We start from the raw sequence: 55,046 nt of genomic DNA, 5'->3' as shown, positions 1-55,046 counted from the left end.
CAGTCTGGTAGAGCCAGTCGGCCTTCTTGGCGTTGCCATCCGCCACCAGCCAGGCGCCACGCAGATATTTGACCGCGTATTTGAGATTGGTCTCGGCGTCGAACAGGCCCTTGGCCGGCCCGTCATAGCCCATGCCGCGCGCCGTCGCGTGCTTGATCTGCATCAGCCCCCAATGGCCGTTGTTGTAGGCCTTGGGGTTGTAGGTGCTTTCGCGGTTGACGACATGGCGCACCAGATCCACCGGCACTTGGTAGAGCGCGGCGTATTTGACGATCAGCCGGTCGACATCGCCGCGCATGCCTGTGTGCTCTTCCGGGGCGGCGGGGCTGAGCGGCGCCGACGGGAACTGCACGAGGGAAGCCGGGTTCTGCGGCACGACATAGGCCACCTGCTGCACGCCGGGCATGGCTTTCTGGCCGCCAGCGACCGCCGGCACGACGAGGCCGGCTGTCGTATAGGTTTCGGCGGACTTGATCACGGGCTGCGCGGCCTTCACCGGCTGGCCTGCCTTGGAGGGCGGCGGCGCCTGCCAGGCACTGGGGCTGGCGATCATGATGGCGGGCACGGCCGGAGCCGTCGGCGTCGCGCCGGCAAAGGCCGCGGTCGCGGCGGTCGGCTGGCTGGCTGGCGCGACTGCGGCCTCACCTTCCGAAATGACGGCGCCAGGGGCGAGTTCGGCGGTCTGGATGGGGGCGATGCCCGAGGATTGCGGCAGCACCGAAACCGTGTCCGGCAGCGGTATGGTGAAGCCGGCATCGGCACCGGCGACAGTCGCGGTCTCGGTCAGGGACGGCGCGGCCTTCATCTGCGAGGTCGAGGTGCAGCCGCTCATGCTGGCCGCCGCCATGATCACGCCGATCGCGATAAGGGTATGTTTTGCTGGCAAGCCGCGCTCTGGTCCGGTTTGTCGGGTCGTTAAGATTTCCCTTACACCAGCGATTCCTGGGGGGCAATCGGGGCCATATGGTGGTTTTCGGGTGGCCGGACACGGGCACGGATGCCATATTGTTCCTGATATGTACTGCATGGAATCCCGGATTTCGCCGCTTTGCGGAAAGGAGCGCATCATGGAAACGACATCTTCGATCACAGCCGGCCACGCAGTGTTAGAAACAGTGATCGGTTTCATGGGCATTGCCTGGAGCGAAAAGGGCCTGATCCGGCTCTGCCTGCCCGAACGCAGCCGCGAAGCAGTGGAGCGGCGGCTGATGCGCCATGCCGGTGTTTCCGCCTCCTCCGCCCTGCCATCATGGGTGGTCGACCTGATCGTCTCGATCAAGGCTTACGCCGCCGGCGAGGACGTCGATTTCTCCGGCGTCCCGGTCGATCTCGACGGCGTCGACGAGTTCCGCCTCGCCATCTACGACGCGGCACGCAAACTCAGCTATGGCGAGACCACCACCTATGGCGAACTGGCCAAGCGCGCCGGCCATGCCGGCCTGCCGCGCGAAACGGGTGCCGCCCTTGGCGCCAATCCGGTGCCGCTGGTCATTCCTTGCCACCGCATCCTTGCGGCCGGCGGCAAGATCGGCGGCTTCTCCGCGCCCGGCGGCTCGGTCACCAAGGAGAAGATGCTGGCCATGGAAGGCGTGCGCGTCGGCCCGCCGCCCCCGGCGCAGGTGTCCTTCGGGTTCTAGGGCTTGGTCTTGAGGCGCGTCGAGATTCAGGTCAGGCCGAGCCGGGGATCGTTCGCAGGCGGCATCACCTGTGAGCGGCTTTCCGTCCGGCAATGCGTCAAAAACAAAGCTCTAGTGACGGCGCGGGAAACGGCGGCGGAAATGGTCATTGTCCGGACGCTTGCAGTTGTAGACCGGGCAGGACTTGGTGTCGGCGCTCGGCACATAGGCCCGCGTCCTCACCTCGCCCATGGTGCAGAACTGCTGGCTCTGCACATAGCGGTCGTAAAGCGGCAGCCCCGGCACGCGTGTCGACTGGTAGCGCAGGATGACCGCGCCCTGGCGCGCGATCGTCGACTGCACCTTGCCGCAGCTCATATGCGTCGGGTCGTAGCGCGAGATCGCCCGCGCCTCGGCGGCCACCAGCGTCAGGCAGGCGGCAAGCAGAATGGTTTTCATGGTCCTCTCCCCTGATCCGCGACCCAAGGACAGCGCGATCTGTGGCAACGGTTTCACCAGATTGGGGCGGCCGTTGGGCAGTCCCGCGATCACGGCTTTCTCACACAGTCTTGTTTTTGGTGCGAAAGCAGCCTATATCAGCCCCATTGATATTTCGGCCGATCGATCCGGGCCTCGCGATCTTCGCGTTTGCTGACGTCTATCTCCAAAATCTCGATGCACACCGGCTGGACTTCGGTCTGGTCAAACCAAAGCAAATGCAAGGACTATTTTTATGGCAACTGGAACGGTCAAGTGGTTCAACGCCACCAAGGGCTTCGGCTTCATCCAGCCTGACGCGGGCGGCGCGGACGTTTTCGTTCACATCTCCGCTGTCGAGCGCGCTGGACTGTCGACCCTGGTCGAAGGCCAGAAGATCAACTTCGAGATCGAGCAGGACCGCCGCACTGGCAAGTCGTCCGCTGGATCTCTGAGCAAGGCAGCCTGATTTTGCGAATGGCGCGCGCCGGGCGATAGCTCGGGGCGCGCGGCAAGTCACGGATGTACTGACGGTCGCGCGAGAAGCGCGCCCGGAGCGGAAAGACCCGATACGCTGGAACAGCAGATAGCTGCCAGCCCGGACCGGACGCTCCCGATCAGGCTACCAAGCATGGGAAGGCGGGATTTATCCCGCCTTTTTGTTTGTCTGGGGTTAGGTGCCGCAACCGGCGCGATGGTCCCACCGATGGTATTTTTAGCCCAATAGTGGTACCATTCGGCCATGACCAAACTCGAGCAAATCGAAAAATCCGTCGCCGAATTGAGCCCCGAGGAACTGAAGGCGTTTGCCGCCTGGTTCGAGGCGCTTCGATCAGACATGTGGGATCGGCAGATGGAGGCTGACGCGAGGGCGGGTCGGCTGGACAAGCTTGCCGAACAGGCACTGGCTGATCATCGCGCTGGCCGGACCCGGCCTCTGTGAATCACGTCGCCTCTCCATCATTCTGAGAGGCTTACGAAAAACTGCGATCGTCGATCAGAGCAAAAGCGGACAGGCGTTTTGCCAGACTGCGTGCTGATCCTTTTCATCCATCACTGCATTTCAAACAGGTGGGACGTTATTGGTCGGCGCGGGTCGACGATAGTTACCGAGCCGTTGCCATCCGTGACAATGATGATGTGATCTGGTTCTGGATCGGCAGCCATGCGGGCTATGACCATTTGTTGAAATAGCCCCCGCTTTGCTTTTCGGCCGAAGGCCGCAAGCCCGACCGGGCGTCGCGCCTGTTGGCGCGCCCCGTCCGGAGCGAGCCGCGGAGCGGCTACGAGCGTGAGGACAAGGGTATCCTATCCAACCCACTCGATTGGCACATGCCCCGGATCCGCCTCGACGCGGCCAAGCCAGGCCATGACAGCCGGATAGGCGTCGAGCTGGAAGCCGCCCTGCTCGGCCGTATGCGTGTAGGCATAGAGCGCGATGTCGGCGACGCTGAAGGCGTTGCCGGCGAAGAAGGCGTTGTTCTCCAGATACTTGTTCATCACGCCCAGTGCCTTGTTGCCGCGCTCCAGCGTCACGGCCAGCCGCTCGGGCGTGGCATCCCTGGCGCGCTCGGGAAAGGTCAGCAGCGCCTTGCGCACGGCGATGTAGGGCTCGTGGCTGTATTGCTCGAAGAACAGCCATTGATAGGCGAGCCCGCGCTCGTATCTGTCCAATGGCAGGAAGCGCGTGCCTTCGGCGAGATAGAGAAGGATGGCGTTGGATTCGGCCAGCCGGCGACCATCGTCGAGTTCGAGCAGCGGCACCATGGCGTTGGGGTTCTTGGCGACGAAGTCGGCTTTTCGCGTGTCGCCGGTATGCGAACTCACCTCGATCGTGGTGAAGGCGAGGCCAAGCTTGGCCATCAGCAGGCGCGGCTTGTAGCAATTGCCGCTGTCGATCATGCTGTAGAGTATCATGGACGATCCCCGGAGCTGCCTTGGCCAGACGATTATCGCAGCCGCCGTGCCTTGAACCAATGATTTGTTTTGGCGCGACCATCAGCGGCAGTGATGAAAGCGTCCTTCTCCCCGTTTACGGGGAGAAGATGGCGGCAGCCAGATGAGGGGCGGCGCCGGCGTCTCTCAGCATGGCTCAGCTCCGAAATGGACAATTCCGATTCGTCGCGCCGCCCCTCATCGCCCTGCCGGGCACTTCTCCCCGTAAACGGGGAGAAGGACGCTCTTGCAATGGCTTTCGCCAATTGCCGACGTGCCTATCCAAAAAGCGGCACGACATTGTTCTCCTTGCCCAGCAGCGCATCGATGGCGATCGGCTTTTCGTCGAAGATGGTGCCGGCTAGCGCCGGCCGGGCCAGAAGGAAGCCCTGCAGCAGGTCGACGCCGCCATCGAGCGCGACGCGCAGATGGACGGGCTGCTCGATGCCTTCGACCAGCACCCTGGCGCCGCGATCGTGCAGGCTGGACACCAGCGGCCTGAAGAAACGTTCGGCGGCGGTGTGGCGACAGAACTCTCCAAACCAGCCGCCATCGATCTTCACGATATCGGGCTGGAGCAGGCTCACCCGCTCCTCGGTCGAGTGGCCGGTGCCGAAATCGTCGATGGCGATGCGGATGCCGTCGCGCCGCATTTCGCGCACCAGCCGTGCCAGAAGCGCGTCGTCCGCCGCCTGTTCGGTGATTTCGCAGACCAGCATGCCGGGGGCAAGGCCGAGCTCGCCGAGATGCCGGCTCATCAGCCGGATCTCGGCCAGCGCCCGCCCGGGATGGTCGTTGACCATGGGATTGTAATTGAAGAACAGGTCGAGCCCGTCGACGCCGATGTTCTGGAAATTCCTGAGATGCAGAACCCGGCACATGGTTTCGACAAACAGCCGGTCCGACACCGCAATGCTCTCGAAGAACGCCCGCGGCGACCCTGCCCGGCCGTCACGGTGCGGCTCGATCAGCCCTTCGACCGCCACCGCGTGCAGCGTGCCGCCGAGCGGCGCGAAAATCGGCTGGTAGGCGCTGCGCAGGCGGAAATCGCCATGGACGCCGTATTCGATGCCGACCTCGTCGACGAAGATCGCATCGCCGACATTGCGCCGCCGCTCGAGCCTCATGGCGTTACCCGGCGCCCGAAGGTTTTCGTCGATCGCGCCGTACGTGGGGCGACGGTGCGGGCAGTGGGCGCATCACTCGCGGCGGCAACCGGGTCTGGATTGCTTTTTGCGAAAACACGGAAACTCGTCGGCGCCAGTTCGGGCCGCGCCAGCACGAAGCCCTGCACCATCGAGGCGCCGGACTTCTCGGCGAGTTCCAGTTGCCACCCCTCCTCGATACCCTCGAACACCGTGCGGATGCCTTGCTCCTCGAAGCTCTTCACCATGGAGGTCAGCAGGGCGAAACCGGCGCCGGATTCCATCAGCTGCGTGATCCAGAGGGCATCGAACTTGACGATGTCGGGCCTCAACTCCTTGATGCGGTTGATGTCGGAATCGTCGGCGCCATAGTCGTCGACGGCGATGCGAAAACCGTTGCCCCGCAGCGCCGCGACGAAACCGTGCAGCGTCTCCTGCGATGCCGATCTCTGCTCGGTCACCTCGCACACGACGCGGCCCGGATCGATGCCGGCCTCGTGCAGCACCAGCCGCATTTCACGCAAGGCATTGTCGGCGACCGCCCGCTCGGTGAACACCGACGGGTCGAAATTGACGAAGATCGATGCCTCCCGCGGCAGGCAGGCGCCGGCATTAAGAAGATGCAGCGTCCTGGTCAGCGCCTCGATATGCAAACGGTCGGCGGCCGGACAGGTCGAAAAGAAGGTCATCGGCGATTGCGCCTCGCCATCACGGAACGGGCGGATCAGTCCTTCGAAGGCGGCAACCGACAGCTTGCCCTCCTTGAAGGCGAAGATCGGCTGGAAGGCACTTTGCAGCGTGTAGAGACCCCAGACACCTGACGTGGTGCCGTCATCATGACGGATGATGTGGGCAAGCCCGATGCTGCGCGACACGGTTCCTCGCTCCGCGGATTGGCGGAATGGATTGCGATCCTGCCATGCAAGCCTCTACCGCCCGTTAATGAATTTAGTGTTGCCGATCACGCCTCATTGACCTCGCCGTCGCACCTGGCCCAGCCGAGAAGGCTTGCACTGGCGGGAATGATGCGACATGAGAAGCGCCGCGGCCGCTCCTGGCCGCGCCGATCTTCTCAGGAGAGATAAAAGGTCATGGCCTTTCTTGCCGACACCCTTTCCCGCGTAAAGCCTTCCGCCACCATCGCGGTGACGCAGAAAGCGCGCGAGCTGAAAAATGCCGGCCGTGACATTATCGGCCTTGGCGCCGGCGAACCGGATTTCGACACGCCCGACAACATCAAGAACGCGGCGATCGAGGCAATCCGGCGTGGCGAGACCAAGTACCCGCCCGTGTCGGGTATCGTGCCGCTGCGCGAGGCGATCGCGAAGAAGTTCAAGCGCGAGAACAATCTCGATTACAAGCCCGAGCAGACCATTGTCGGCACCGGCGGCAAGCAGATCCTGTTCAACGCTTTCATGGCGACGCTGAACCCTGGCGACGAGGTCATCATCCCCCGCCCCTACTGGGTCAGCTACCCTGAAATGGTGGCGATCTGCGGCGGTACGTCGGTGTTCGCTGACACTTCGATCGACAACGGTTTCAAATTGACGGCCGAGGTGCTGGAGAAGGCGATCACGCCGAAGACCAAATGGCTGCTGATGAACTCGCCGTCCAACCCCTCGGGCGCCGCCTACACCGAGGCCGAACTGCGCGCGCTGGCCGACGTGTTGCTCAGGCATCCGCATGTCTGGACGCTGACCGACGACATGTACGAGCACCTGACCTATGGCGACTTCGTCTTCAAGACCATCGCCGAGGTCGAACCGAAGCTCTACGAGCGTACGCTGACCATGAACGGCGTGTCGAAAGCCTATGCCATGACCGGCTGGCGCATCGGCTATGCGGCTGGTCCCGTTCAGTTGATTAAGGCGATGGACATGATCCAGGGCCAGCAGACGTCGGGCGCCTGCACCATCGCGCAATGGGCTTCGGTCGAGGCGCTCAACGGCCCGCAGGACTTCATCGCCAGGAACAAGGCGATCTTCCAGGGCCGGCGCGATCTGGTCGTGTCGATGCTCAACCAGGCGCGCGGCATCACGTGCCCATCGCCGGAAGGCGCCTTCTATGTCTATCCGTCCTGCGCCCAGCTGATCGGCAAGAAGACCAAGGCCGGCAAGGTGATCGACACCGACGAAGCCTTCTGCTCGGAATTGCTCGAGGCCGAGGGTGTGGCGGTGGTGTTCGGCTCGGCCTTCGGCCTCGGACCCAACTTCCGCATCTCCTACGCTACCTCCGACGCGCTGCTGGAGGAAGCCTGCACGCGCATCCAGCGTTTTACGGCATCGCTGACCTGATCAACCCCACCTGAAGACAACGGAAACCCGGCGATGACGCCGGGTTTCCGCAAGCTCGGCCTCGGCGCTCAGCTGCCGTACTGCTCGCCCGAAACCGCCTCCAGCCAGTCCACCGCGACGCCGTCGAGCGCTTCCTGCATGGCGATATGCGTCATCGCCGATTTCGGCGCCGCACCATGCCAGTGCTTCTCACCAGGGGCGAACCAGATGGTGTCGCCGGCCCTGATCTCCAGAATCGGACCACCCCATGTCTGGGCAAGGCCGGCGCCAGAGGTGACGTGGAGCGTCTGGCCGAACGGATGCGTGTGCCAGTGGGTGCGCGCGCCCGGCTCGAAGCTCACCAGTGTCGCCCTCAGCCGCGCCGGGGCCTCCGTCTCGATGATCGGCGTCTGCAGAACCCGGCCGGTGAAGTATCTGTCCGGCGCTATGATGGTCGGCACGCTGCCGCAAGCAATGATCTTCATCGTATGATCCTGAAACTGGTGGTGAAACGACCCGCTTATCGGGGCAAAACGCATTCTCGGCCGATATCATCCAGGGCGCAACCGGCCGTTCGGCCCGCCATCGCGAAGACGCGGTTTTCTCTCCTTAACCATGAACCTTCCCCGCATGGCGCAACAGGGCGAAACAGGGGCGAATTCAATGTCTTCTTAACAGCTGCGCACTAGCCGTGAGCCTGCATTGCAGGGGGCGATGAGATGAGCATACTGGCGACGATCAAGGACCATAGCGGCCGGATCTACCGTGCCATCCAGGCGCTGCTTTTGATCAGCATCGGCGCCGCGTTGCTTGGCACCCTCGAGATGTCGGAAAACCTGCCCTCCAACAGCGCCTATGCGGTCTCGATCCTCGCCACGGGGTTGGCCCTGCTGGCGCTGATGTACATGCGCAGCAGCGTCGTTCACAGCCTGAGATCCGCCGCCGCCGCCGAGGCGGAAAAGCATCATTTCCTGACCAGGGACGCGATGACCGGGGCGATGACCCGCCGCTATTTCCTGGAAGCGCTGGGCAACAGCCTGGGCACAATGCGCGACCGGCGCGATGCGGCCTTGCTTTTGATCGACCTCGACCATTTCAAGCAGCTCAACGACACATTCGGTCATCAGTTCGGCGACCGCACCCTGTCGCATCTCGTCAAGACCACCGAGCGCATCTTTTCCGGCTGCATGGTCGGTCGGCTCGGCGGCGACGAATTCGGCGTCATCATCCCGCACGGCGATCTCACCGCCATCAACAAGGACATCAGGCAATTGCTGGATGCCATGCGGGCCGGCAAATCGCACGAAGGCAAGACCATTCCGCTCTCCATCTCGATTGGCGTGGCACTGGCGCCGGCCCATGCCTCGAACACGACAGAACTGATGCTGGTTGCCGACCTGGCGCTCTATGAGAGCAAGGCGGCGGGCCGTGGCCGTGTCACCGTGTTCGACGAGGAGATGCTGTCCGACAAGCGCTACCGCCGCCTGGTCGAGCGGGAATTGCGCGCCGCGGTCTATCTCGGCGAGCTCGAGCTGCACTACCAGCCGATCGTCAACCCGGACGGATCCACCTGTGCGTTCGAGGGCCTGATCCGCTGGCGCCATCCGGTTCGCGGCCTGATCTCCCCGGCCGAGTTCATCCCGATCGCCGAACGCTCGACTCTGGTCGACATGCTTGGCGAATGGGTGTTCAAGCGAGCTTGCGCCGATATCGGCCATTTCCCCGGACGCCGCATCTCGATCAATGTCTCTGGCGAGCAGCTGAAGCGCGACGAGATCGTCACCATGTGCGACCGCGTGCTGAAGGAAACCGGACGTTCGGCGACACAATTCATCATCGAGATCACCGAGACGGTGGCAACCGCCGCCACGCCCGAGACCCTGCGGCGCCTCGAAGCCTTGCGCGGTCTCGGCTTCCACATCGCGCTCGACGATTTCGGCACCGGCCATTGCGGCTTCAACTATCTGAAGACCTTGCCCATCGACAGCATCAAGATCGATCGCTCCTACATCCGCAGCCTTGCCCATGACCAGGTGGCGCAGATCTTCGTTTCGGCGCTGGCGCAGATCGCGCGCATCCAGGACGTCACCATCGTGGCGGAGGGTGTCGAGACACAAGAAGAGTTCAAGCTGGCCAAGGCCGCCGGCTGCAATCGTTTCCAAGGCTATTTCTTCGGCAGGCCGGCGCCACGCGACAAGGTGGGGCCCTTGCTCGCCATCGATGATGCCGAACCCATGGCGCTGAGCGCCTGAGGTCACGCACGGGCACCCGATTTCTATTTCCCTTGCCCTGCCGACAAACAAGTGGGACGATGCGCCAGGGCAGGTGGCGACAAGAAAAGAACCCCGCCCGCGACGGTCGAACAGGCCGGCCGCCGCTCAGGACCGATTGACCACGCCTGAACCATGCATGCCAGTCGGTCCCTAGGGAAACGCCTGAGTGGAGGTCAGCCATGGGTACTCGCGCCGGAGGACGACGCACGGGACCGAAATGCATTGCCATAGTCGGTCCCTTTGCAAGCGGTAAGACGACACTTCTCGAAGCCATATTGGCCCGTACGGGCGCCATTCCCCGCCAGAACCCGGTTTCCTCGGGCAGTACTGTCTCAGATCATTCGCCGGAAGCACGCGCCCACGCCATGAGCGTCGAGGCGACCGTCGCCACCACCGATTTCATGGGCGAGCAGATCACCTTCGTCGATTGTCCCGGCTCGATCGAATTCTCCTTCGAGGCCGAGCCGGTGCTGGCCGCCTGCGACCTCGCGGTGGTCGTGGCCGAGGCCGACGAAAAGAAGATTCCCGCCCTGCAGCTCATCATGCGCAAGCTCGATGATCTCGGCGTGCCGCGCATCCTGTTCCTCAACAAGGTCGACAAGGCGATAGCAGGCGTTCGCGACACGCTGAAGATGCTGCAGCCGGCAAGCTCTGTGCCGCTTCTGCTGCGCCAGATTCCACTTCGCAAGGACGGCGTCGTCATCGGTTCGATCGATCTGGCGCTGGAGCGTGCCTACATCTACCGCGAGTACGCCGAAAGCGAGGTGGCCCAGATACCCGGCGACGACAAGGCGCGCGAACTGGAAGCACGCTTCTCCATGCTGGAGACTCTGGCCGACCATGACGACCAGCTGATGGAACAGCTGCTCGAGGAGATCGAGCCGCCGAAGGACGCCATCTTCGACGACCTTGCCGCCGATCTGCGCGATGGCGTGGTGACGCCGGTGCTGATCGGTACCGCCGAGAAGGGCAATGGCGTGCTGCGCCTCTTGAAGACGATCCGCCACGACGCACCCGACATCGAGGCGACCCGCAAGCGGCTTGGCGCCCCCGACGGCGGCGCCACCGTGGTCCAGGTGATGAAGACGATCCACACACCGCATGGCGGCAAGCTGTCGGTGTCGCGCATCCTGTCCGGCCAGGTCGCCGACGGTTCCGAACTCTGGCTGCCCGGCGGTGAGACGGCGAAGGTTTCCGGCATCTACAAGATGCTCGGCAAGGACCAGTTCAAGCTCACCGCCGCCAAGCTTGGCGACACCGTGGCGCTGGGCAAGCTGGACGAGGTCAAGACCGGCCAGACGCTGACTTCGGCCAGGGGCGGCACCAAACAGCTGTTCGCATTCGAGCCACCGCAGCCGGTATTCGCTTTCGCGCTGCGGCCGAAGGAGCGCAAGGACGAGGTCAAGATGTCGGCCGCCATCCAGCGGCTGGCGGAGGAAGATCCCTCGCTCAGCCTGCGTCACAACCAGGACTCGGCCGAGACGGTGCTGTCTGGCCATGGCGAGATGCATCTGCGCGTCGTGCGCGAGCGGCTGGAGGGCAAGAACCAGATCCCGGTCGAAGGCCATGCCCCGGCCGTGCCCTATCGCGAGACGATCCGCAAATCGGCGCAGCAGCGTGGCCGCCACAAGAAGCAGTCGGGCGGCCATGGCCAGTTCGGCGACGTGGTGATCGAGATCAAGCCGTTGCCGCGCGGCTCCGGCTTCCAGTTCACCGACACCATCACCGGCGGCGTCGTGCCCAAGACCTACATCCAGTCGGTCGAAACAGGTATACGCGATTACCTGAAGAGCGGCCCGCTCGGCTTCCCCGTGGTCGACGTCGCCGTCAACCTGTCGGACGGCTCCTATCATGCGGTCGATTCCTCCGACATGGCCTTCCAGATGGCCGCGAAGCTCGCCATGAAGGAAGGCATGGCCGCCTGCTCACCGGTGCTTCTGGAGCCGGTGATGAAAGTCGAGATCGTCACGCCCTCGGACGCGACCTCGAAGATCATCGCGCTCATCCCGCAGCGGCGCGGCCAGATCCTCGGCTATGACGCCCGGCCCGGCTGGCCGGGGTGGGATGTCGTCGAGGCGACCATGCCGCAAGCCGAGATCGGCGACCTGATCATTGAGCTGCGCTCGGCAACGGCGGGCGTCGCCAGCTATCGCGCCGCCTTCGACCACATGGCCGAACTCACCGGCCGTCTCGCCGACGAAGCGATGAACACCAACGGCAAGGCCGCCTGATTTCGCCGCAATCCACCACCTCTCGCCGTTAGCGGTGAGAGGTGGCTGGCAGGACAGAGGGCGGCATCAACGTTTGGGAGGTTCATGACCAGCGGGACCGGCGCATGGCCTCCAGATGCGAGCCCCGCCGCCTCGCGACAGCAACATGCATGAAACCAAAAACGACGCCCGGGGGGCCGGACGCCGTTTTGTTTGCGGACCGTTTTCTTGGGAGGAGAAACGGTAGGCCCGCCGCATGTGCCGTCGCCGGGTTTCGGCGAAAAAAGGTTCGGACGCGGTAGCCGCCTGAGCCCGGGCCGTACGAGTGATGCCCCCATCTCTCGTCCGAACCACACCGCGTCCTAGCGTGTACATAGCATCGGAAGGCATCGTTGTCATGTTACCAGAGGTTACATGACACTGTTACGCGGCAATTCTGGTGAATTCCTGGTCCGCCCCGGTAAGGTCCGGGCAACAAAAAAGCCGGATCAACGAAGATCCGGCTGAGTTTGATTGGAAGTGCCTGTTAAGGCTAACCTCCAGAGGGGAACACTCGAGGGCGCTAATGGGAGGAGAACGCGCCCAGGAGATGATCTATATATCTGCTCATCATGCCCAAGAAACAAGCATCTATTTTGCAACACACGCATGCAAAAAGACGCAGGCTGTGGTCTAACCCATTCCGAAAGCCAATAGGACCAGCAGAATCCCCAAAACGGAGCACGCCGCGGGCCATTTGTCGTTGTGAAAACGCCAATCCAGGCCGATCTTGCTCCAAAATGCCGAAAACGCCTGATGACCTGGAATCAGGCAGTGGCCGTTCAATTCTGAGGCAACCAGGCGGGAAGCAGCCAATGCGTCCTTTTTCAGCCATTGCCGGCAGCGGCGTTTTCCTGATCGCGGCTCCGGGCGTGGTTGCCGGTCTTGTCCCCTGGCTGCTCAGCGACCATTGGGGCTTGCCGTGGTCCACCGTACCGGGCTTTGTTCTTGCTGGCGGCATCCTCATCGTGGTCGCGGCCGCCGTGCTGCTGCATGCCTTCGCCCGCTTCGCGCTGGAGGGGTTGGGCACGCCGGCTCCCATCGCGCCGACCGAAAAGCTGGTGATCGGCGGCGTCTATCGCCATGTCCGCAATCCCATGTATGTCGCCGTGCTGTCGATCATCCTTGGCCAGGCACTGCTGTTCTCCAGCTGGACGCTTCTCGCCTATGCCGCCATCGGCGCCATTGCCATGGGCTCCTTCGTCAGGTTCTACGAGGAGCCGACGCTCGCAAGCCGCTACGGCGCCGACTATGAAACCTACCGCCGCAACGTCCCTGGCTGGCTGCCACGCCTGACACCCTGGCGGGATTGACGAGCAGCGAGCAGCGCAGCCCAAGGCATGTCGAGGTTCAGGTCAGGCCGAATGCCCTCAGAAGGACCAGCTGCGCGCCTTGGCAATGATGAAGTCGCGGAACACGTGCAGCTTGGCCTGGTTCTTCATCGCGTCGGGATAGGCGAAATAGGTGTCGAAGGACGGCACCTCGGTTTCCGGCAGCAACTGCACCAGGCCGGAGTCCTTGCTGATCACGTAGTCCGGCAACATGGCAATGCCGGCGCCGCCCTGCACGGCGCGCTTGATCGACAATATGTCGTTGATCTGCAGCGACGGCACGCGCTGGCCGCCCTCGAAATCACCGACTGTCTCCAGCCAGTTCAACTCCGATAGATGCGACGGAACCGGCAGGCCGAAGGTGACGATGCGATGGTTTCTGAGTTCGGCGACCGAGGCCGGCTTGCCATGCTTGGCGACATAGGATGGCGCCGCGTACAAGTGGAAATGCACGGTGAACAGGCGGCGCTGGATCAGGTCCGGCTGCTGCGGCTGGCGCAGCCGGATGGCGCAGTCGGCCTGGCGCATGGTGAGGTCGAGTTCCTCGTTGGCCAGGATCAGCTGCAGGCTGATTTCGGGATAGAGCTCGATGAACTCCTGCACCCGCTCGGTCAGCCAGCCCGCGCCAAGGCCGACGGTCGTCGTCACGCGGAGCACGCCGGAAGGCCGATCCTTGGTCTCGGTCAGGCGCGACTTGATGGTCTCAAGCTTCATCAGCACGTCATGCGCCGTGCGGAACAGCATCTCGCCCTGCTCGGTCAGCACCAGGCCGCGCGCATGGCGATTGAACAGCGGCACGCCGACATCATGCTCGAGCGCACTGACCTGCCTCGATATCGCCGATTGCGACAGGTGCAATGTCTCGGCCGCGTGCGTAAACGACCCCGCTTCCGCCGCAGCGTGAAACACGCGTAGCTTGTCCCAGTCCAACGCCATGATTCCCCTCGTTCTGTTTGGCGTCTGAATGAAAAATCAGGCTTTTACACGGCGTCTCTAAGCCGTTTTTTTAACAGTCCGACAGCCGCTCTTATTCCGCTGCTTCGCGATGCACCTCGATGCCGGCCAGATACTTTTCCGCCTCGAGCGCGGCCATGCAGCCAAGCCCCGCCGCCGTCACCGCCTGGCGATAGACATCGTCGGTCACGTCGCCGGCGGCGAACACGCCGGGCACGTCGGTGCGGGTCGAATCCGGTGCCGTCCAGAGGTAGCCGTTCGGCTTCTGCTTCAGCTTGCCGACGAACAGTTCGACGGCCGGTGCGTGGCCGATCGCCACGAACACACCATCCACCTTGAGGTGGCTTTCGGCGCCTGTCACCGCATGCTTGAGCTTCAGCCCCTCGACTGAAGGCGGCAGCGGCGCCTTGCCGGGACGGCCGGTGATCTCGTCGACGATCGTGTCCCAGATGACGCGGACATTCTCCTTCTGCAACAGCCGCTCGCGCAGGATGCGCTCGGCGCGGAAGTCGCTGCGCCGATGGATGACCGTCACGCTCTTGGCGAGATTCGACAGATAGAGCGCTTCCTCCACCGCCGAATTGCCGCCACCGACCACAGCGACATCCTTGCCGCGATAGAAGAAGCCATCGCAGGTGGCACAGGCCGAGACGCCGAAGCCCATGAAATCCTGCTCGGTCGGAATGCCCAGCCACTTGGCCTGCGCGCCGGTGGCGATGATCAGCGCGTCGGCGGTGTAGGTCGTGCCGGAATCGCCCTTGGCGCGGAACGGCCGCACGTTGAGGTCGACCTCGGTGATGATGTCGTTGATGATGTCGGTGCCGACATGCTCGGCCTGCTTGAGCATCTGTTCCATCAGCCACGGGCCCTGGATCGGGTCGGCGAAACCGGGATAGTTCTCGACATCGGTGGTGATCATCAGCTGGCCGCCCTGCTGCAGGCCGGCGACGAGCATCGGCTTCAGCATGGCGCGCGCGGCGTAGACAGCCGCGGTATAGCCGGCAGGGCCGGAACCGATGATGAGAACAGGCGCGTGCTTGGTGGTCATTTAAAGCCTCAGCGGGGCGGACAATCGGGGGTGCCTTGGAGAAAGACGTGAAATTCGCGCTTAATGTAAGGGTTGCCAACCACGCCAGCAAGACGAACGGGCCGTCGTCCCCGGAAAGGTTCGGCCCACGCGGTTATTCGCACGATCGCCGCTTTCGTTACGCTTCAAAAATCGCGTTGATGAGGGCTGGCGCCATCACAAAAGTCGTTTAATTACAAAATCGCGAAAGATTCTTGCGCCGAGCAGAGACAACCATGCCCCTGAAAGCCGACCTCGACGCCATCGACTGGAAGATCCTGCGCGAATTGCAGGCCGACGGACGCATGACCAATGTCGAGTTGTCGAACCGCGTTGGCATTTCCGCCCCGCCCTGCCTGCGCCGGGTCAAGCGGCTGGAGGAAGCTGGCATCATCCGCGGCTACCGCGCGCTGCTCAACGCCCCGGCGCTCGGCCTCGACGTCGTCGCCTTCTGCCTAGTCGGACTGCATCATCAGGCCGATGCCGAACTGCGCACCTTCGCCGAGCGCACGCGCGGCTGGCCGATCGTGCGCGATGCCTGGATGGTTTCGGGCGAATCCGATTTCCTGCTGCACTGCGTGGCAAGCGACCTCGGTGCCTTCCAGACGTTCGTCATCGAGGAACTGACCTCGACGCCGAATGTCGACACGGTGCGCACCGCGCTCACCATCCGCCGTGTCAAGGATGAAGGCCTGGTCTCCTTCGAGCGCCCCTGAACCGGCAACCGCCTTCGCGCCCGCGAATTCCTGGTCTCCGCCACACCGGTGCCGCGTTGGTATTCGACAGAGGCTGATGTACAAGGCTGGACGGCTCCGCCGAACTTCGCCGCCGAACTGACCGCCTGATTGGTTTCTCAAGCAATTGCTGGAAAAATGTGTAACGGTTTTCCGCCCGGGATTGCGTAAGAACAGATGGCACAAGCAGCGTTTGCTCCGGGGACGGCCCGCCATGGGAAGGGGACCATGACTCGATTTGCAAGCCCGGTCTCGGCGCTTATCATTTGCGTGGACGAAGCCGACATGATCGGCCCGTGTCTGGAAAGCATCGATTTCTGCGCCGAGATCATCGTCGTCGATTCCGGCTCGACCGACGGCACTGTCGAATGCGTGAAAGGCTATATCGCCAAGGGCTACCCGATAAAGCTGCTGCACAATGACTGGCCGGGCTTTCCCCGTCAGCGGCAATTCTCGCTCGACCATGCTACGCAGCCCTGGTGTCTTTCGATCGACCCGGACGAGCGCGTCGATGACCAGCTGCGACAGTCGATCGTGGCCATCACGCAGGCGGCCGACAACAAGGTCAGCGGCTGGTACATCCGCCGCCGCGATTGGCTGAAGGGCTACGGCTATGCGCACCGCTGGGTACTGCACAACAGGCTGATGCGGCTTTTCCGCCGGGAAGGCGCCACCATGGATCTCACCGCGCGGGTGCATGAAGCCTTCCACGTGCCGGGCGAGACCGGCACGATCGAAAAGGGTGTCCTGCTGCATCGCCGCGAAATATCGGTCGAGGAGGATCTCGCCCGGGCCAACGCCTATTCCGGCCTCAAGGCCGTCACGCTGGTCGAGAAGGGCAAGAAGCCCGGCCTGGTGCGGCTGGTGCTGTCGCCGTTCGGCAACTTCCTGAAATTCTACCTGGCCAAGCGCTACTTCCTGTGCGGTCGGCACGGTTTCGTCTACTCGATGTCGGTGATGATCTATTCCTTCGCCACCGAAGCCAAGCTTTACGAAGCCTCGGAACGCAACGATCCTGTATGAACTGCCTGTCCTGGATCAGGACCTGTTGTCCCGGCCGAGCATTTCGATGGCTGCGAGCAGGCCACCGAGGTCGCTGCCGTCGCGCAGGGGCCTGATGGCGAAACCGGCCTGAGCCGCCGCCTCGCCGTCGACCAGCCAGCCTTGCGACAGGCCAGCACGCTTTCCCGCCTGCATGTCGGCCAGCTTGTCGCCGACGATCAGGGACCGCTCAAGATCAATGCCGAGGCGCTTGGCAGCCTCGACCAGCATGCCCGGATTGGGCTTGCGCATCGGATGATCCGATACGCCCAATGGCCCGACACCCGCCTCGTGGTAGGCGCAGGCAAGCACCATGTCGACGAACACGCCCCGGTCGTGCAGCAGATCGAGGACGCGGCCGTTCACCGCGGCAAAGACGCTCCAGCCGAAATAGCCGCGCGCTATGCCGGACTGGTTGGTGACCACGACAACTGGAATCCCGGCCTCGTTCGCGGCTGCGATCGCCGGCAGCATCTGCCGCCTGAGCTCGATCTCGCCCGGATCGCTGGGATAGTCGGTATCGATGTTGATGGTGCCATCGCGGTCGAGGAACAGCGCCGGCACGTGCCGCGGAAAAAACCGGTCGCCGATCCGCTCGATCCACACACCCGGCTCGACCAGCGGGTGCGATACCCCGTCAGCCATTGTGCAGGCGCGTTTCGACCACCTCGCACAGATGGTGGTAGAGGCACAGATGCCCCTGCTGGATGATCGGCGTCGAGGTCGAGGGCACGTTGAGCAGTATATCGCACAGCGGCTTGAGCTTGCCGCCGGTGTCGCCGGTCAGGCCGATCACCGTCATGTCCATCATCCGCGCCTGTTCGGCGGCGGCGAGAATGCTCGGAGAATTGCCGCTGGTCGAGATCGCCAGAAGCACGCCGCCGGCCGAGCCATGCGCCTCGACCTGGCGCGAAAACACCGTGTCGAAGCCATAATCATTGCCCCATGCGGTCAGCACCGCCGCGTTGGCTGGCAGTGCTATGACATTGTAGGCCTTGCGCTCCTTCAGGAAACGGCCGACGAGTTCGCCGGCTATGTGGATGGCATCGCTGGCCGACCCGCCATTGCCGGCGATCAGGAAGGCCTTGCCCGACGAAAGCGCCGTCACCACGGCGCTCGCCGCGCGTTCCATCTCGCCTGTCAGGTCACGCTCGACCATCGCCGTGATCGCGGCCGCCGAGCGGACCAGATAGTCATTCAGTTCAGACATGAAACCCTCAGTTGGTGCTGCCGCCCGCGCGCAGTTTTCCGATGGTGCCGGTCGTGCTCTTGCCGGCGACGAGATCGACCAGCACGACGCGTCCGCCGGCCTTCTGCACCACATCGGCGCCCACCACCGTCTCGATCGTGTAGTCCGCGCCCTTGACCAGTATGTCGGGCAGAAGCGCCTCGATCAGCGCCAGCGGCGTATCCTCCTCGAACACCACGACAGCATCGACCGAAGCCAGGGCCGCGAGCACGCAGGCGCGGTCATGCTGGTCGTTGACCGGACGGCCCGGCCCCTTCAGCCGCCGCACCGAGGCATCGCTGTTCAAGCCAAGCACCAGCCGGTCGCACTGGCTGCGCGCCGCGTGCAAGAGGCTGACATGGCCGGCATGCAGGATGTCGAAACAGCCATTGGTGAAGCCGACGCTCAGGCCCTCTTCCTTCCAGGCCGCCACCATGCGCGCGGCCGACGCGGCATCGAGGATGGCGTCCTTGTGGGCGGTCGGTCCATGCGAGCGCAACAGCGCGCCGGTGAGCTCCTCGACCGTCAGCCGCGCGGTGCCGCGTTTTCCCACAACAACCCCGCCGGCGGCATTGGCGATCGAGGCCGCCGCGACGGGATCGGCACCCGAAGCGAGCGCCAGCGCGAACGTTGCAATGACCGTATCGCCCGCGCCCGAGACGTCGAACACTTCGCGCGCCTGGGTGGCGATGTGGCTGGCCTCATCCGGGCCGACGACGCTCATGCCTTTTTCGCTGCGTGTGGCGACGACAAAGTCGAAGCCGTGCGCCGAGATCAGCTCACGGGCCGCCGCGACGATCTCGTCATCGGCGAACACCGGATGGCCGACGGCCTCGCCAAGCTCCTTGCGATTGGGGGTGATGGCGGTCGCGCCCGCATAGCGCGCATAGTCCCTGCCCTTCGGGTCGACCAGTACCGGTTTGCCCGCCTCGCGGCAGATGGCGATCAGTTCGGCGGCGACGCCATCAAGCAGGATGCCCTTGCCGTAATCGGACAGGATGACGATGTCGGCCGCCGCGAGCGCGGCGCGAAAATGCCGGATCAAACCGGCCCGCTCCGTTTCGCCGAGCGGCTTGATCTCTTCTTCGTCGAAACGCAGCACCTGCTGGTTGAGTGCGCTGAAACGGCTTTTCGACGAGGTCATGCGGCCACCCTGCTGCGCCAGGCCCGCCGTGTCGGCGCCAAGCTCGCCAAGCATCCGCAACAGGCTGTCGCCGGCCGTGTCGGTGCCCATCACCGAAACCGGAATGGCGCGCGCGCCGAGCGAGATGATGTTGGCCACGACATTGCCGGCGCCGCCCATCGCCGAGGTCTCGCCGCGCCCGTGCAGCACCGGGATCGGCGCTTCCGGAGAAATGCGCTCGATGACGCCGTTGACGAAGCGGTCGAGGATGATGTCGCCGACCACCAGCACGGCGACGTCGCCAAAGCGCGCAATGGCGCGGTGCAGGGGTTCGGGTGAAGGCGGATTGTGCTTGATCATGTCACTGGCAACGCGCTGGGAAAACCGTCTCTGGAATATAGGGGGCGGCTGGCGGCCGTTCATGCCTGCCGATATACCGCAATTCGAGCCGGCGCAACGGCGATGCCCGTCAGCTCTTCTGCAGGGCGACGTGGACGCCGAGCCCGACCAGCACCGCACCACCGGCCCGCTGCATCAGGCGCTGCGCCCGGCTCGAACGCCGCAGCCGGCCGATCACGAGGCCGGCCAGGAACACGCAGACAATGTCGGCCGACGAGAACATCAGGTTGACGATAGTACCCAGTATGACGAATTGCAGCCAGACCGGGAAGGCCGACGAGGCGTCGATGAACTGCGGCAGGAACGCCATGAAGAAGATCGCGGTCTTCGGATTGAGCACCTCGACGGTGATGCTTTCGAAAAAAGCCCGGCGCGCCGATTTGCGCTCGATGGCGGGCAGTGCCACGTCGCCCTCGACGCGCTTGCGGAATAGCGAGACACCGAGCCAGATCAGATAGAGCGCGCCGACGAGCTTGACCGCCATGTAGAGCGGCGGCACGGCGTGGAACAGCACCGACAGGCCGGCGGCGGCGGCAAAGACATGCACGTAGCCGCCAAGATGAATGCCGAGTGCGGCCGTCAGGCCTGACCAGCGCCCACGCGCCATCGTCTGCGCCGCGGCATAAAGCATGGCCGGACCTGGGATATAGGCGAAGATCGCCGTCGTGGCGAAAAATGCGATGAGCAATTCGGTCGACGGCATTTTTTGTCCCTTGTGATCTTGACCTGCCCCCGTTGCAGACCGTTCAGTCAGCCCGTGGGATGGCTTTGGATCGGCCTCCGCGAACAGCCGCAATGAAAGCCGGCATGACTTTTTTGTGGAATGACGGACTGAAGGCGCCGATGCGCGCACCCGGTTCGAAATAGGCCGACGATTCCAGGATATCGTGGTTGTACTCGTCGACTATGACCCAAAGGGGGATAGCGTCAAGGCCGGCACGGTGGCGTTCAATTTCCGGAACCCCAACGGCTGAGCGATCACGGCCCGGCTGCGCGGAGGTGATTGCAAGGATGAAAAGGTTCGTGCCTCCGGCCTTCCCCGGGAGAACGGCGACGAATGCGACAGGCCTCGTCTTGCGGCCTTCGGTCTCGCCATCTCCGTGTTGGCGATGCCATAGATATGGATATCGCCACACATCCGCGGCAACAGGTTTAATCACGGTCCAGTTCCGCGGCGTACTCTTCGAGTATCTCGACATGTTCGGATGGTGCATCCTCCGACGCATAAGCGCGCCGGCTGTCGTTGGCGAATCGAGCTTCGTAAGCCTCGATGCTCATCAGGACGTATCTCGGCTTGTTGTGACGAGTGATGGAGACGGGCTGCTGGCTGGCGGCCGCAAGCACGTCGCCGAGATTCTGTTTCAGATCGGTCGATGGATAGTGTTTCATTGGACACTCCGTTTTGCCCATAATAGACAAAATGGACAAAACAGACAACCACCTGCTTTGTCGACAGCCCGGCTGGCCTCCCTTATAAGGACCGGAATCGCAAGCAACCAGAGGCCTTCATGATCATCGTCACGGGCGGCGCCGGCATGATCGGCTCCAACATCGTCGCCGCGCTCAACGCCGAGGGCCATGACGACATCCTCGTCGTCGACGATCTCACCGACGGCCACAAGATCGCCAACCTCGCCGATCTCAGCATAGCCGACTACCTCGACAAGGATGACTTCCTGCCACGCCTGGAGTCCGGCGGGCTCGGCCGCATCGAGGCCGTCTTCCATCAGGGTGCCTGTTCGACCACCACGGAGTGGAACGGCAAATTCATGATGGAGGTGAACTACGCCTACTCGAAGCGGCTGCTGCATCAGTGTCTCGCGCTGCGCGTGCCCTTCCTCTACGCCTCTTCCGCATCCGTCTACGGTGGCGGGTCCGAGTTTCGCGAGGAAGCCGAGCTTGAGCGGCCGCTCAATGTCTACGCCTATTCCAAGAAACTGTTCGACGACTATGTCAGGCGCACCGTCTTCGACACGGATCATTCGCCTGTGGCCGGCTTGCGCTACTTCAACGTCTACGGACCGCGCGAGGCGCACAAGGGCGCGATGGCATCGGTTGCCTTCCATCTGTTCAACCAGGTCGAGCAAGGCCAGAACCCGAAACTGTTCGGCGCCTATGATGGCTTCGGACCCGGCGAGCAAAGCCGCGACTTCATCCATGTCGGCGATGTCGCGGACGTGAATCTGTGGCTTTGGAACCGCGGTTCGAGTGGCATTTTCAATTGCGGAACCGGCCGAGCCCAGCCTTTCCGTGCCATCGCGGAGACGGTCATCGACACGCTGGGCAACGGAGAGATCGAGTTCATCCCCTTTCCCGACCACCTCAAGGGCAGCTACCAGAGCTTTACGCAAGCTGATATGTCCCGTTTGCGCGCGGCCGGTTATAATGGCCAGTTCCGGACAGTGGAAACCGGTGTCAGAGACTATGTCGAATGGCTGAAAGCCCAACGATCCTCGTGATCGGCCCACGCTGGGTTGGCGACATGGTGATGGCGCAGTGCCTGTTCTCGGCGCTGAAGGAACTCCATCCCAACGCCGCGATCGACGTGCTGGCGCCGGCCTGGGCCGCGCCGCTGGTCAAGCGCATGCCTGAGATCCGCCAGCAGATCGACTTTCCGCTGAAGCCCGGCGCGTTCGAATTCACCCATCGCCGCCGCTTCGGCCGCCTGCTGCGCGGCCGCTACGACATGGCCTATGTCCTGCCCGGCAGCTGGAAGTCGGCGCTGATCCCATTCTTTGCCCGCATCCCGCGCCGTTTCGGCCATCTGCGCGAAATGCGCTACGGCCTTTTGACCGACGTCGTGCCGCTGCCGGAGGCCCTGAAACGGCGCACCGCGCAGGCCTATTTCAGCCTCGCCAGGGGCGGCAGTTTTCGCGCGCCTCATCTGACAGTGGATGCGGGCAACCAGGCCACTTTGCTCCACCGTTTCGGGCTGACCCGACAGGGATTTGTGGCCCTGATGCCTGGCGCCGAATTCGGCCCGGCCAAGCGTTGGCCGAGCGAAAGCTATGCCGGCCTGGCCCGCGAGTTCATGGGCAAGGGCTTGAAGGTCGCCCTGTTCGGCTCGAAGAACGACCGCGCCGTCACGGCGGAGATCGCGGCCCTGGCTCCCGGCGCCGTCGACCTCGCCGGCCAGACGCGGCTGGAGGACGCCATCGACCTGATCGCGGCGGCAAGGCTCGCCGTCTCCAACGACAGCGGGCTGATGCATGTCGCGGCGGGCGTCGGCACGCCGATCGTCGCCGTCTACGGCTCGACCTCGCCCGACAATACGCCACCGCTGGCGGAACGCCGCGAACTGGTCTGGCTTCACCTCTCCTGTTCGCCCTGCCACCAGAAGGTCTGTCCGCTCGGTCATCTCAACTGCCTGAAGACATTGGGAGTCGGCCAGGTCGCTGCGGCGGCGGACCGGCTGCTGGAACTTCCGACAGCGGCATGAAGGTCCTGATCGTCAAGACATCGTCAATGGGCGATGTCATCCACACCTTTCCGGCCGTCGAGGATGCCAGCCTGAACCGGCCGGACGTGTCCTTCGACTGGTGCGTCGAGGAGGCGTTCGCCGGCATCGTGGGGCTGCACCCGGCGATCGCGCGGATTCACACGGTCGCCATCCGGCGCTGGCGCAAGGCGCTGTTCAGTGGCGGCACCTGGCGCGAGGCAGCCGCGTTGCGCCGCACGTTGCGCGAATGCCGCTACGATCTGGTCATCGACGCGCAGGGCCTGCTGAAATCGGCCCTGGTGGCACGGCAGGCCGGCGCGCCGATCGCCGGCTTCGACCGTTCGAGCGCGCGCGAACCCTCGGCGACGCTGTTTTATGACGTCACCTACGCCGTGCCGCGCGAGCTGCACGCCATCGAGCGGACAAGGCGGCTGTTTGGGCTGGCGCTCGGCTATCAGCCCGATCTGTCGACGCTCGACTCCGGCATCGTGCCACCACTCGGCACTCTACCCGGCACCATCGGAAAAACCGCCTTCCTGCTGCACGGCACCAGCCGCGAGGACAAGAAATGGCCCGTCGAGGACTGGATCGGAACGGCCCGCCTGCTGGTCGAGCGCGGCATGATTCCGGTCACCACCTGGTCGAACGAACGTGAGAAGTCCGTGGCTGAAGCGATCGCCAGGGCCGTGCCGTCCACCGTCGTGGTGCCGAAATCGCCGCTGGCCGACATCGCCGGCATCCTCGGCCACTCGACGCTGGTCATCGGCGCCGACACCGGCCTGACCCACCTGGCCAGCGCCTTCGGCCTGCCGACGGTTGCCGTTTTTTTGGCGACGGAACCGGGTTTGACGGGTCCACGTGGGCCCTACGCGTCGACGCTGCTTGCCGCTCCTGGTGGGCGTTTGGCGCCGGCTGAGGTGGTGGAGGAGGCGGAGAGATTGCTGGAGCTTAGTCGGGCAAGCGCCGCCAAGAATTGATTTTCATTCGATCAATTCAACCGGAAAGGTCAGCGCCGCCCCTCATTGCCCTGCCGGGCATTTCTCCCCGTAAACGGGGAGAAAGAAGCTGTTTGCAACGCCGGCTATTGGCGAAATCGCCGATGACAGCGTCCTTCTCCCCGTTCACAGGGAGAAGATGGCGGCAGCCAGATGAGGGGCGGCGCCAACGCCGATTGGAAATGCGCAAATCCGCGCCCAATTCCCTAGATGAACTGCACCTGGACGATCTCATAGCCCCTGGCACCGCCAGGCGCATTGACCTCGATGGCGTCGCCGACTTCCTTGCCGATCAGCGCACGCGCGATCGGCGAGGAGATCGAGATACGGCCGGACTTCACGTCGGCTTCCTGGTCGCCGACGATCTGGTAGGTCTTCTTTTCCTCGGTGTCCTCGTCGACCAGCACCACCGTGGCGCCGAACTTGACCTTGTCGCCGCTGAGCTTGGTGACGTCGATGACTTCGGCGCGCGCGATCAGGTCCTCGAGTTCGTTGACGCGGCCCTCATTGAGGCTCTGCGCCTCTTTCGCGGCATGATATTCGGCATTTTCGGACAGGTCGCCGTGCGAGCGCGCTTCCGAGATCGCCTCGATGATGCGCGGCCGCTCTTCCTGCTGGCGCCAACGCAGTTCTTCCTTCAATGACGCGAACCCCTCGCCTGTCATCGGGACCTTGTTCATGATGCCTGACCTTTCCTGCCGCCACCCCCGCGTTTCGGGGAAAGCCTTGTCGATGGGTACAAAAAGAAAACGGTCCGGCAGCCTCGGGCTAACGGAACCGTTTCACCACAATTTCCCCCAATATAGCAATGTCAGCGGGTTTTTCACGCCCAAAAATCGGTTTTGCAAAAATCATCCCCGCTTTCACCAAGAGGAGGCAGACAATGGGGCTGGAGGCAAACAAAAAACGGCCGCGATCGCTCGCGGCCGCTTCGACAAGCCCTGGGAGCCTGATCAGCTCCGCATGAAATGCTCGATCTGCTCGGACAGCATGCCGTATTCGCGCGATCCCTTGCCGGTGCGCTTCTCGATTTCCATCAGCTGCTGCTGTGCGCCGGCGAGATCGCCGATCTGCAGGTGCGCCTCGCCGAGATATTCACGCACCAGCGTGTAGTTCGGGTCGATGCGCAACGCTTCCTCGTAATAGCCGAGGCCCACGGTGACACGTCCGGAATGGCGGTGCGAATAGCCGAGATAGTTGAGAATGCGCGGATCCTGCTTGTTGGCGGCAAGGGTGAGCACCGAGATCGCCTCGTCATAGCGCCCGGCCATCGCCAGCGCATGGCCTGCATCATAGATGCTGTCGTCGTCCAGCATGCCTTCCTGGGGGGCGACGCATTTTTTCTTCTTCTTGTCCCACACCTCTCCCTTCTTGCACTGGGTGACGGTCTGGTCGCTGCCACCACTGCTGCTGCCCGCCGCGAACACCGGGACAGCGAAGAACTGCAGCGCGACAAGGGCAGTCGCGGCCTGGATCAGCATTCTTTTATGCATCGAAGCCTCCTTGAGGGGTGAGAATGTAACACTAACGCCAAGCGCCCCGCGTTTCATCCCGGAAAAAAATTCGAGTGGAGAACATCAGGTGACGGATGCCGCAAATCCGTTATCATCCGGCAAACGACTGACGGAGATGGCCCGTGCAGCGGCGGCTTGAAAAGGACTGGGAACTCTCGATCGGCCCCGATACCGTGCGCCTGTTCATCCTCAAGGCCAAGGCGCTGAGTGCCGCGGTCAACGAGGATTATGTCGATGGCGCCGAACACGAGATCGAGTTCGATGGCGACACGCGCGACAACCATCATCATGACGGCCTTGCCGAGGAAAGTTCGGAAAACCTGACCGAGGAGGAGTTGCGCGAACTGATCAACGACCTCAACGTCGACGAAGCCGCCGAGTTGATTGCACTGGCCTGGGTCGGGCGCGGCGACTACGACGCCTCGGAATGGTCCGACGCGGTGACCGCGGCGCGCGAACGCGCCAACAGGCGTACGGCAAAATACCTGCTTGGCATGCCGCTGCTCGCCGATTGGCTGGAGGAAGGCCTCGAAGCGATCGGCGCGTAACGGCGTGGTTACCGTTCGTGATGGGCTGAAGGCAACCTCCGGGCGCGCGCGCCGTTGACGGCGATGGGGTCGTCTGTCTTTTCCCGAATATACAGGATTGCACTGGCTACGGCCGTCACCGCCTTGCTGGTGATGCCTGCCGATGCCAAACATCGTCACAAGCATCACAGGCCGCTGACACCGAGGGTGGAGCAGCCGTTAACACCGCGGGTCGACCAGCCGTTGAAGCCGCGTGGCCGCCATAAGGCGAAAGCGCGAGTGGAGCAGCAGTCCACGCGGAAACCGGCTCCGCAGAAAAAGCAAAATCCCCCGCCGCGAAATTCCCTGCCATCGTCTCTGACGCCGCCGCCTCCGACATCATCCCCAATGCTACCATCGCCTGCCAATGCGCCGGTGCCTGAACCACGTCCCGCCGCCGCTCCAAAGACGGAAGAGCAGAAGACCGACCCTCCCAAGACAGACGGCCCCAAGGCAGACGGCCCCAAGACAGGCACAACGTCCGACCAGTTCAATGAAGAAGAATCACGTCGGAAGAAGCAGGCGCGGCCCGAACCTTCAGCCCGGGAGCCATCAGCCGAAACGGAAAGCGAGCCGGAGCCGCCACCCGAGGTGCCGATCCCGACACACAGGCCCGACAACACCGCTGAACCTCAGGCTGAGCCGCCTGATGTAGCGCCGCAACCGCCTGAAAAACCGGCTGAAACCGGCGACAGGAAGATGCTTCCCGACCCGCGCTCGGCCGATCGGCCCGGCGAAGAGATGCCTGCCGAGGAAGTCGTTTGCCGCGAGCGGCTGAAGGCGCTTGGCGTCGAATTCGAGGAGCACAAGGCTGAAAGCGATCCCGAGATCGGTTGCTCGATCCCCTATCCGATCGTCATCAAGACACTCAACAAGTCGGTCGCCATCGGTCCCGGCACCGAGTTGAATTGCTCGATGGCCGAGGCGGCCGCCCGCTTCACCGCCGATGTTGTTCAGCCGGCAGCCAAGGCGGAGTTCGGCACGGAGGTGAAGTCGATCAGCCAGGCCTCGGCCTTCGTCTGCCGGCCGCGCCACGGCACCCGGAAACTGTCGGAGCATGCCTTCGGCAACGCGCTCGACATCGCCGGCTTTACCTTGTCGGACGGCAGGAAAATCGACATCAGCCCGTCACCGCCGGAGAAGGACGCCAAATTCCTCAACGCCGTGCGCAAGGCCGCCTGCGGTCCGTTCAAGACGGTGCTCGGGCCGGGCGCCGATGCCGATCACGCCTTGCACTTCCATCTCGATCTCGAGCCACGCAGGCACGGCGGCACGTTCTGCCAATAGGCGCATCAGCAGCCCGCCGCAATTCAGCCTCAGGAATGAACGCGGGCGCTGAGTTTTCCTTTACCCTTGATCGTTAAAATGCCGGATATCCACTATTGGGATTCCGCCAATGACCGGCAAAACTCGCGCCGTGTTTCTCGCCACTGCGCGTCACTCGAAACCTGCAATGCTACTGGCCGCCGGCCTCACGCTTGCGGCCGTTTCGGCCTGCAACACCGGTAGTGTGCTGTCATTGCAGCCGGCGGTCGATGTCGGCGCGCAAACGTCGGCGGTACCGCAATATACGGGCATGCAACGGCTTGTCCCCTCCAACCCCTACATGACCCAGGCCGCCTATCCGCGCATGGATGAGCCGATGTCGCCGGTCGAGCAGATACCGGCCAGCGAAACCGATTGCCGCCAGCAGCTCAAGCGCCTCGACGTCGCCTATACCGACCTGGCGCCGATCCACGAAGGCCAGTGCGGCATCGACTATCCCGTAAAAGTCACGGCTATCGGCAGCATCCAGATGAAACCCGCCGCGACGCTGACCTGCGACATGGCCGCTACCTTCGCCGCCTGGACGAAGAACGAACTCGTTCCCTCCGCCCGCTGGCGTTATTTCTCCGGCGTCAAGACCATTCACCAGGGCTCCAGCTATTCCTGCCGCAACATCGCCGGCGAAGGCGTGCTGTCCGAGCACGGCAAGGGCAACGCGCTCGACGTCATGAGCATCGAGCTCAACAATGGCGACGACATCGACGTGCGCAAGCCCGGCCTCTTCGCCTTCCGCACCCGCGGCTTCCTCAACAATGTGCGCGCCGACGGCTGCCAGTATTTCACCACGGTGCTCGGCCCCGGCTACAATTACGATCACCGCAACCATTTCCACTTCGACATCAAGAACCGCAAGAACGGTTATCGCGCCTGCCGATAGTGCGTGCCGCCCAAAAGTGCCCTCGGTTCTGGTAGAACAACATGCCTTGGCATTGGCGCTCGTACCCTCTGCCAGCGGCCGACGACTCCGCATAGAATGACGCCGGAACGGTCGGGCGACGGCATATGAGCCAGCGGAGTATTCAGCGACGCATCGCGATCTGGGTGGCGGCCTTTTTGGCCGCCTGGCTCGCGCTTGCCTATTTCGCTGCGCCGGAGTTCTGGACGTTCCGGGAGCGCGGCTTTCGCGACCAGCGCTTCGAGATGGTGACGCACACGCAGCAAGGCATTCCCGGCGACCCGATCAATGTCGGCCTTGTCGGCGCCGAGAAGGAGGTGGTTCATGCCCTCGCCGTCGCCGGTTGGGACACCGCCGATGCCGTTACCCTGAGAACCGCCATCGATATCGGCGAAAGCGTCCTGTTTTCGCGTCCCTATCCCGATGCGCCGATGAGCCGCCTGCTGTTCGAAGGCCGCGCCCAGGACCTCGCTTTCGAAAAGCCGGCCGGCGACAGTGCGGACCGACGCCACCACGTCCGTTTCTGGCAGACGGAAACGGTCGGCGACGACGGCCGTCCGCTCTGGTTGGGAGCCGCCAGCTTCGATCGCGGCGTCGGTCTCAGCCACGACACTGGCGCGATCACCCATCACATCAGTCCCGACATCGATGCCGAGCGCGACTTCCTGATCGGCGACCTGAACGCGGCAGGCCTGCTGGCATCGACCAGCGATATGGCGGGCATCGGCGCCACCAGGACCGGCCGCAACGGCGGCGGCGACCCCTATTTCACCGACGGCAAGGCAATCATCGGCGTGCTGAAGGACCTGAAGTGAATGGAATGGGCCTTGCGACAAGGCCGCGATCGCAAACAGTCGAAAGAGCCAGCGTCTGCGCGCCGCATGGTCGTATCGCCTCATCAGCCAGCACTGTCATTTTCCAAAAATGCTGGCGGACTATTTTCGAAGGCCGCGCCGCAATGCTATTGAGCCCTCATGCTATACGTTGAAATTGCTATCGTGGTCGTCCTCATCTGTGTGAACGGCCTTTTGTCGATGTCCGAGCTCGCCATCGTTTCATCGCGCCCGGCACGGCTCAAGGCGATGATCGACCGCGGCGTCAACGGCGCAGGGCGGGCGCTGGATCTTGGCTCTAACCCCGGCAAGTTCCTGTCCTCGGTGCAGATCGGCATCACGCTGGTCGGCGTGCTTTCCGGCGCCTTCTCCGGTGCCACGCTCGGCGACCGTTTGTCCGTCTTCCTGGCCTCGGCGGGCATGCGCGAAAGCGTCGCCGATCCGCTCGGCGTCGGCATCGTCGTTGCCATCATCACCTATTTCTCGCTGATCGTCGGCGAACTGGTGCCCAAGCAGATCGCGCTGCGCGACCCGGAGCGGGTTGCCGCCCGCGCGGCACCGGCCATGACCATCCTTGCCACCATCTCGGCACCGCTGGTCTTCCTGCTTGACATTTCCGGCCGCGCCATATTGTGGCTGCTTGGCCAGCGCGGCGAAAGCGAGGAAAAGGTCACCGACGAGGAGATCAAGATGCTGGTCGCCGAAGCCGAGCATCACGGCACCATCGAATCCGACGAACGGCGCATGATCGCAGGTGTCATGCGGCTTGGCGACCGCGCGGTACGCGCGGTCATGACGCCGCGCACCGAGGTCGACTGGATCAATCTGCAGTCCGACGACACGACGATCCGCAAGCTGCTGATGGAAACCCAGCATTCGCGCCTGCCGGCGGGCGATGGCGGCGTCGATGTGATGGTCGGCGTCGTCCAGACGCGCGACGTGCTGGCCGCGATCCTTGCCGGCCGTACGCTCGACCCGCGCAAGCATGTGCGCGCCGCCCCCATCGTCTACGACCAGGCCGACGCGCTGGACGTGCTGCATAAACTCAAGGAATCCGATGTGCCGATGGCGCTGGTGCATGACGAGTACGGCCATTTCGAAGGCATCGTCACGCCCGCCGATATTCTCGAAGCCATCACCGGCGTGTTCCGTGCCGACCTCGATGCCGGCGACGAGGAAAACGCCGTCAAGCGCGAGGACGGCTCATGGCTGCTCGCCGGCTATATGCAGGCCGACGAGATGGCCGAGCTTCTGGGCTTCGACCTTCCCGAAAACCGCGACTACGAGACCGTCGCCGGTTATGTGCTGTCGCACATGCATCATCTGCCGGCGACCGGCGAATGCGTCGACGCCCAAGGCTGGCGCTTCGAGGTGGTCGACCTCGACGGCCGCCGCATCGACAAGCTCATCGCCACCCGCCTGCCCGGCGCCCACCGCGAGGCGGTGCGGTGACCGCGACATTGCCCGCGAGCCCCATTGAAACGCCGCAAGTGGGTGAAGCGGACAGCACGTCATCGCTCTCGGAACAGCAAATTCGCGCGCCCCTTTGAAAAGCCGATCCGGCCATAGAAGGAGACGAGATCGTCGGGGCAGTACAGTTCAAAGCTGCGCACCTGAGCCAAGGTCTCGTGGTCCACAATCCGATTGACGATAGCTTTTCCAAGCCCCTGGCCACGAAAATCGCAATGGACGATGACATCGAAGATCATCGCCTTGAATGTGTAATCCGTCAGCACGCGTGCGAATGCGACCAATCGGTCATCATCCGAGCAAAGGCCGATCGCTAGATCGGAATGCTCCATCATCTTGATTACATCCTCAAAATCACGCCCTGCGGTCCACCACTCCTTGCTGTACAGATCATAGAGTTCGCGCTGACGCTCATCTTCGAACGTTTCTATCCATCGGCCTTGCATGTCGTCTCCCGCTTCTCGACCTCTCAATAGAGCAGGAGGAAAACTTGATGGGAAGGTATGTGAGGGCAGGCAAAGACGTACGACAGCACGCGACTATTAAATGCTCATGGCCTCTTACGTGCTCCGGGCGTTCTGAACCCGCCTGCCCGGCACCCACCGCGAGGCGGTGCGGTGACGATCACGAGTATGCATTCGGCTTGATCAAACCGCGGCTTCGATCGGCTCGGCCAGCCTGGGGTTCGAGCGCGCGGCGATCAGGCAGCTTGCCACGATGAGGCCGGCTCCGGCCAGCGTGGTCCAGGTCACCGCCTCGTCGAAGAAGAACCACCCAAGCGCGATCGCCCAGATGAAGGCTGAATATTCGGTCGGGATCAGATATTGCGCCTCGGCACGCGCATAGGCCCAGCTCATCAGGAACTGGCCGGCGAGCGACAGTGCCGTCACCCCGGCGAGCGGAAGCCAGAGATTGCCGGGCAGCGCAATGGCGAGCCAGGGTGCTGCAAGACCAAGGGTGACCGCAACGCCAAGGTTCTGGAACAGCATGATCTCGACCGGCTTGGCCAACTGCGCCTGTTGCCGGGCGAGGATCAGATTGTAGGCATAGAACACCGTCGACGCGAGCACCGCAGCGGTGCCGAGCAGCGCATCCCCGGCATAGGTTTTCTGCCCGAACTGGCCGGCCACGATGATCACGACACCGGCAATGCCGGCAAGCGAGGCCCAGATCGCCTTGCGCTGTATCCTTTCGCCCAGAAGCAGTGCGGCCAGCAGCAGCGCGAACAGCGGCGCCACGAAACTGAGCCCGATCGCCTCCGCCAGCGGCAGCCTCGCGAGCCCCCAGAAGAAGCACAGCAGGACAAAGCTGACGACCACCGCACGCAGCGCATGCAGCCTCAGCACCGAGGGAGTTGGAAGCGAGCGCGGCCCCGCCAGCCAGGCCGCGCCGGCGACCAAGGTCGCCAGCATGCTACGCCACAGCACTGTGTTGTAGACCCCGACCGCGATGACCAGCACCTTCATCGCCGCGTCCATGCCGGACAGGAGAAAGATGCCAAGCGCGCAGACGAGCACCGGGATCATGGGGGAAGCGGTGCCGGCCAGGTTGGGTGATTTCACGCGGGTTTACTCAAGGTGATGGATGCAAGCTGACATATCAGGGCAAACTGGCAGGGCCAGATGGCAGCCTCGCCCATGTGGCGGTCCAACGCTGTCGGTCCTTGGCGCGACCGGGGATTTGAACTCTTTTGCCATTCCTGTCGATTTCGCCATCCCCCGTTCGTCGTATCATCGAACCAACCCCACGAAGGAGAAAGACCATGCGGTTCATGATGCTGATGATCCCCGGCGGCTACGCGGAGGCGGCGCCCGATGTCAGGCCTGGCGCCGAGGCGGTGGAAGGGATGATGCGATACAACGAGGAGCTCAAGAAGGCCGGCGTGCTGCTAGCGCTCGACGGACTGCATCCGCCGTCCGAGGGAGCGCGGGTCAGCTTCAAGGGCGGAAAGCCTGTTGTCACCGATGGCCCCTTCGCGGAGGTCAAGGAAGTGCTGGGCGGCTATTGGGTGATCGACGTGCGCTCGCGTGAAGAGGCCATAGAATGGGCCCGCCGCTGCCCCGCCGGCGCGAATGACCTGATCGAGGTTCGACGCGTCTTCGAGATGAGCGATTTCCCCGAGGACGTCCAGAAGGTAGCTGAAGGTTTTGGCGAGCTGAAGAGTTGACGCCCAACAGCACCATTGAAGCGGTCTGGCGGATCGAGCAGCCGAAGCTCACCGCCAGGCTTGCCCGCTATCTCAGGGATATCGGACTGGCCGAGGAGATCGTGGGGGATGCCTTTCTGCTGGCGTTGGAGCGCTGGCCCCGGGACGGCATTCCACGCAACCCGGCCGCCTGGTTGACCAAAGTCGCTGGGAATCGGGCGCTCGACCGGCTGCGCCGCACCACCATGATGGACGGCAAACATCGTGAACTCGCCATCAACCTCGCTCAACTGGAGCGCGAGATGCCCGACATCGAGGCAGCGCTCGACGAGGATATCGATGATGACCTTTTGCGGCTGATCTTCACCGCTTGCCATCCCCTGTTGCCGGCCGAGCAGCGCGCCTCACTCGCTCTGCGGCTGCTGGGCGGGTTGTCGACGCCGGAGATCGCCCGCGCTTTCCTGGTGCCCGAAGCCACAATCGCCCAGCGCATCGTGCGCGCCAAGCGGACGCTTCGTGATGCTGCCATCCCGTTCGAGACGCCGCGCGGCGATGAGCGTCGTGAACGCCTCGCCGCCGTGCTGGAGGTGGTCTATCTCACCTTCAACGAGGGCTATGTGGCGACCGCCGGGCCGGCCTGGCTGCGCGCCGATCTCTGCGGCGAAGCCCAGCGACTCGGCCGTTCGCTGGCGGCACTGATGCCTGATGAGCCTGAGGTGCAGGGGCTGGTGTCGCTGATGGACCTCAATGCCTCGCGCTTCCCCGCCCGCACCGGCAAGGCGGGCGAGCCGATCCTGCTGCTCGACCAGGACCGTACCCGATGGAACTGGTCGCTCATCCAACGCGGCCTCGACGGCCTGAACCGCGCCATGACCCTGACGACCACGCCCGGCCCTTATCTCCTGCAGGCGATGATCGCCGCCTGCCATAGCCGCGCGGCAACCGCCGCCGACACCGACTGGATTGCAATATCAGCCTATTATCAGGCCCTGGCCTTGGCGGCCCCTTCGCCCATCGTCGAAATCAACCGCGCGGTGGCCGTCGGCATGGCGTTCGGACCCGCGCAGGGCCTCGCTATCGTCGAGGCGCTGAAGGACGAGCCGCGATTGAAGGACTCGCATCTCCTGCCGACGGTGCGCGGCGATCTCCTGGAGAAACTGGGATATCAGGCGGAAGCCCGCGCCGCGTTCCGCCAGGCCGCGGAATTGACCGGCAACGACAGGGAACGCGCGCTGCTGCTTACCCGCGCGGGCGACTAGCCCAAATGCCCGCACTCTGCCGGCGCGGTGGCGAGTTTGATCTCAATGGGCGTCCGGCGGCGGCGCCTTCGGCGCGACATTGCGCAGGAACGGAACCAGCGCTGTCGCGATGACGAAGGCGACCATGATCACCAGGAACGCATCCGCGTAAGCCATGGTCGATGCCTCGCGGTAGGCCAGCGCCCAGAGTTGCTTCAGCGAGGCGGTGTGACCATCGGCGACCGCGCCGGGCAATTGGCCATAGCGCAGCGCGACATTGTCGACGAGCCGCATCGCGGCCTCGTTCTGTGGCGTCAGATGCGAGGCGATCGTCAGGAAGTGGAAGTTGGTGCGGTCGTTCAGGATCGCGCCGCAAATGGCGATACCGACGGCGCCGCCGAGATTGCGCATCGTGTTGAACAGGCCGCTGGCATATTTCAGCCGTTCGGGCGGCAGGCTGCCGAGGCCGAGATTGACGCTCGGCGCCACCGCGAAGACCTGCGGGAAGCCGCGGAACAGTTGCGGGATCAGCAGTTCGGCCGCACCCCACTGGCTGGTGATGGCGCTGAAGCTCCACATCGACGCGCCGAAAGAGGCAAGCCCGAACATCATCAGCCAGCGCGTGTCGAAACGCTTGGCGAGAAAGATGTAGACCGGAACGCCGACCATCGAGGCGACGCCGGTGGAAAACACCGCCACCCCGGTCTGGAACGCGTCGTAGCCGCGGACATAGCCGAGGAACAGCGGCGTCAGGTAGATCGTGGCGAAGATGCCGATGCCGGTGACGAACGAGAGAAAACAGCCAATGGCGAAATTGCGGTTGCCGAAGGCGCGAAAATCCACCACCGGCTGGGAGTAGGTCAGGCTGCGGATGATGAACAGAACCATGGTAGCGCTGGCGACGATGGCGCCGTTGCGGATCGTCGCATCGTCGAACCAGTTCCAGCGCGTGCCCTCCTCCAGAACGTATTCCGCCGTGCCGAGACTGACGGCCATCAGAACCATGCCGATATAGTCGGCGCCCTTCAGCAGCGACGGGTCGGCCTTGTCGATCTTGACCAGCCACGCGACGAGCACTGTGATGATGGTGCCGGGAATCACGTTGACATAGAACAGCCAGTGCCAGCTCAGCGTGTCGGTGATCCAGCCGCCGATGACGGGCCCGAGCGTTGGTGCGATCGAAGCGATGCTGCCGACCACCGCGGCCGCGTAGACCCGCCTCGGACCCTGGAAATAGTGGAACGACGAGGTGAAGACCGTCGGGATCATCGACGCGCCGAGCAGCCCTTGCAGCGCGCGGAACACGATCATGCTTTCGATGCTCCAGGCGAAGCCGCATAGCATGCTGGCGAGCGTGAAGCCGGCCGCCGAGATGGTGAACAGCCAGCGTGTCGAGAACACCCGGGTGAGCCAGCCCGACAGCGGGATGACGATGATTTCCGCCACCAGATAGGAGGTCTGCACCCAGCCGATCTGGTCCTGCGCCGCCGACAGGCCGCCGCCTATGTCCTGCAGCGAGGACGCGACGATCTGGATGTCGAGCAGCGCGATGAACATCCCCACGCACATCACCATGAACGGCAGGATGCTGGCGATGAAGGATTGTGGTTCGGCGCGCTCGGCCATGGCGTCCTCAGCGCGAGCCGGTATCGACCGTCACGACGGTGGACAGGCCCGGCCGCAGCTCCACCTTGTGCGCCTGATCCGGGTCGATGGTGATCCGGACGGGAACGCGCTGGACGATCTTGGTGAAATTGCCGGTCGCGTTCTGCGCCGGGATGACGCTGAAGATCGCCCCGGTCGCCGGTCCCAGGCTGCTGACATGGCCCTTGAGAGGCGCGTCGGGGGCAATGTCGGTATAGACCGTCGCCGCCTGGCCGTCTGCCATGCGGCGCAGCTGGTCTTCCTTGAAATTGGCATCGACCCACAGACCCGTCTGCGGGACGATCGTCAGGAGATAGCTGCCCGGCGAGACATAGGTGCCGACCTGCGCCAGCCGGTTGCCGACGAGGCCGTCGATGGGCGAGCGGATCTGCGTGAAGCCGAGATCGAGCTCAGCCGTATCGAGATCGGCCGTGGCGGCCGCCACGGCGGCGGTCGCCTCCGTAATCTGCGTGTTGAGCACATTGAGCTGTTGCTTGGCGGCTGCAAGCCCGGCGCGCGAGGCGGCGACGGAAGCCTTGGCCTGGCCGTCGGCGGCGAGACTCCTCTGCGCATCCTGTTGCGAGCCGGTCTTGGTGCTGGCCAGCACCGCATAGCGTTGAGCGTCCTGTGTGGTGAACGTGGCGGCGGCACTCTTGGCTTCGAGATCGGCCTGCGCTTGTTCGATCAGCGAATTCTGCAGCGAGACCTGGGCACGGAGATTGTCGAGCGCCGACTGCTGCTGCTGGACGGATGCCTGCGCACGCTCCACCGCCGCCTTGAAAGGCCGGTCGTCGATGCGGATGATGAGCTGGCCAGCGGCGACATGCTGGTTGTCCTCGACGAGGATCTGATCGATGTGCCCGGCGACCCGTGGCGCCAGCGGCGTGACGTTGCCGCCGACATAGGCATCGTCGGTCGACATGAGGAAACGGCCGGCCAGCCACCACTGAAAGCCATACCAGCCGGCGACGCCGATCGCGATCGCGGCGCCCAGCATGACGAACGGCTTGCGCCGGTTCTTGGCGGGCGCGGGAAGCTGGACGGCCGACGGCTGCGCCGGCTGCAACTCGGCGGCTGAGAGAACCTTGTTCATTTGCTCCGCGCCTCTTCGCGGCTTGGATCGAAATTGTCGATGAGCGGCAGGCCGGAGGCCTCGCTGCTGAAGCGGTAGCGCCGCCGCATGCGATCGGTGGCCTTGGGTGCCGTCGCCATGGTGAAGCCCTCGCCGTCGAGTTCCTTGCCGCTCTCGCGGTCGACCAGCACGGGTTCGGCCCAGCGCCCGTCGGCCTTGTCCACCACCACCAGGCTCGGGCCTTCGGGGGCGAGGTGCTTGTTGCCCCAGGCCAGCAGGGAGAGCAGCACCGGACGGAAATCACGCGCCTTGGCGGTCAGCACATACTCATGGCGAAGCGGCCGCTCGCAGTAGGCGCGCTTTTCGAACAGCCCACGCTCGACAAGGCTGTTCAGACGGCGCGTCAGAATGTTGGGCGCGATCTCCAGGCTCTTTTGAAACTGATCGAAGCGCGTCAGCCCCTGGAACGCGTCCCTGAGCAACAGGATGCTCCACCACTCGCCAACCTCGTCGAGGCTGCGCGCTATGGGGCACGGGCGTGTTTCGAAGCTTGTTCTTGCAACCATTGCCGGAGTCTCTTTCAATATGAAAGTGACTATTAGCCAGTTTAGTTGCATTATGCAAGTCACTCAGCCGTGATCGGAAACAAGGATGCCGTTCTTCGTTGGAGATCGTGGACGGAGCTCGATCCGACCCATTGTGTGAAACAGGTGTTAACGGTCGCCCGTCAAGGCACCAGCACCACCTTCCCTGTCGCGCGGCGTTCCTCCAGCAATCGGTGCGCCTCCCCGGCCCGGTCGAGTGGGAAGCGGCCGCCGATCGCGACCCGCAGCCGCCCGCTCGCCGCCAGCTGGAACAGCTCGGACAGGCCGGCTCGCAGCACATCCGCCGGCAATAGCGGCAGCAGCGCGAAACCCCTGAGCGACTGGTTGCGGCCGATCATGACTTCCAGATCGGACGCCGCGAGCCCGTAGCGGCCGAGCGCCGCGAACACCAGTTCTCCGCCCGCAGCCAACGCCTGCAAAGATGCCGCCGTCAGCGCGCCGCCGACGGTGTCGTAGATGATGTCGACGCCGTCGCCGCCCGTAAGGTCGCGGACACGGGCCGGCCAATCCGGCTGGCTGTAGTCGACCACGCTATCGGCGCCGAGCGACAAGGCAAAATCCAACTTTGCCCTGTCGCTGGCGGCCGCGATCACCTGGCTTGCCCCCTTTTGTCCGGCAAGCTGGACAAGCAGCGATCCGACGCCGCCCGACGCGGCCGGCACCAGCACGGACTTGGCCCCCGGCGGGCTTTGGCGCAGCAGGTGCAGGGCCGTCAGCCCCTGCACCATGAGGGCTGTCGCCTCTTCGAACGGGACGGCATCCGGCAGCGGCACAACGAGATCGGCCGGCATCGTCACCTGCTCGGCATAGCCGCCATGCGGACGCTGCGAGACGAACAGCGGCACCGCCACGCGGCGTCCGAGCAGCCCCTCATCCACCTCTTGGCCAATCGCCTCGACCACCCCCGCCACTTCCACGCCGGGAAACATCGGCAGTTGCGGCGTTACGGCGTAGCGGTCCGCGCGCATCAGCACCTCGAAGAAGTTTATGCCCGCCGCCTTCACCCGGACCAGCACCTCGCCAGCCTGCGGCACCGGCGCGGGCAGCTCGGCGACCTCCAGCACCTCGGGACCGCCGAAACGGCTGAATTGAACGGCTTTCATGGCAAACTCCAATCGCACTGGCATCGGCGATGGTTTGCCACTATCTGCGAGGCCGCGACTACACACTCATTAGTCCGCTGCTGACCAGGAGGTGACCATGGCCGGTTCAGCCAGGAAGACGCCGATCAAGAGACTGCCGATGCTGCCGGCCGAACGGGCGCTGAAGGTGATCGCCGGGCGCTGGAAGGCGGTCATCCTCTACCATCTCTTCGATGGCCCCCGGCGGCTGTCGGCGTTGAAGGCGATGATGCCTGGCATCACCCAGAAAGTGCTGATCCAGCAGCTGCGCGAAATGGAGGAGCACGGTCTCGTCAGCCGCGCGATCTTCGCCGAGGTACCCGCCCGCGTCGAATATTCGGCGACCAGCCTCGGCCTCAGCCTCGAGCCGATCCTGCTGGCGCTCTGTCAGTGGGGCCAGCACCACGCCGACGAGCTGAACGAGAAGCATCGCCTTGCCGACTGCATCATCCGGCCAAGGCGGGCGCAGCACGCACACATGGCCTGAATCGGATTGACGGGGGGTGCCGACACCGGTTGGCCATCGCGGATTATCTGCAAAACGGATCGGCAAATGCATCGCATAGCTTCGGGCGAACTTCACTCCACCTACACTCTTGGTGACCTGCGCATCACGTCCTTGCGCGATGGCTATGTCGACATGCCGGTCGGACGGCTTCGGCAAAACGGCGACAAGCCATTTGGCGATGACTTGCCGGAACAGGTCGCATTGTTTGGCGGTCAGCTCAGGCTCTCCGTCAACGCCTTCGCGATTGACGATGGAAATGGGATAACGCTGATCGATACGGGCGCCGCGAATGCCTGGCACCCCTCCATGGGCCGGCTTCCCCAGGCGCTGGACGAAGCCGGCATCGATGTCGAAAAAATCCGCACCGTCTGCTTCACCCATACACATCTCGACCACATCCATGGCCTTGTGCTTGCCGACGGCCGGGACGCCTTCCCGCGCCTGGCACGCCTGCTCGTTCCCAGGCAGGAACTCGGCCTCTTCCGCGCCGTAGCGCGGCTCGAGCGATTCCACGAGATGGCGCAATTTTTCGAAGCCGGAGACCATCTCGGAGCCCATGTCGACATTATCGGCGCCCATGGCCACGAGGTCGGTCACAGCTGCTTTCGCGTTTCGAGCGGCGGCGAATGCATTTTGATCTGGGGCGACACCGTCCACGTCCCGTCGCTTCAGTTCGATCGGCCTGACGTGACGTGGGAATTCGATGGGGATCAGGACCAGGCGCGCGAGAGCCGGTTGCGGCTGCTGGCGCTTGCGGCGGACGATCACTGCTTCGTTGCGGGCGCGCATCTGGACTCGCCCGGCATTGGCCGTGTCGTGCGGTCCGGCGGCGGCTTTCGATTTGAGCCGCTATAACCGCTTTAATGAAAAGGGCGGCGCAAGCGCCGCCCCATATCCCTTGGGAGGATAATCTCGAAAGGCGATCAGGCCGCCTTGATTTCTTCGTCGACCACGTCGGCGTCGCGCGCCTTCTTCAGAGCCTTGGCCCACCAGGCGACGTCGTTGACCAGTGCGGTGGCGGCCTGGTTCAGGTGCTCGAGGTCCTCGAGTTTCTTCTCGCCCTGGCGCACGGCGAGGAAGTCGCCCCAGGCGATATGGACAGCCGACTTGACCGGCGCCATCTGCAACTCGACGGCATGGAGACGGAGCTGCTCGACGGCGCGGGCACCACCAACGCTGCCATAACCGACGAAGCCGGCCGGCTTCTTGTTCCATTCGTTGGCGGCGTAGTCGATGGCGTTCTTCAGCACGGCCGTCGGGCCGTGATTGTACTCGGCGGCGGTGAAGATGAAGCCGTCATATTCGGCGACCTTCTTCTGCCAGCGCTGCGCCACCTCGTTGGTCGACGGCACCCAGGCGGAAGAGGCCACTTCGTCGAAGAAGGGCAGCGGGAAGTCACGCAAGTCGACGATCTCGACATCGATGTCGGCATGCGACTTGGCGATCTTTGCGATCCATTGTGTGGGCACATCGGCGAAGCGCGCGGCGCGCGTCGAACCGACGATGATGGCGATTTTCGGCTTTGACATGGGGGGCTCTCCATTCCAGTAAAAAGCTGGTATCGTTTAGATACCGGAGCTATATGAGATACTGTCAACTGCAGGCGCAAGGAGGCACCGTTTTGTTACTGAGGCACCCGCATAACACCGAGGACTGCCGCGCCGTCTCGGAAATCCTGCAGCGCGTCGGCGACAAATGGACCGTGCTTGTGGTCGGCAAACTTGGCGACGGACCGTTGCGTTTCAACGAGCTGCGCGCCGCTGTCGGCGGCATCTCGCAAAAGATGCTGACCACGACCTTGCGCGGGCTGGAACGCGACGGCTTCGTCACCCGCACCGTGTTCCCGACCATCCCACCGCGCGTCGACTACGAGCTGACGGAACTCGGCCACGAGCTGCTGATCCCGGTCAGCGCGCTTGGCGAATGGGCGCGCAGGAATACGCAGCGTGTGCGGGCGGCACGTGAAAAATTCGACGGCATGCACGGCTGAAACCCTTGCATGGCAAGGTGTCGGGCGTTTCGCGTTGCGTGAAGTCGCCTGCTGGCTGGAAATTCGTGGCTCTCTAAACGAGGCCTCGCAAGCTTGTCCGATGGCGCTTCAGGCCGGCCAACGCTCGGCGCTGCTTCCACGAAGACAATCGTAAATCCAGGATGACCCTTCAGCTTCCTGTCGCCAGGCTCTCGCAAGGCGCCGGGCTGCAGATCGCGCATGTCGCGGCTGGCTGCCTGACGCCCTTGCCGGCACGCAGGCAGGAGGTGCGCGGAAGGTCCTCCTTGACTGCCGCATAGGCGGTGACGCCAAGCAGGCAGATCACGGCCACAAGGGCTGCCACCAGCCAGCTGTTCAGTATGTGTTGACGCATTGTCGCCCCTCCAACGCCGGCACAATCAGGCGTGAAGGCAACCATTGGATGTCGCGGAGCGCATCGCCCGCGCGGATGATGTTACAATTGCTCCTGGACTGGGAGAACGGGGCTTGCGGGAATGGCTTTCATCAACTCTCGGCCGGCACGGCCTTCGGCTTGCCCTCGCCGTCCAGCGCCACCATGACGAAATCGGCGTGCGTCACCTTTTCCATCAGGTCGGAGAGATAGCGCTGCGCCCAGGCCTCGACCTTCAGCGTCATCGAGGTGCGGCCGACGCGTTCGACATGGGTGTAGATGCACAGCGTGTCGCCGATCTTCATCGGCTTGGCGAAGGACATCTCCTTGACCGCCGCCGTCACCACGCGGCCCCTGGCGCGCTCGGCGGCGCGGATGCCGCAGGCAAGGTCCATCTGCGCCATCACCCAGCCGCCGAAAATGTCGCCGGCCGCATTGGCGTCCGAAGGCATGGCCAGCGTGCGCAGCGTCAGGTCTCCGATCGGCCGTCCTTCCGCGTAGTGCACCATGGGCAGAATCCTTGTGAGGTGATGGTCATCGATCCCGTATCGCCGCTGCAGGAACAGGTCAACGCGCAGCAGCTGCTGTTTCCTCGCCCCCACGGGTCATGGTCTAACATTGGCATTCGCCCGGCGGTGCCTGATTTTCAGCGGCTCCGGGCTTTGGAGCGGGCTTCCCCCACTCCGTCGCTGCTTCGCAGCGCCACCTCTCCCTGCTCCGGAGGGAGAGGAAGTCGCCAGCCCGGCCAAGCTCGCTCCCTCCTCTACCCCGTCGAACGGGGGAGAGGTGGCGAGCGAAGCTCGACGGAGTGGGGGTCGACTGCGCGGCGTAAGACCAGGCGCTGGCTGAAAGGCGCACCTCTCAAAAATAACCTGCCAGGTTCGCCCGGATGCGATCGAGAACCGTGGCGCCGGAAACGTCGGGGATGAACGCCTTGCCCGTGATCGCCTCATAGGCCTGCCTATAGACGTTGGAGGCCTGCTCGACGATCTCGTCCGGAATCCTCGGGATCGGGTCCTTGTAGGGATCGCAGCGCGCCGCCACCCACGAGCGGATGAAATCCTTGTCGAAGCTGTCCGGCCGGGTGCCGCTTGCCAGCGCCTGTTCGTAGCTCGCCGCGATCCAGTACCGGCTGCTGTCGGGCGTATGGATCTCGTCGGCCAGGATGATCTTCCCGTTCTTGTCGGTGCCGAATTCGTATTTCGTGTCGGCCAGGATCAGGCCGCGCTCGGCCGCGCGCGCCTGGCCGCGGGCGAACAGCCGCAAGGCGTAATCCGAGACGGTGTCCCATTGCGCCTGGGTGAGAAGACCTTGTTCGAGGATCTCGGCCCGCGACAGCGGCTCGTCATGGGCGCCATCCGCGGCCTTGCTGGTTGGCGTGATCACCGGCTCGGCCAGCTTCTCATTGTCGCGCAGGCCGTCCGGCAGCCGCATTCCATACATGTCGCGTTCGCCACGACGATAGCGGGTCAGGATCGAGGTGCTGGTGGTTCCCGCCAGATAGCCTCGCACGACGATCTCGACCGGCAGGATGTCAAGCCTCGTGCCTACGACGACGTTCGGGTCGGGATATTCGAGCACATGGTTCGGGCAGATATCGGCGGTTTCCTCGAACCAGTAGCGCGCCGTCTGGGTGAGGATCTCGCCCTTGAACGGGATCGAGGTCAGGATGATGTCGAAGGCGCTGAGACGGTCGGTAGCGATGATGATGCGCCGCCCATCCGCGAGGTCGTAGTTTTCGCGGACCTTGCCCTTGTAGTGGCCGGGCAGTTCGGGAATGAAGGCATCCGGCAGCGTACGCATATGATTTCCCGACTTCCTCGGATTGGCTGATGCCATCGCATAAGCTGTCGACCCCATGCATATCAAGCGCGATTGTCGGGATTCCCCGCAACTCGGCCTGGCATCGCGGTCGCATTTTTCACAACGCATGCCGGAAGGCGCGGCGACGCGGCGAACCCGTCGCGTCTAGGCTGCGGCCAGTTTTCCGGAGCCACCCATTTCCATCATGCAGACTTTTGACTTCATCATCGTCGGCTCCGGCTCGGCCGGCTCGGTGCTCGCCGACAAACTGTCGGCCTCGGGCCGTTTCTCGGTGCTGGTTCTGGAGGCCGGCGGCACGGACCGCCGTTTCTACGTGCAGATGCCGCTCGGCTACGGCAAGACCTTCTTCGACCCCGCCGTCAACTGGAACTACAAGACCGAGGCTGATCCCGGCCTCGGCGGCAATGTCGACCATTGGCCGCGCGGCAAGCTGCTCGGCGGGTCGAGCTCGATCAACGCCATGGTCTGGATCCGCGGCGCGCGCGAGGATTTCGACGACTGGCGCGCCGCTGGCAATCCCGGCTGGGGTTATGACGATTTGCTGCCCGTCTTCAAGGCGCTCGAGGACAATGAGGCGGGCGCCGACAGATGGCGCGGTACCGGCGGCCCCCTGCATATCAGCAACACGACCAACGCCGTCCACCCGCTGACCAAGCGCTATCTCGCCGCCGGCCAGCAGGCCGGCCTGCCGCTCAACCCCGATTTCAATGGTGCTGCCCAGGAAGGTGTCGGCACCTACCAGATATCGACCAGGAACGGCCGCCGCATGTCCGCCGCCCGCGCCTTCCTGCGCCCGGCCATGAAGCGTGCAAACCTCCGCGTCGAAACCAACGCGCTGGCGAGCCGCATCCTGTTCGAGGGCAAGCGCGCCGTCGGCGTCGAATATCTGCGGAACGGTCAGACGAAAACGGCACGCGCCGGCCGCGAAGTCATCCTTTCCGCCGGCTCGATCAACTCGCCGCAGCTCATGCAACTCTCCGGCATCGGTCCTTCGGCTTTGCTCAAGGGGCTGGGCATCCCGGTCGTCCATGCCAACGAGAATGTCGGCGCCAATCTGCAGGACCATGTCGGCATCAACTACACCTTCAAGGGCAATGTGCCGACACTAAACCAGATCCTGCGCCCCTGGTGGGGCAAGCTGCTGGTCGGCATGCAGTACATCCTGACCCGTTCCGGGCCGCTGTCGCTGTCGATGAACCATGGCGGCGGCTTCTTCCGCACCGACCCGACATTTACGCGCCCCAACATGCAGCTTTATTTCCAGGCGTTCTCGACCGTCATCCCGAAGAGCGGCGAGCGGCCGATCCTGACGCCTGACCCCTGGCCGGGCTTCTCCATCGGCCTGTCCAACTGCCGTCCGTCGAGCCGGGGCGAGATCATGATCCGCTCCAGCAATCCGCTGGAATATCCAAGGATCGTCGCCAACGCCTATTCCACCAACGCCGATGTCGAGGAGATGCTGGCGGCGGTGAAGTTCGTGCGCAAGATCGCCTCGATGCCGGCGATGGCGGAAATCATCAGGGAAGAAGTCCTGCCCGGCCCGTCGGTCCAGTCGGACGCCGACCTGATCACCGATTTCAGGAAACGCTCCGGCACCGTCTATCACCCGGTTTCGACCTGCCGCATGGGGCCCGATCCCTCTCGCTCCGTCGTCGATCCGCGCCTCAAGGTACATGGGCTCGAAGGCCTGCGCGTCATCGACGCCTCGATCTTTCCCGACAACATCACCGGCAACACCAACGCCGCCTCGGTCATGACCGGATGGAAAGGCGCCGAACTGGTTCTGGAGGACCAAAAATGAAGATCACCGACGTCAAGACCTGGGTTGTCGGCAACCCCCCGCCCGGCATCGGCGGCAAGTATTTCATCTTCGTCAAGCTGACCACCGACGGCGGCGTGGTCGGCTATGGCGAGGCCTACAACGCCACCTTCTCCGCCCACGTCACCGCCAGGCTAGTCGAGGACATGGCCGAACGCTATCTGATCGGCCACGATCCGCACGACATCGAGAACTTCTTCCGCCGCGCCTATTCCTCCGGCTTCACCCAGCGTCCCGACGTGACCGGCATGGGTTGTTTCTCGGCACTCGAAATGGCCTGCTGGGACATCGTCGGCAAGGAGGCCGGCAAGCCGGTCTACAAATTGCTCGGCGGCCAGGTGCACGAGACGCTGCGCTCCTACACCTATCTCTACCCGCACACCGGCAGCGTCCACTCCGAGGACGCGCCGGACGGCAGGAACGTCTACAACGACCCCGAAATGGCGGCCGCCTGCGCGCTCGAATATGTCGAGCAGGGGTTCAATGCCGTCAAGCTCGACCCGGCCGGTCCCTACACCGCCTTCGACGGCCACCAGCCGCGCCTGCTCGACATCGATGTCGCCACCCGCATGATCAAGGCGATCCGCGAAGCGGTGGGAAACCGCGCCGACATCCTCTTCGGCACGCACGGCCAATTCACCGCATCCGGCGCGCTGCGCATGGCCCGCGCCATCGAGCCCTATGATCCCCTGTGGTTCGAGGAGCCGGTGCCGCCCGACATGCCCGAGGTGATGGCGCAGGTCGCGCGCGGCACGTCCATCCCGATCGCCACCGGCGAGCGGTTGACGACCAAGTTCGAATTCGCCCGCGTCATCGAGAACCGCGCCGCGACCATCCTGCAGCCGGATCTTGGCCGCTCCGGCGGCATTCTCGAAACCAAGAAGATCGCCGCCATGGCCGAGGCCTACCACATCCAGATCGCGCCGCACTGTTATTGCGGGCCGATCGTGGGTGCGGCCAACATCCAGCTGGCGGTGACGCTGCCCAATTTCCTGATCCTGGAATCGCTGAAGCAGTGGGACGGCTTCCACGCCACGTTGCTGAAGAAGAAGATCGAGTGGCAGGACGGCAATGTCATCCCGTCGAAGGAACCGGGGCTGGGCGTCGAGCTCAACGAAGCGGTCTGCGACGCCCATCCGTACACCGGCAAGGACCTGCATCTGCAGATGATGCAGACGCCGCTGATGCCGTGAGCGAAAGCTACGCCTTCATTGGCCTCGGCCATCTCGGCGGCAACCTTGCCGCCAGCTTGGTCCGCAACGGCTTTGCGGTCACGGTCTTCGACCGCGACCCGGCGGCGGTCGAGCGCCTCGTTGCGCTCGGCGCCACCGCCGCGAGCAGGCCCGCGGAAGCGGCCGCCCGCGCCGGCAACGCCATCTCTTGCCTGCCCTCGCCAAAGGTCAGCGAAGCGGTGCTGGCCGGCCCAGGCGGGTTGCTCGAAGGCCTGCCTGCAGGCGGCACCTGGATCGAGATGTCGACCAATGGCCGCGACGAGATCGTGCGGCTTGCCGCCCTCGCCTTGGCCAGGGGCGTCGAGACGCTGGAGTGCCCGGTTACCGGCGGCGTGCATCTGGCGGCGGTCGGAAAAATCACCGCGCTGGTCGGCGGCGATGCCGCGCTCTACGAACGCCATCGCGCGGCGATCGAGGCGATGTGCGCGCGGTCCTTCCTGATGGGGCCGATCGGTTCGGCGGCGGTGATCAAGGTCATCACCAACATGCTGGCCTTCATCCATCTCGTCGCCGCCGGCGAAGCGCTGATGCTGGCCAGGCAGGGCGGGCTCGACCTCGCCCAGTCCTATCACGCCATCGTTGCCTCCTCCGGCAACAGCTTCGTCCACGAGACCGAAAGCCAGCTCGTCCTCAACGGCTCCTACGACATCGGCTTCACCATGGACCTGGCGCTGAAGGACCTTGGCTTCGCGCTGGGCATGGGCAAGGATTTTGGCGTGCCGCTCGAACTGGCGTCCCGCGTCAACGCGATTTTCCAGCAAGGCAAGGAAGCCTATGGCGGCGGCGCCTGGTCGACCCAGATCGTCAAATTGCTTGAGGATGCCGTCGGTGCCGACCTGCGCGCGCCCGGTTTCCCGGCCAAATTGGAAATCTGAGCCGAAGCCAGAAAACCAAGCGATTTCATCAGCTTGAATCGGTAGCCGGATTCAGTTTCGAAAACACCTGAATCAATCTGGCAACGCCTTGATTCAATATCTGAGCGTCAGCGCCCCGGGCAGGATCTCGAAGGTCGCCGGTATGCGCCCGGGCGACTCGCCGTCTATGTCGACCAACGCGCCGTTCTTTTCCACATCACCCAGCGGTTCGACAACCACCTTCTTGCCGCGCAGGATCGTGATCGCCGGATGGTTGCGATGCCGGCCGCCATAGAGCAGGCGGAGGTCCCAGATCAGCCTCAGCTTGCCCGCCGCGCGCAGGATGACGATGTCGAATTGCCCGTCGGTCAGTTCGGCATCCGGCGCGATCATCATGCCGCCGCCGAAGAACTTTCCGTTCGCCACCGCCACCAGCGCCACGCGCGCTTCGACAGGGGTGCCGTCGTCGACCGTGATCCGGACATCCTGGAAGCGGTAGCGGACGAACTCGACCACGGTGCGCCACAGGAACAGCGTCTTGGCCGACATCTTGCCCTTGCGCTTGTCGGCATTGACGGCGCGGTCGGTAGCGCCTGACAGACCCAGGCTGGCGATGTTGATGAAGTGGCGGCTCGCCAGCGCCCCATGATCGTCGATGTAGCAGATGCGGCCGGCATCGATGGCCCTGGCCTTCGCCTCCGCGATCCGCTTCAGGGTCGCGTCCACCGCCTTCGGCAGACCGAGCCCGCGCGCGAAATCGATCCCGGTGCCGCATGGCAGAAGGCCGAGTTCAGTCGTCCTGCCGCTCTCCTGGAATGCCTGCAGCAACCCGTCGGCCACCTCGCTTGCCGTGCCGTCGCCGCCGGCAGCGATCACCAGGTCAAAGCCACTTGCCGCGAGGTCGATCGCCAGGCGTTCGGCATCTCCTTCGGCCTGCGTCTCGCGCAGTTCGAAATCGCCGAAATGCTTGTTCAGCGAGGCGGCAACGTCAGGCCAATGACGCTTCAGCCAGCCGCCACCGGCAATCGGATTGAGAACCACCCCGACCTTCAACGCGTATCCTCCCCCGGAAGGCGCCTTGCAGGCGGCGCCCGATCCTTTGCCGGCATTGAAACCCGCCCCCGCCGGCGGAGCAAGGGGCGCTGTCATTGCGAGCATTGAAAAGCGGGCAGGCTGTCTAAGGCAGCCAGCGCCGGAATTCCGGGCTTGCGGCAAACGGTCCCCGATAATCCCGCTATCCACAGGCTCGTGGCCATTTCCCGAGACCCTTACCCGGCGTACGTTAAACCCCATCTCAGGCGGCTACCGATCGCCAAGCCGAAAGGCGGAAGTGAAAGGCGGATTTCCTGAGGCCCGTACGGCCCGAAGCGAGAGCAGGCTTGCCTGTTTTGAGGGACGGTAGCCGAGACCTACGGGGCCGCGGAAAGCGTGCCAACGCCGACGGCGGACCGATGCTGCCATGAAGGACGGCAAAAACCTTCGATGGCACGCAGGGCAAGGCCTGCAAGGGCCAAGACCGGCGTGGTCTGGAACGGACGCTGCCTTCGGGTGGCGGCTGGCAGGACCGTCAAAATCAAGGCCGGCATGGCGCGACGACTTTACGGAAGTTGCTGCCGCGACCGTGTCCTGATCTGACAGGGAGGCGCTGGGAGAAATCCCGGCGCCGACTGTCCTTGAAATCTGTTTCCCACAATTTTTACGGTGTTTTCGGCTGGGGCTGCAACCGGCGGCAAAATCGGCTAACGTTCGATGTCGTCAGAGTCCGTTTGAAAACGAGCTCGTAGAAGGGGGAGACTTCATGACGCTCATCCAGAAGCTTGCCGTTGGCTATGCCTTCCTGTTCTTCGCCGTCGTCGCCATCGGCTACATACCGGCGTTCAACGATGCCAACGGCAATCTGTTCGGCCTGTTTTCACTGCAATGGTACGATGACCTGCTGCACGCCTTCTCGGGCGTCTGGGCGCTGGCCGCTGCCTTCATCTCGCATCGCCAGGCGGTGTTCTATTTCAAGCTGTTCGGCTCGGTCTATCTGTTCGACGGCGTACTCGGGCTGATCACCGGTTCCGGCTGTCTCGACGCCGGCATCTTCATCAACGGCTTCCGCTCCCTCAACGACATCGAATTCCCTGCCCGCTTCTTCGCCAACCTGCCGCACATCGTCATTGGCGGCTTCGCCGTCTATGTCGGTTTCTGGCTGTCGAAGCGCATACACGACCACTTCGCCACGGCCTGACCGGCCATGCTCCTGTTCCGCTGGCTGAAGCGCCTCATCAAGACGGTCCTCTGGCTGATCGTCATCGTCATCCTGATCCCGATCGCGGGGCTCGCCTACGGCTTCCTGACGACGCCGTCGCTCGACAAGACGCCGCTGCCCGGCATTGCCGATGGCGCGCCACCCAAGGCGCTGGCCGACAAGGTCCGCGCTGAGATCCCCGGCTACCAGCGGCCCGAGGAATCGACCTTCCTCACCTATCCGGAATGGGCGATCGTCTATGCCGCGCGCGAATATGCCGGCTTCGTCGCCAAGGACCAGCCGAGCGGCTTTCCCTACTGGTCCTATGTCGGCCGCTTCTGGCAGGACTACGCGACCGTGATCCGCGCCAGTTCTCCCTACAAGTTCAACTACGCCAACCACCAGATGCTGGTCATCATCGGCACCAGCCACTCGATCGAGCATATATTGCAATGGGCCTATGAGAACACGGTCGGCCGCATCACCGAGGCAACATCGGCCAAGCGCACCGCCGCCGACATCTACCAGGCCAAGGTGGCGGCCGAATACGCCGCCTTCCTGGACCAAGTGCCGTGGTACCGGTTTCCCTATGGCGAGAAACGCGCCGGCCTGTTTGCCGTGCGGCCGGCGCCGGGAGACAGTTCCGTCCGCACAAGCGAGCGCAAGCTCGCCTTCGGTCTCGCCGACACCATCAAGCAGGGCTATGCCGGCCTGATAAAGCAGGCGCTCGCCGCCACCTCCGACCCGGCTTTCCTCGACATCCATGTCTGGGCCAAGGGACCGGTCGGCGAAGCCACCCGCAACGAGCCCGACACCTTGCTGGAACGAGACATGGGAGCCGACGGCACCATCTTCGTCACCAAGCGCTATCAGGTCTTCACCGACATGATCCCGCGGCTGATCGACAAGGGTGTCTCCTTCGTCGAGATCGGCGGCAATGACGAGATCATGGTCACGATGCTCTCGACCGACTCGATCGCCGTTCCCGAAGGCATGCGCATCCTGTTCAGCTATCCGCTGCCGGCCGACACCGCGACACGCCGCACCGGCATGGTCGTTGCCGTACGCAAGCTGCATCTGGTGCTGCCGTCACTGATCAAGGCCGGCGCCAGGCTCGAACATGTCTACGACTACTGAGGCGACAGCCCAATGCATGTCGCCCAAAAGTGACCTCGGTTTTGGGAGAACGACATGCATAAAAACAAAGACCTAAAGAGCGTCGCATGAATCCGTTTCAACGCGACGCGCTTTAGCCATGCGTCGATTGATCCGGATTGTCGGCTGGCTCGCACTCACGCTGGTCGTGCTGATCGTTGTCGTGCCCATCGGCTTTCGCGGCGCCGCGGCCTTGCGCGAAACGCGGTCACCCCAGGAGGCCGCTCCGCCGGGATCCTTGTTCGCGACCGTCGACGGGCTGAAGATGCACTATCAGGTCTGGGGCCCGCAGGACGGGCCACCCCTGCTTCTATTCCATGGCACGGCCTCCTGGGCCGAAACCTACCGCGATATCGCCGCTCCGCTGGGCGAGCAGGGCTTTCGCGTTATCGCGGTCGACATGCCGCCCTTCGGCTATTCGGAAAGACCTGCCAACCAGGACTATTCGCGCGCCGCCCACGCAAAGCGCGTCCTCGGCTTCGCCGATGCGCTCGGCCTTCGCCATTTCAGCGTCGGCGTCCACTCCTATGGTGGCGGCGGTGTGATCGAGGCCGCTTTCTCCGCCCCGGATCGTATCGACGCGCTGATCCTGCTCGACGCGGCGCTTGGCCTCGGCCAGACCGAGGCGCCGGCCTTGCCGTTCGCATCCCTGCTCGACAGGGACTGGCCGCGCCAGCTCCTGACCGCCTCGACCTTCACCAATCCGTTCATGACCGGGTTCGGTTTGCGCCAGTTCATCGAGAATGACGATCTCGTCACGGCGGAGCGCATTGCGATCTACACGCGCCCTTTGAACGTCAAGGGCACCACCAATGCCGTTGGCCACTGGCTGCTCAGCGGCCTCTACAATGACGAGCGGAAATCGCTTGCCGCCAATCGGGCGAATTATCGCGCCTTCACGCCGCCGGTTCTCGTCATCTGGGGGCGAGATGACACGACCACCCCCCTCGCACAGGGCAAGGAGATCGCTTCGCTGTTTCCACATGCCGAGCTGGCCGTTCTCGATGGCGTCAACCACATCCCTCAGGTCGAGCGCCCGCAAGACGTGGTCCGGCTGATCGCCAGTTTTCTCAAACGGACCTTGCCGGCAGCCCAATAGGCACGCGCCGCCATGCTCATTCCACAATCGCGGCAAAATCCCGCCTTGTTCGCGCGCGATGGAGGGTGCAAGCCGCCTGAAAGCCCGGCATGCACCGAATGGGCGCTGGGGCACCTCGAAGGGACAAGACCGTGATCAAGACCGCCCTTGTCGCCATGACCATTGTCGGCTGCGACTGCGACGCCAAACTGTGCGAATATATCGGCGAGACGCCCGCCAAATGGTCGAGCATCGCCGAGTGCGAAGCCGCGATGAAGAGCCAGATCCTGCACGAGCGCAACTTCGACTATCCGCTGGTCTCCGGCATCTGCCGCACCAAGGGCTCGTCGTCATCCTCGCATCTGGCCGCGATTGCATCCCAGCCGGAACTGAAGCCGGCCGACAGGGTCGTTCGCAGCGAAAGCCCGCTGCCGCCGGAATTGAGCCATCGGCCAAGCGTCCCGGTCGGTTCGCCGACAACGGCGGTCGAAGCGGACGCTGCTCGGCCCGTCTCCTATGAGCAGGTCGTCGATGGCGGAACCGGCGTGCTCTACCGCACCAAGAACGGCTATGCCGTGGTCAAGACCGATCTCGGCCGCGCGGCTTCCGCGACCGCCGACGCGGCAAAGCGTTCCGTGAACTGGCTGGCCGGCCTGGTGCCGACGGGACTGTAGCCCCTACATCTTCAGCTTCAGGCTCTCCCAGAACTTGTCGATCAGCGGCTGTTCCGTGGCCGCGTCCTCGCCGGCAACGCGCGTGATGAACAACAGCCCCTGATCGGCGAGGCCGAAGCCGACGATCTCGAAATGAGCGGTATCGGTGCGCGTCTTCACCTCGGCGCGGATGCCGGTCAGTTCCTTGCCGTCGGCAAGTTTGCGCGTCGTCGGCTGCTGCGTCAGCTCCGCGCCGGCCTGCACCGATTCCCTGGTCATCTCCTGCAGCATCAGCTGGTTGAGCGACACCGGGTTCATCTTGCCGTATTCCTGCACCACGACGATCGTGCCCAGCGCCGAGGCCATCAGATATTGCGTGATGTTTTCGCCCAGATCAGTCTTGGTCACCGAAATGCCGCTCGGATGGACGAAGGAGAAACTGTCGCCGGAAAAGGTGGCGAAGTCGTTGCGCTCGAGCGTCACCTTGCTCTGCTTGCCGCCGGGCAGCGTAATGGTCGTGCTCTCACCGGGATCGATATCGACCGCCACGCCGTCGATGGTCAGCTTGAACGCCTTGAGGTCCTCGGCCCCTGCCGGCCCAGCGCACAGCGCGATAAGAGTGAGGGCCGCCGCTGATACCATACGCATTGATTGTTCTCCTGCTCTATTCCTGAGCAGTTCCCTGGGGAAAGCGCTGCGCGGTTTCCCGGAAAAACCACTTCACGCTTTTCCTGGAACTGCTCCTACGCCACCCCGCTCAGCGCCTTGATGGCACGATAGAAGGTCGAGGAAAACAGTTCCGTCGGGTCATGTTGCCGCTTCGCGGCCAGGAAGGCCGGCAGTTCGGGATAGGAGGCCAGCAACTCCCTGGCCGTGTAATGCAACTGGTAGGGCAGGAAGAAGCGCCCGCCATGCTTGATCGTCACATCAATCAGCGCCCGTGTCAGCGCCCGCATCCTGGCATTGCCGTCGGCATCGGTGGGCTGGTTGATGTAGAGCACCAGCGAATAGGCGGGCTCCGGCGCGTAGGTCAGCGCCACATCCTCCTTGTGGACGATGCGCACCGAGGCGTTGAGCACCGGCAAAGACTGGTTGCGCAGGATCTCGCGGGCTTCGTTGATGAACCCGACATAGGCGGCGCGTGGAATAAAATATTCGTGCAGGATATCGGTTTCGTCAGCCAAATCGTTGAACAGATACGGCACCGAATCGTGCATCGGATTGTTGCGGGTGACGAGGCAGGCCTCGCCTTGCGCCATGGCGGAGGTACGCGCCACCGTGCAGCTTTCGAACTTCGGCTCCAGCGTCTTTTCGGTGAACCACTTCAGCTCCTGGAACACGCTGCCCAATTTCGCCAGGTTGATGATGACCCGCTTCAGTCCGACGCCCTCCGGTTCGCCGATTTCAGGCTGGTCGGCCGGCGGCTGGTCGGCCACCTTGTCGTAGCGATAGACGATCATGTCCTCGAGGAAATTGCCGGGTGCCGTCGACAGGTGGCCGTAGAACAGGCCGATATCCTTGTTCGGCTCCAGCACATCGGCGAAGAATCTCGGGAAATCGTCGGATCTGATGATCTCGCGCGAGGTGCGGTAGACCACGTTGTCGACGATATCGAGCGTCGCCTCCAGCACCGCGCCGAACAGGCCGTAGCCGCCGACGACGTGGCGGAACAGGTCCGTGTTCTCGCTCGGCGAGCACGTGGACACCGACCCGTCGGCCAGCATCACCCGCATGGAGCGGATCGAGCCGGCCACCGAGCCCGCCTGATGGTCCATGCCGTGCGCGTTGACCGACAACGAGCCGCCGACTGAAAAGATGTCGGTCGATTGCATCGCCTTCACCGCGAAGCGCGGATGCAGCAGGTTCTGGATATCATGCCAGCGCGCGCCCGGCTGCAAGGTCATGGTCATGGCCGCCGCGTCGACGGTGACCTTGTTGAATTTCCTGAGGTCGAGCACCAGGGCGTTGTCGTCGAAGGCATGCCCCCCCATCGAATGGCGGATTGCGGCCAGCGATACTTTCAGCCCGTTGGCGCGTGCGAAGGCCAACGCCTTGGCGATATGATCTTCCTCGCTGACCTCGACCACGCCATAGACCGGTGTCCGCGACAGGCCGCTGGCATCGTTGATATCGCCGCCCCTGGCCGACCAGGGCAGCGAGGGATCGAAGGCTGGGACATTCTCCGGTGGCTTCAGCGGCAGGGCTATGCCGTCGATATCAGCGATACGTCCGGCATTCTTCGGCCCCGAAGGCCCGCGCGCGAGCCGTGCCATGGTGGTGCCGCCCCACAGCACCGCGCCACCGACCACCGCCGCGCCGAGCACCAACCGGCGCGACAGGCGAAACCCTTTCCGTTCGTCAGCCATGCGGATCCCCCGTTGCCCAAGGGATAGCGCGGCTCTTTGGCGAAAACCATAGGGGGGCTGGGCAGAGCCGTGGCGCCACTTCGGCATCACGGTGGCTGATGTTCCGACATCACGGGGCTAGTCTCGCTGGGTTGCGCTGCCCCTCATCCGCCTGCCGGCCCTTCTCCCCGTGGGGAGAAGGGCGAAGCCTCTACGAAGCCTTCTTGATCGACGTCACCATGCCGGTCTTGTCGTC

At 63.8% G+C, this 55,046-nt stretch carries 59 protein-coding genes (2 of these 59 cut by a window edge); 30 read left to right on the top strand and 29 right to left on the bottom strand.

Annotated elements, in window-relative coordinates; all coding sequences use genetic code 11:
• Positions 1–886, bottom strand: partial view of a transglycosylase SLT domain-containing protein gene (locus EB815_RS12040; protein ID WP_081295146.1) — the 5' portion only. The gene continues 92 nt to the left of window position 1, outside the view; the window shows 886 of its 978 coding nt (coding positions 1–886); it begins with the start codon at positions 884–886; the stop codon falls past the left edge of the window.
• 181 nt (positions 887–1,067) lie between these two features.
• Between EB815_RS12040 and EB815_RS12035 the strand changes: the two genes are divergently transcribed.
• Positions 1,068–1,637 (top strand): methylated-DNA--[protein]-cysteine S-methyltransferase, encoded by a 570-nt coding sequence (locus EB815_RS12035; RefSeq protein WP_056578716.1) that lies wholly within the window; start codon positions 1,068–1,070, stop codon positions 1,635–1,637.
• Positions 1,638–1,748: 111 nt separating this feature from the next.
• Here the strand turns inward: EB815_RS12035 and EB815_RS12030 are convergent, their stop codons facing one another.
• Complete coding sequence (locus EB815_RS12030; RefSeq protein WP_056578719.1) at positions 1,749–2,075, bottom strand: hypothetical protein; 327 nt, start codon at positions 2,073–2,075, stop codon at positions 1,749–1,751.
• Positions 2,076–2,349: 274 nt separating this feature from the next.
• On the opposite strand from EB815_RS12030, the gene EB815_RS12025 reads away from it, so the two are divergent.
• From EB815_RS12025 to EB815_RS33560, 3 genes are all read left to right on the top strand, one after another.
• Positions 2,350–2,562, top strand: coding sequence for a cold-shock protein (locus tag EB815_RS12025; protein WP_010910991.1), 213 nt, complete (start codon positions 2,350–2,352; stop codon positions 2,560–2,562).
• A gap of 273 nt (positions 2,563–2,835) precedes the next feature.
• Positions 2,836–3,036 carry a hypothetical protein gene (locus EB815_RS12020; RefSeq protein ID WP_056578722.1) on the top strand — a complete coding sequence of 67 codons (201 nt, stop codon included), beginning with the start codon at positions 2,836–2,838 and terminating at the stop codon, positions 3,034–3,036.
• Between the two features lie 41 nt (positions 3,037–3,077).
• On the top strand, positions 3,078–3,287 hold the full coding sequence (locus EB815_RS33560; protein ID WP_056578725.1) for a hypothetical protein: 210 nt from the start codon (positions 3,078–3,080) through the stop codon (positions 3,285–3,287).
• A gap of 114 nt (positions 3,288–3,401) precedes the next feature.
• Here EB815_RS33560 and EB815_RS12015 read toward each other — a convergent pair whose 3' ends face one another.
• The 3 genes from EB815_RS12015 to EB815_RS12005 all read right to left on the bottom strand — a co-directional run bounded on the left by EB815_RS12015 (position 3,402) and on the right by EB815_RS12005 (position 6,048).
• Positions 3,402–4,010: a glutathione S-transferase family protein gene (locus tag EB815_RS12015; protein ID WP_056578728.1), complete on the bottom strand. Its 609-nt coding sequence runs from the start codon at positions 4,008–4,010 to the stop codon at positions 3,402–3,404.
• 296 nt (positions 4,011–4,306) lie between these two features.
• A complete protein-coding gene (locus EB815_RS12010) occupies positions 4,307–5,155 on the bottom strand; it encodes an EAL domain-containing protein (protein WP_056578731.1) in 849 nt (282 codons plus the stop codon).
• Positions 5,152–6,048 (bottom strand): EAL domain-containing protein, encoded by an 897-nt coding sequence (locus EB815_RS12005; RefSeq protein ID WP_056578734.1) that lies wholly within the window; start codon positions 6,046–6,048, stop codon positions 5,152–5,154. The genes EB815_RS12010 and EB815_RS12005 overlap by 4 nt, the downstream gene beginning before the upstream one ends.
• A gap of 216 nt (positions 6,049–6,264) precedes the next feature.
• On the opposite strand from EB815_RS12005, the gene EB815_RS12000 reads away from it, so the two are divergent.
• Entirely contained in the window at positions 6,265–7,467 is a 1,203-nt protein-coding gene (locus tag EB815_RS12000) for a pyridoxal phosphate-dependent aminotransferase (RefSeq protein ID WP_056578737.1), read from the top strand.
• A gap of 68 nt (positions 7,468–7,535) precedes the next feature.
• On the opposite strand, the gene EB815_RS11995 is transcribed toward EB815_RS12000, so the two are convergent.
• Positions 7,536–7,931, bottom strand: coding sequence for a (R)-mandelonitrile lyase (locus tag EB815_RS11995; protein WP_056578740.1), 396 nt, complete (start codon positions 7,929–7,931; stop codon positions 7,536–7,538).
• Positions 7,932–8,165: 234 nt separating this feature from the next.
• On the opposite strand from EB815_RS11995, the gene EB815_RS11990 reads away from it, so the two are divergent.
• The 3 genes from EB815_RS11990 (at position 8,166) to EB815_RS11980 (ending at position 13,281) form a co-directional block, all read left to right on the top strand.
• Positions 8,166–9,698, top strand: a complete 1,533-nt coding sequence (locus tag EB815_RS11990; RefSeq protein WP_056578743.1) for a putative bifunctional diguanylate cyclase/phosphodiesterase — start codon at positions 8,166–8,168, stop codon at positions 9,696–9,698.
• A 200-nt stretch (positions 9,699–9,898) separates the two neighbouring features.
• Positions 9,899–11,950: an elongation factor G gene (locus tag EB815_RS11985; RefSeq protein ID WP_056578746.1), complete on the top strand. Its 2,052-nt coding sequence runs from the start codon at positions 9,899–9,901 to the stop codon at positions 11,948–11,950.
• 833 nt (positions 11,951–12,783) lie between these two features.
• Entirely contained in the window at positions 12,784–13,281 is a 498-nt protein-coding gene (locus tag EB815_RS11980) for a methyltransferase family protein (protein WP_056578749.1), read from the top strand.
• Between the two features lie 57 nt (positions 13,282–13,338).
• On the opposite strand, the gene EB815_RS11975 is transcribed toward EB815_RS11980, so the two are convergent.
• Positions 13,339–14,235, bottom strand: coding sequence for a LysR family transcriptional regulator (locus tag EB815_RS11975; protein ID WP_027044146.1), 897 nt, complete (start codon positions 14,233–14,235; stop codon positions 13,339–13,341).
• A gap of 91 nt (positions 14,236–14,326) precedes the next feature.
• Complete coding sequence (trxB, locus tag EB815_RS11970; protein ID WP_056578751.1) at positions 14,327–15,301, bottom strand: thioredoxin-disulfide reductase; 975 nt, start codon at positions 15,299–15,301, stop codon at positions 14,327–14,329.
• Between the two features lie 254 nt (positions 15,302–15,555).
• Between trxB and EB815_RS11965 the strand changes: the two genes are divergently transcribed.
• A complete protein-coding gene (locus tag EB815_RS11965; protein WP_019860544.1) occupies positions 15,556–16,035 on the top strand; it encodes an Lrp/AsnC family transcriptional regulator in 480 nt (159 codons plus the stop codon).
• Between the two features lie 246 nt (positions 16,036–16,281).
• On the top strand, positions 16,282–17,076 hold the full coding sequence (locus EB815_RS11960; protein ID WP_056578754.1) for a glycosyltransferase family 2 protein: 795 nt from the start codon (positions 16,282–16,284) through the stop codon (positions 17,074–17,076).
• 15 nt (positions 17,077–17,091) lie between these two features.
• Here the strand turns inward: EB815_RS11960 and gmhB are convergent, their stop codons facing one another.
• From gmhB to EB815_RS11935, 5 genes are all read right to left on the bottom strand, one after another.
• Entirely contained in the window at positions 17,092–17,739 is a 648-nt protein-coding gene (gene gmhB / locus EB815_RS11955) for a D-glycero-beta-D-manno-heptose 1,7-bisphosphate 7-phosphatase (RefSeq protein WP_056578757.1), read from the bottom strand.
• Complete coding sequence (locus EB815_RS11950; protein WP_056578759.1) at positions 17,732–18,304, bottom strand: D-sedoheptulose-7-phosphate isomerase; 573 nt, start codon at positions 18,302–18,304, stop codon at positions 17,732–17,734. The genes gmhB and EB815_RS11950 overlap by 8 nt, the downstream gene beginning before the upstream one ends.
• Before the next feature lie 7 nt (positions 18,305–18,311).
• Complete coding sequence (rfaE1, locus tag EB815_RS11945; protein ID WP_056578762.1) at positions 18,312–19,805, bottom strand: D-glycero-beta-D-manno-heptose-7-phosphate kinase; 1,494 nt, start codon at positions 19,803–19,805, stop codon at positions 18,312–18,314.
• Positions 19,806–19,914: 109 nt separating this feature from the next.
• Positions 19,915–20,547 carry a LysE family translocator gene (locus tag EB815_RS11940; RefSeq protein ID WP_056578764.1) on the bottom strand — a complete coding sequence of 211 codons (633 nt, stop codon included), beginning with the start codon at positions 20,545–20,547 and terminating at the stop codon, positions 19,915–19,917.
• A gap of 449 nt (positions 20,548–20,996) precedes the next feature.
• Entirely contained in the window at positions 20,997–21,233 is a 237-nt protein-coding gene (locus EB815_RS11935; protein ID WP_056578769.1) for a type II toxin-antitoxin system Phd/YefM family antitoxin, read from the bottom strand.
• A gap of 119 nt (positions 21,234–21,352) precedes the next feature.
• On the opposite strand from EB815_RS11935, the gene rfaD reads away from it, so the two are divergent.
• The 3 genes from rfaD to waaC are packed head-to-tail and all read left to right on the top strand — an operon-like array spanning position 21,353 to position 24,260.
• The gene (rfaD, locus tag EB815_RS11930) at positions 21,353–22,303 is read left to right on the top strand and encodes an ADP-glyceromanno-heptose 6-epimerase (protein WP_056579011.1); all 951 of its coding nucleotides are present in this window, start codon (positions 21,353–21,355) and stop codon (positions 22,301–22,303) included.
• Positions 22,276–23,283: a lipopolysaccharide heptosyltransferase II gene (waaF, locus tag EB815_RS11925; RefSeq protein WP_056578772.1), complete on the top strand. Its 1,008-nt coding sequence runs from the start codon at positions 22,276–22,278 to the stop codon at positions 23,281–23,283. Before rfaD ends, waaF begins: the two co-directional genes overlap by 28 nt.
• On the top strand, positions 23,280–24,260 hold the full coding sequence (gene waaC / locus EB815_RS11920; RefSeq protein WP_056578775.1) for a lipopolysaccharide heptosyltransferase I: 981 nt from the start codon (positions 23,280–23,282) through the stop codon (positions 24,258–24,260). Before waaF ends, waaC begins: the two co-directional genes overlap by 4 nt.
• A gap of 224 nt (positions 24,261–24,484) precedes the next feature.
• Here the strand turns inward: waaC and greA are convergent, their stop codons facing one another.
• Together greA and EB815_RS11910 are read right to left on the bottom strand one after the other, a co-directional pair.
• The gene (greA, locus tag EB815_RS11915) at positions 24,485–24,958 is read right to left on the bottom strand and encodes a transcription elongation factor GreA (protein ID WP_008877613.1); all 474 of its coding nucleotides are present in this window, start codon (positions 24,956–24,958) and stop codon (positions 24,485–24,487) included.
• A 273-nt stretch (positions 24,959–25,231) separates the two neighbouring features.
• Entirely contained in the window at positions 25,232–25,771 is a 540-nt protein-coding gene (locus EB815_RS11910; protein WP_056578777.1) for a tetratricopeptide repeat protein, read from the bottom strand.
• 143 nt (positions 25,772–25,914) lie between these two features.
• On the opposite strand from EB815_RS11910, the gene EB815_RS11905 reads away from it, so the two are divergent.
• From EB815_RS11905 to EB815_RS11885, 5 genes are all read left to right on the top strand, one after another.
• Positions 25,915–26,340 carry a DUF3775 domain-containing protein gene (locus EB815_RS11905; RefSeq protein ID WP_056578781.1) on the top strand — a complete coding sequence of 142 codons (426 nt, stop codon included), beginning with the start codon at positions 25,915–25,917 and terminating at the stop codon, positions 26,338–26,340.
• Positions 26,341–27,057: 717 nt separating this feature from the next.
• Entirely contained in the window at positions 27,058–27,645 is a 588-nt protein-coding gene (locus EB815_RS33550) for an extensin-like domain-containing protein (protein WP_244494157.1), read from the top strand.
• 109 nt (positions 27,646–27,754) lie between these two features.
• Entirely contained in the window at positions 27,755–28,561 is an 807-nt protein-coding gene (locus EB815_RS11895) for an extensin-like domain-containing protein (protein ID WP_056578784.1), read from the top strand.
• A 125-nt stretch (positions 28,562–28,686) separates the two neighbouring features.
• Positions 28,687–29,394: an LssY C-terminal domain-containing protein gene (locus EB815_RS11890; protein WP_056578786.1), complete on the top strand. Its 708-nt coding sequence runs from the start codon at positions 28,687–28,689 to the stop codon at positions 29,392–29,394.
• 159 nt (positions 29,395–29,553) lie between these two features.
• Entirely contained in the window at positions 29,554–30,864 is a 1,311-nt protein-coding gene (locus tag EB815_RS11885; RefSeq protein WP_056578791.1) for a hemolysin family protein, read from the top strand.
• Between the two features lie 59 nt (positions 30,865–30,923).
• On the opposite strand, the gene EB815_RS11880 is transcribed toward EB815_RS11885, so the two are convergent.
• Together EB815_RS11880 and EB815_RS11875 are read right to left on the bottom strand one after the other, a co-directional pair.
• On the bottom strand, positions 30,924–31,328 hold the full coding sequence (locus EB815_RS11880) for a GNAT family N-acetyltransferase (RefSeq protein WP_056578794.1): 405 nt from the start codon (positions 31,326–31,328) through the stop codon (positions 30,924–30,926).
• Between the two features lie 201 nt (positions 31,329–31,529).
• On the bottom strand, positions 31,530–32,408 hold the full coding sequence (locus tag EB815_RS11875; protein ID WP_056578797.1) for a DMT family transporter: 879 nt from the start codon (positions 32,406–32,408) through the stop codon (positions 31,530–31,532).
• A gap of 236 nt (positions 32,409–32,644) precedes the next feature.
• Between EB815_RS11875 and EB815_RS11870 the strand changes: the two genes are divergently transcribed.
• Both EB815_RS11870 and EB815_RS11865 read left to right on the top strand, forming a co-directional pair.
• The gene (locus EB815_RS11870; protein ID WP_056578799.1) at positions 32,645–33,049 is read left to right on the top strand and encodes a YciI family protein; all 405 of its coding nucleotides are present in this window, start codon (positions 32,645–32,647) and stop codon (positions 33,047–33,049) included.
• On the top strand, positions 33,046–34,287 hold the full coding sequence (locus EB815_RS11865) for an RNA polymerase sigma factor (protein WP_065005658.1): 1,242 nt from the start codon (positions 33,046–33,048) through the stop codon (positions 34,285–34,287). The genes EB815_RS11870 and EB815_RS11865 overlap by 4 nt, the downstream gene beginning before the upstream one ends.
• Before the next feature lie 42 nt (positions 34,288–34,329).
• Here EB815_RS11865 and EB815_RS11860 read toward each other — a convergent pair whose 3' ends face one another.
• The 4 genes from EB815_RS11860 to EB815_RS11845 all read right to left on the bottom strand — a co-directional run bounded on the left by EB815_RS11860 (position 34,330) and on the right by EB815_RS11845 (position 38,690).
• On the bottom strand, positions 34,330–35,892 hold the full coding sequence (locus EB815_RS11860) for a DHA2 family efflux MFS transporter permease subunit (RefSeq protein WP_056578805.1): 1,563 nt from the start codon (positions 35,890–35,892) through the stop codon (positions 34,330–34,332).
• 7 nt (positions 35,893–35,899) lie between these two features.
• On the bottom strand, positions 35,900–37,003 hold the full coding sequence (locus EB815_RS11855; RefSeq protein ID WP_065005657.1) for an HlyD family secretion protein: 1,104 nt from the start codon (positions 37,001–37,003) through the stop codon (positions 35,900–35,902).
• Entirely contained in the window at positions 37,000–37,548 is a 549-nt protein-coding gene (locus EB815_RS11850) for a winged helix-turn-helix transcriptional regulator (protein WP_056578809.1), read from the bottom strand. The genes EB815_RS11855 and EB815_RS11850 overlap by 4 nt, the downstream gene beginning before the upstream one ends.
• Before the next feature lie 161 nt (positions 37,549–37,709).
• Positions 37,710–38,690 (bottom strand): quinone oxidoreductase family protein, encoded by a 981-nt coding sequence (locus EB815_RS11845; RefSeq protein WP_056578812.1) that lies wholly within the window; start codon positions 38,688–38,690, stop codon positions 37,710–37,712.
• Positions 38,691–38,787: 97 nt separating this feature from the next.
• On the opposite strand from EB815_RS11845, the gene EB815_RS11840 reads away from it, so the two are divergent.
• Together EB815_RS11840 and EB815_RS11835 are read left to right on the top strand one after the other, a co-directional pair.
• Entirely contained in the window at positions 38,788–39,195 is a 408-nt protein-coding gene (locus EB815_RS11840; protein ID WP_056578815.1) for a winged helix-turn-helix transcriptional regulator, read from the top strand.
• A gap of 66 nt (positions 39,196–39,261) precedes the next feature.
• The gene (locus tag EB815_RS11835) at positions 39,262–40,071 is read left to right on the top strand and encodes an MBL fold metallo-hydrolase (RefSeq protein WP_056578818.1); all 810 of its coding nucleotides are present in this window, start codon (positions 39,262–39,264) and stop codon (positions 40,069–40,071) included.
• Between the two features lie 68 nt (positions 40,072–40,139).
• On the opposite strand, the gene EB815_RS11830 is transcribed toward EB815_RS11835, so the two are convergent.
• A complete protein-coding gene (locus EB815_RS11830; RefSeq protein ID WP_056578821.1) occupies positions 40,140–40,745 on the bottom strand; it encodes an NADPH-dependent FMN reductase in 606 nt (201 codons plus the stop codon).
• 92 nt (positions 40,746–40,837) lie between these two features.
• On the opposite strand from EB815_RS11830, the gene EB815_RS11825 reads away from it, so the two are divergent.
• Positions 40,838–41,206: a winged helix-turn-helix transcriptional regulator gene (locus EB815_RS11825; protein ID WP_056579017.1), complete on the top strand. Its 369-nt coding sequence runs from the start codon at positions 40,838–40,840 to the stop codon at positions 41,204–41,206.
• A 169-nt stretch (positions 41,207–41,375) separates the two neighbouring features.
• On the opposite strand, the gene EB815_RS11820 is transcribed toward EB815_RS11825, so the two are convergent.
• The 3 genes from EB815_RS11820 to EB815_RS11810 all read right to left on the bottom strand — a co-directional run bounded on the left by EB815_RS11820 (position 41,376) and on the right by EB815_RS11810 (position 43,400).
• Positions 41,376–41,579, bottom strand: a complete 204-nt coding sequence (locus EB815_RS11820) for a hypothetical protein (protein WP_056578824.1) — start codon at positions 41,577–41,579, stop codon at positions 41,376–41,378.
• A gap of 131 nt (positions 41,580–41,710) precedes the next feature.
• Entirely contained in the window at positions 41,711–42,106 is a 396-nt protein-coding gene (locus EB815_RS11815; protein ID WP_056578827.1) for an acyl-CoA thioesterase, read from the bottom strand.
• A 352-nt stretch (positions 42,107–42,458) separates the two neighbouring features.
• The gene (locus tag EB815_RS11810; RefSeq protein ID WP_056578830.1) at positions 42,459–43,400 is read right to left on the bottom strand and encodes a phosphoribosylaminoimidazolesuccinocarboxamide synthase; all 942 of its coding nucleotides are present in this window, start codon (positions 43,398–43,400) and stop codon (positions 42,459–42,461) included.
• Positions 43,401–43,605: 205 nt separating this feature from the next.
• On the opposite strand from EB815_RS11810, the gene EB815_RS11805 reads away from it, so the two are divergent.
• Genes EB815_RS11805 through EB815_RS11795 form a run of 3 tightly spaced genes read left to right on the top strand, consistent with a single transcriptional unit; the run spans position 43,606 to position 47,347 of the window.
• Positions 43,606–45,222: a GMC family oxidoreductase gene (locus tag EB815_RS11805; RefSeq protein WP_056578833.1), complete on the top strand. Its 1,617-nt coding sequence runs from the start codon at positions 43,606–43,608 to the stop codon at positions 45,220–45,222.
• A complete protein-coding gene (locus EB815_RS11800; RefSeq protein WP_056578836.1) occupies positions 45,219–46,433 on the top strand; it encodes a mandelate racemase/muconate lactonizing enzyme family protein in 1,215 nt (404 codons plus the stop codon). Before EB815_RS11805 ends, EB815_RS11800 begins: the two co-directional genes overlap by 4 nt.
• A complete protein-coding gene (locus EB815_RS11795) occupies positions 46,430–47,347 on the top strand; it encodes an NAD(P)-dependent oxidoreductase (protein ID WP_056578840.1) in 918 nt (305 codons plus the stop codon). The genes EB815_RS11800 and EB815_RS11795 overlap by 4 nt, the downstream gene beginning before the upstream one ends.
• A 93-nt stretch (positions 47,348–47,440) precedes the next feature.
• Here EB815_RS11795 and EB815_RS11790 read toward each other — a convergent pair whose 3' ends face one another.
• The gene (locus EB815_RS11790) at positions 47,441–48,379 is read right to left on the bottom strand and encodes a diacylglycerol/lipid kinase family protein (protein WP_056578843.1); all 939 of its coding nucleotides are present in this window, start codon (positions 48,377–48,379) and stop codon (positions 47,441–47,443) included.
• A gap of 745 nt (positions 48,380–49,124) precedes the next feature.
• Here EB815_RS11790 and EB815_RS11785 point away from each other — a divergent pair.
• The 4 genes from EB815_RS11785 (at position 49,125) to EB815_RS11770 (ending at position 52,466) form a co-directional block, all read left to right on the top strand.
• Entirely contained in the window at positions 49,125–49,559 is a 435-nt protein-coding gene (locus EB815_RS11785) for a DUF4383 domain-containing protein (protein WP_056578846.1), read from the top strand.
• A 6-nt stretch (positions 49,560–49,565) separates the two neighbouring features.
• On the top strand, positions 49,566–50,696 hold the full coding sequence (locus tag EB815_RS11780; protein ID WP_056578849.1) for a hypothetical protein: 1,131 nt from the start codon (positions 49,566–49,568) through the stop codon (positions 50,694–50,696).
• A gap of 118 nt (positions 50,697–50,814) precedes the next feature.
• The gene (locus EB815_RS11775; RefSeq protein WP_081295144.1) at positions 50,815–51,813 is read left to right on the top strand and encodes an alpha/beta fold hydrolase; all 999 of its coding nucleotides are present in this window, start codon (positions 50,815–50,817) and stop codon (positions 51,811–51,813) included.
• A gap of 131 nt (positions 51,814–51,944) precedes the next feature.
• Entirely contained in the window at positions 51,945–52,466 is a 522-nt protein-coding gene (locus tag EB815_RS11770) for a hypothetical protein (protein WP_056578854.1), read from the top strand.
• A gap of 3 nt (positions 52,467–52,469) precedes the next feature.
• On the opposite strand, the gene EB815_RS11765 is transcribed toward EB815_RS11770, so the two are convergent.
• The 3 genes from EB815_RS11765 to EB815_RS11755 all read right to left on the bottom strand — a co-directional run.
• Positions 52,470–53,093 carry a hypothetical protein gene (locus EB815_RS11765; RefSeq protein WP_056578857.1) on the bottom strand — a complete coding sequence of 208 codons (624 nt, stop codon included), beginning with the start codon at positions 53,091–53,093 and terminating at the stop codon, positions 52,470–52,472.
• A gap of 95 nt (positions 53,094–53,188) precedes the next feature.
• Positions 53,189–54,811, bottom strand: a complete 1,623-nt coding sequence (locus EB815_RS11760) for an FAD-binding oxidoreductase (RefSeq protein ID WP_056578860.1) — start codon at positions 54,809–54,811, stop codon at positions 53,189–53,191.
• Between the two features lie 190 nt (positions 54,812–55,001).
• Positions 55,002–55,046, bottom strand: the final stretch of a protein-coding gene (locus tag EB815_RS11755; protein ID WP_027047290.1) for a DUF1344 domain-containing protein. It continues 198 nt past the right edge of the window; only the last 45 of its 243 coding nucleotides appear in the window; its start codon lies off the right edge, out of view — the gene reads right to left on this strand; its stop codon occupies positions 55,002–55,004.

It is taken from the genome of Mesorhizobium loti (genome assembly GCF_013170705.1).
Classification (GTDB): domain Bacteria; phylum Pseudomonadota; class Alphaproteobacteria; order Rhizobiales; family Rhizobiaceae; genus Mesorhizobium; species Mesorhizobium loti_D.
Note: the sequence above shows the minus strand (reverse complement) of the source record. Positions and strands in the feature narration are given on the sequence as shown.

Coding starts and splice junctions, on each gene's coding strand:
- EB815_RS12035 (WP_056578716.1), top strand. CDS start 1,068: ATGGAAACGACATCTTCGATCACAGCCGGCCACGCAGTGTTAGAAACA.
- EB815_RS12030 (WP_056578719.1), bottom strand. CDS start 2,075: ATGAAAACCATTCTGCTTGCCGCCTGCCTGACGCTGGTGGCCGCCGAG.
- EB815_RS12025 (WP_010910991.1), top strand. CDS start 2,350: ATGGCAACTGGAACGGTCAAGTGGTTCAACGCCACCAAGGGCTTCGGC.
- EB815_RS12020 (WP_056578722.1), top strand. CDS start 2,836: ATGACCAAACTCGAGCAAATCGAAAAATCCGTCGCCGAATTGAGCCCC.
- EB815_RS12015 (WP_056578728.1), bottom strand. CDS start 4,010: ATGATACTCTACAGCATGATCGACAGCGGCAATTGCTACAAGCCGCGC.
- EB815_RS12010 (WP_056578731.1), bottom strand. CDS start 5,155: ATGAGGCTCGAGCGGCGGCGCAATGTCGGCGATGCGATCTTCGTCGAC.
- EB815_RS12000 (WP_056578737.1), top strand. CDS start 6,265: ATGGCCTTTCTTGCCGACACCCTTTCCCGCGTAAAGCCTTCCGCCACC.
- EB815_RS11995 (WP_056578740.1), bottom strand. CDS start 7,931: ATGAAGATCATTGCTTGCGGCAGCGTGCCGACCATCATAGCGCCGGAC.
- EB815_RS11990 (WP_056578743.1), top strand. CDS start 8,166: ATGAGCATACTGGCGACGATCAAGGACCATAGCGGCCGGATCTACCGT.
- EB815_RS11985 (WP_056578746.1), top strand. CDS start 9,899: ATGGGTACTCGCGCCGGAGGACGACGCACGGGACCGAAATGCATTGCC.
- EB815_RS11980 (WP_056578749.1), top strand. CDS start 12,784: ATGCGTCCTTTTTCAGCCATTGCCGGCAGCGGCGTTTTCCTGATCGCG.
- EB815_RS11975 (WP_027044146.1), bottom strand. CDS start 14,235: ATGGCGTTGGACTGGGACAAGCTACGCGTGTTTCACGCTGCGGCGGAA.
- trxB (WP_056578751.1), bottom strand. CDS start 15,301: ATGACCACCAAGCACGCGCCTGTTCTCATCATCGGTTCCGGCCCTGCC.
- EB815_RS11965 (WP_019860544.1), top strand. CDS start 15,556: ATGCCCCTGAAAGCCGACCTCGACGCCATCGACTGGAAGATCCTGCGC.
- EB815_RS11960 (WP_056578754.1), top strand. CDS start 16,282: ATGACTCGATTTGCAAGCCCGGTCTCGGCGCTTATCATTTGCGTGGAC.
- gmhB (WP_056578757.1), bottom strand. CDS start 17,739: ATGGCTGACGGGGTATCGCACCCGCTGGTCGAGCCGGGTGTGTGGATC.
- EB815_RS11950 (WP_056578759.1), bottom strand. CDS start 18,304: ATGTCTGAACTGAATGACTATCTGGTCCGCTCGGCGGCCGCGATCACG.
- rfaE1 (WP_056578762.1), bottom strand. CDS start 19,805: ATGATCAAGCACAATCCGCCTTCACCCGAACCCCTGCACCGCGCCATT.
- EB815_RS11940 (WP_056578764.1), bottom strand. CDS start 20,547: ATGCCGTCGACCGAATTGCTCATCGCATTTTTCGCCACGACGGCGATC.
- EB815_RS11935 (WP_056578769.1), bottom strand. CDS start 21,233: ATGAAACACTATCCATCGACCGATCTGAAACAGAATCTCGGCGACGTG.
- rfaD (WP_056579011.1), top strand. CDS start 21,353: ATGATCATCGTCACGGGCGGCGCCGGCATGATCGGCTCCAACATCGTC.
- waaF (WP_056578772.1), top strand. CDS start 22,276: ATGGCTGAAAGCCCAACGATCCTCGTGATCGGCCCACGCTGGGTTGGC.
- waaC (WP_056578775.1), top strand. CDS start 23,280: ATGAAGGTCCTGATCGTCAAGACATCGTCAATGGGCGATGTCATCCAC.
- greA (WP_008877613.1), bottom strand. CDS start 24,958: ATGAACAAGGTCCCGATGACAGGCGAGGGGTTCGCGTCATTGAAGGAA.
- EB815_RS11910 (WP_056578777.1), bottom strand. CDS start 25,771: ATGCATAAAAGAATGCTGATCCAGGCCGCGACTGCCCTTGTCGCGCTG.
- EB815_RS33550 (WP_244494157.1), top strand. CDS start 27,058: ATGCTTCCCGACCCGCGCTCGGCCGATCGGCCCGGCGAAGAGATGCCT.
- EB815_RS11895 (WP_056578784.1), top strand. CDS start 27,755: ATGACCGGCAAAACTCGCGCCGTGTTTCTCGCCACTGCGCGTCACTCG.
- EB815_RS11890 (WP_056578786.1), top strand. CDS start 28,687: ATGAGCCAGCGGAGTATTCAGCGACGCATCGCGATCTGGGTGGCGGCC.
- EB815_RS11885 (WP_056578791.1), top strand. CDS start 29,554: ATGCTATACGTTGAAATTGCTATCGTGGTCGTCCTCATCTGTGTGAAC.
- EB815_RS11880 (WP_056578794.1), bottom strand. CDS start 31,328: ATGCAAGGCCGATGGATAGAAACGTTCGAAGATGAGCGTCAGCGCGAA.
- EB815_RS11875 (WP_056578797.1), bottom strand. CDS start 32,408: ATGATCCCGGTGCTCGTCTGCGCGCTTGGCATCTTTCTCCTGTCCGGC.
- EB815_RS11870 (WP_056578799.1), top strand. CDS start 32,645: ATGCGGTTCATGATGCTGATGATCCCCGGCGGCTACGCGGAGGCGGCG.
- EB815_RS11860 (WP_056578805.1), bottom strand. CDS start 35,892: ATGGCCGAGCGCGCCGAACCACAATCCTTCATCGCCAGCATCCTGCCG.
- EB815_RS11855 (WP_065005657.1), bottom strand. CDS start 37,003: ATGAACAAGGTTCTCTCAGCCGCCGAGTTGCAGCCGGCGCAGCCGTCG.
- EB815_RS11850 (WP_056578809.1), bottom strand. CDS start 37,548: ATGGTTGCAAGAACAAGCTTCGAAACACGCCCGTGCCCCATAGCGCGC.
- EB815_RS11845 (WP_056578812.1), bottom strand. CDS start 38,690: ATGAAAGCCGTTCAATTCAGCCGTTTCGGCGGTCCCGAGGTGCTGGAG.
- EB815_RS11840 (WP_056578815.1), top strand. CDS start 38,788: ATGGCCGGTTCAGCCAGGAAGACGCCGATCAAGAGACTGCCGATGCTG.
- EB815_RS11835 (WP_056578818.1), top strand. CDS start 39,262: ATGCATCGCATAGCTTCGGGCGAACTTCACTCCACCTACACTCTTGGT.
- EB815_RS11830 (WP_056578821.1), bottom strand. CDS start 40,745: ATGTCAAAGCCGAAAATCGCCATCATCGTCGGTTCGACGCGCGCCGCG.
- EB815_RS11820 (WP_056578824.1), bottom strand. CDS start 41,579: ATGCGTCAACACATACTGAACAGCTGGCTGGTGGCAGCCCTTGTGGCC.
- EB815_RS11815 (WP_056578827.1), bottom strand. CDS start 42,106: ATGGTGCACTACGCGGAAGGACGGCCGATCGGAGACCTGACGCTGCGC.
- EB815_RS11810 (WP_056578830.1), bottom strand. CDS start 43,400: ATGCGTACGCTGCCGGATGCCTTCATTCCCGAACTGCCCGGCCACTAC.
- EB815_RS11805 (WP_056578833.1), top strand. CDS start 43,606: ATGCAGACTTTTGACTTCATCATCGTCGGCTCCGGCTCGGCCGGCTCG.
- EB815_RS11800 (WP_056578836.1), top strand. CDS start 45,219: ATGAAGATCACCGACGTCAAGACCTGGGTTGTCGGCAACCCCCCGCCC.
- EB815_RS11785 (WP_056578846.1), top strand. CDS start 49,125: ATGACGCTCATCCAGAAGCTTGCCGTTGGCTATGCCTTCCTGTTCTTC.
- EB815_RS11780 (WP_056578849.1), top strand. CDS start 49,566: ATGCTCCTGTTCCGCTGGCTGAAGCGCCTCATCAAGACGGTCCTCTGG.
- EB815_RS11775 (WP_081295144.1), top strand. CDS start 50,815: ATGCGTCGATTGATCCGGATTGTCGGCTGGCTCGCACTCACGCTGGTC.
- EB815_RS11765 (WP_056578857.1), bottom strand. CDS start 53,093: ATGCGTATGGTATCAGCGGCGGCCCTCACTCTTATCGCGCTGTGCGCT.
- EB815_RS11760 (WP_056578860.1), bottom strand. CDS start 54,811: ATGGCTGACGAACGGAAAGGGTTTCGCCTGTCGCGCCGGTTGGTGCTC.